Origin of the sequence: Sporosarcina pasadenensis, from assembly GCF_047228845.1 — a bacterium.
GTDB lineage: Bacteria > Bacillota > Bacilli > Bacillales_A > Planococcaceae > Sporosarcina.
The window spans coordinates 1-56,680 of sequence record NZ_JBFEGM010000013.1 but is presented as its reverse complement, the minus strand read 5'-3'; the positions used below and the strand labels follow the sequence as shown (position 1 = coordinate 56,680).

The window sequence follows — 56,680 nt, the reverse complement described above, 5'->3', positions numbered from 1 at the left end:
GTCATTCGGATGAGCACCTTCTTCACCTAAATGGCCAGAGCGATTGATTTTTGTTTGCAAGTATTTTTCATTGAACTCGGATTTATCGCCCCATAAAGGCTCTCTCCCCGAAATCGGAAGACCGGCGTTTCGCATCGCTTCCACTTTCTTCGGATTATTCGTCATCAGTGTAACAGGCTTAGTGCGTAATGCTTTTAATACATGCATGGCATCTTCGTAATTTCTCGAATCATCGACAAAGCCAAGCCCTTCATTTGCTTCTACTGTATCGTAACCATTCTCCTGAAGCACATAGGCCATTGCCTTGCTGAACAAACCGATCCCACGGCCTTCATGATTGGCCAAGTAAAACAAAGCTCCCGTCCCATGTTCTACAATATTTTTCATCGATTGCTTTAATTGATAACCGCAGTCGCATCTTTTACTTCCAAAGATATCGCCGGTATGACAAATCGAGTGCATCCGGATTTGCGCATCATCTGCATTTTTAAAATCGCCATATACAAGCACGCTCGATTGTTGATGCTCTGCAAGATTAGCAGAAGACAGGCGGTCAATAATCTCTTGAAAATCATTCGTCACTTCACATTGATTCAGCCAGCAATACCATTGAAAAATAACCGTTTCTCCATAAAGATTCACGGGCAGTTGAATGGGGCCGACCAAATAGGTGGCACCTTTATCTGTTTCAATCAATTGGATTTTTTCCTTTAAAATATCAACAACTGTTGCTTCTAGTTTTACATGTACCATAAAATCATTCCTTTTATATAAATTAGTTAACGTAGAATCTGAAGTTTCTATCGCATGAAAAGGGAAATGTTATGCGTCCATCCAATTTTGTGACCATTTTTCCAATTCCCGTATAAGAGGTTGGAGGGCGAACCCTTTATCTGTTAATGAATATTCGATTCGAACCGGTGTCTCCGGAAAGACTTCTCTAAGCACAACACCTTGGTGTTCAAGAATTTTTAACCTCTCCGATAAGACTCTGCCACTTACGCCGATTGTGGATTCGATACTGCAAAAGCGTTGCGGTCCCTCTAATAGCTTGTAAATAATTAACCCCATCCACCTTTGACCCAATAACTCCATTGATTTTTCAAACCTAGGACAAATCGATGTATCCAATGTAATCAGCTCCCTAATTATAGTATAGCTCATAACGATAAATAATTAAATATGTTTTTGTAAATTAGTTACTTGACTAATACTTATTACGATAATACACTCACTTACATAAAGTAACTAATAATCGAAACTCATTACTATTTAAACTGACATCTTAGGTGGGGATCATGATCTTATGAGAAACGAAGAAGGATTTGCGAATACAGGGTTTGAAATCGGCCTTTATACACTAGGAGATATGGTGCCGGATCCGGTTAGCGGTAAAACAATTAGTGCTAGGCAAAGAATGAAGGAAATTACGGAAGCGGCTAAACTCGCTGACGAGGCTGGACTGGATATTTTCGGAGTAGGGGAACATCATCGATTGGATTATGCCATCACATCACCATCTGTCGTCTTGGCCGCAATCGCTCAAATGACGAAGCAAATCAAATTGACGAGCGCTACGTCAGTTCTAAGTACGATAGATCCAGTTCGTTTATTTGAAGACTTTGCAACATTGGATTTGCTATCAGATGGACGTGCAGAAATTATTACGGGGCGTGGTGCGTTTGTTGAATCATTCCCGCTCTTTGGTTATGACACTGATGACTCCGCTGCCTTATTCTCGGAAAACATCGAATTACTGCTGAAGCTTAACGAAAACGAGAAGCTCACATGGGATGGTCAATTCCGCTCGTCATTAAGGAATGCGGATATTGCACCTCGTCCACTACAGGAGAAGTTACCTGTGTGGATTGGTGTTGGAGGGACTCCGAGTAGTGCATCCCGTGCAGGCAGACTCGGTGCCGGAATGGCAATGGCGATCCTAGGTGGTGAACCTGATCGATTTAAACCATTGGTTGATGTATACCGTGAAGCTGGCATCCGGGCTGGACATGCTTTGGAAGATCTTAAAGTTGGTGTAACGGGTCATGGATATATTTCCGAAACAACTCAACAAGCAAAAGAAGAGTTCTATCCTTATTATTCGAACTATAAGTCAATCGTAAGTCAGCAGCTCGGACATGGAGAGGGAAAGATGTCACGATTCGAATTTGAAAAAGTGGCGGCTTCTGACACTGCTTTGTTCGTAGGCAGCCCTCAACAAATTGTTGAAAAGATCCTTCATCAACATGAACTTTTTGGACACAGGCGCTTTATGGCGCAGCTGGATATAGGTGGTTTGCCGTTTGGAAAAGTGGCGAAGAGCATTGAATTATTAGCGACAGAAGTGGCACCGGTCGTTAGGGAAGCAACAAGGAAAGACAACGTATTAGTAGGCGTTTAAGAAAAAACAAAAAATGATAAGTGAGGGAATATGAATAATGATGAAAAAGTATGAATGGAGTTTATTGATTCTTCGGGTCGTTTTAGGGATTACTTTCTTATTTCATGGAGTTGCAAAATTCCAAATGGGCCTAGGGAATGTAGCAGGTTGGTTCGAAAGTATAGGCATTATAGGTTTCCTAGGTTATGTGGTTGCTTTTATCGAACTGGTTGGAGGGCTTGCATTAATTTTGGGTATTGGAACTAGACTATTCTCGGCAATGATTGCAATTGTCATGCTTGGGGCTATCTTTACAGCAAAATTGTCTATAGGCTTCATGGGTGCTGAAACTGCCGGTTATGAATTGGATATAGCTTTATTAGCAATCGCAGTTGTATTATTGATTAGTGGAAGCCAATTGTTTGCTTTAGAAAACAAACTTTTCGGTTCCGCAAAAGAAAAGATTAGCGCATAAAAACAACTAAAGCCTAATTTCTCACTTGCACAAGAGAAATTAGGCTTTTACTATACATCGATTAATACGCTAGCGGATAAGCTGGTTCGCCTTCGATCTGTTCAAACGTTTCGATAAACTTTTCAAGTGTAGAAGTTAAATAGGCATCCTTTCGTCTAATGAATACGGTGTTGACTTTACTATACTTCTCAGGCAAGTAGTGGCAGTTGACGAGTCCTCTTTCTTCCAAATGGGAAACGGCTGATTTTGGGACGAACGTAATGCCAAGCCCCATCGTCACACTCCCCAATATTGTTTCTAAGGTGCCAAACTCCATCAGTTTTTGTGGTGTTATATTTTGATCTTTATACCATCTTGCGAGTCTTGCCCGGTAGCCGCATCCTTCGCTAAAGCAAAGAATTGGCTCCTCTTTTATTTGCTCAAGTGACGTTTTCGTCTTATCTGATAGTAAGACAAGTTCTTCCTGGAAAACGTTATGAGAAACGAGTTCAGGATGTTGCTGAATTTCTGTCACGAATGCACCGTCCAAACGATGGTGTAACACATCGTTTTGGAGTTGATCGGTCACACCTGTGAGAAGTGATAAGTCGACGTTTTTATATTTTTTGCTATAGGAAGATAAAATAACAGGTAATTTAATAACTGTTTCAACGGTTCCGATTTCAAGCTTGCCTGCAGGTTCCGTTTTACTTTGAACAACTTTCTTCATTTCAGTTGTTAACGCTAATATCTTCTCGGAATAGACAAGCAGTTTTTTGCCTTCAGGTGTTAGTGTCATCCCACGATTGTGACGGTTGAAGAGAGCCGTATTCATTTCAGCCTCAAGCTTTTTAATTCTTGAGGTGATATTGGATTGGACATAACTTAGTTCTTTTGCAGCTTCGGTAATCGTACCTTTTTGTGCAACCATTTGAAAAATCTTCAGATCCTTGAATTCCATTTGATCACTCCATCTAACTGACTCTTTTTCTATGGTATCACCAATTGAGATAGTAGACATCAATAATGTTCATTTTGAGAGATACCGAGCCTGTGATTTAATGAATAGAGAGTAGATAATAGAAGGGGACAGAAATTCTTGAAGAACAACGTATTATGGGGCGCTATTTTATGCTTGATTTCCGCAATATCCTGGGGAGCAATGTTTCCGGTTGCGAATCATGCATTTCACCATATAGACCCTTTTTATTTTACGCTTTTTCGTTATGGCTTTGTAACGATGATTTTAGTTGTGTGGCTTCTATGGAAGGAAGGTAAGAAAGCTTTCCGCTTTGAAGGAAAAGGCCGGCACCTCTGGTTTTTTGGAACGATGGCCTTTACGGTTTATAATTTGCTCGTTTTCTGGGGACAGGACTTATTGGGCAATCCAGGTACAATGATCGCTTCCATTATGGAATCGTTGATGCCTATGATATCCATCATTATTGCTTGGGTGTTTATAAGGCAACGTCCTCATGCATTTACGATGTTTTGTGTGTTTCTTGGGTTTGTCGGCGCATCGTTAGTTGTCACAAAAGGCGATTTGGGTGCCTTTTTCACAGCGTCAAATGCCATCATTCCATCTTTATTGATCTTTATCGCAGTTGTTGGGTGGGTTGTGTACACGATGGGTGGAAGTCGATTTAGTAACGATGGTTGGTCTGCATTGCGTTATTCTACGTTAAGCTGTTTGCTCGGAACAGCTACCGCAGCGATTGTCGTTTTCGGTGCTACGCTTACCGGATTTGTCTCGTTTCCAACCGTTGAAACGATGGTCGTTACGAGCCCTCATATCGCTTTTATGGTAATTTTCCCGGGTGTTATTGCGCTAGTGGGATGGAATTATGGTGTGAGTGTCATTACACCGTTAAATGGATTATTATTTCTTAACTTTGTACCCGTTACGACGTTAGTCATTCAAATACTTCAAGGTGTAAGCATCACCGCTTATGATTATATAGGTACAATTTTCATTATCATGTCCTTGCTACTAAACAATGTTTTCATTAGGCTACATCAGGATAGAAGGGAACCGAAAAAGCAGTTCAAAGGAAGAGTACTAGAAACATAAGCATGACGAAGGGGCTGTCTCAGAAAATCAGTTATCACTGGCTTTCTGGACAGCCCCCGAAATTTACATAATGCTGCTTGTTTACAGCCAATTACATTATGCTCGGGTGAGACTTTCCTCCGAAACGTTTTGTAATAACGGAGTCGGTTCTCCGACGCTATACAATTGCAAATCATGCATTGCCCTTGTGCACGCTGTGTAAAAAATTCTACGAAGGTTCTCTGTCCCATAAACATGCTCAGATGCATCGTAAATGATGACCGCGTCAAATTCGATGCCTTTAGCCAAATACGAAGGCACGACGACAACTCCTTGCTCATACTCCATTGAACCGATTCTCAACAGTTTAATGTCGTCGATGGTAGACAAGGCTTCATATGCAATTCTGCTTTCCTCGGCTGATTTGCATATGATTGCAATTGTGTTGTATCCGGCGGCTTGAAAATCTGCTACTTTGTAGGCGATACAGCGGTGAAGCTCTGCGTAATCAGCCACATGCTTCAGCACAGGCAGCTCTCCTTCTCGATCAAAAGGGATGATCTGCTCGCCATTGGGTACTAATTGTCGAGTGAAATCGATGATCGGCTTTGTGGAACGGTAGCTTCTTGCCATATTGATCACTTCTGTTTCATCGGGTCCGTACAGGCTTGTAAGCATGTCAAAATCAACCGTTTCGCTCGCATGGGCGAATATCGCCTGATTAAAGTCTCCTAACACAGTCATTTTTGCCGATGGAAACAAACGTCTCAAAAACTCGAATTGGAAAGGTGAATAATCTTGCGCCTCGTCTACGACGATATGTTTAATTGTTCGATTCGCCTGGAAGCCTTGGATGAGCTCGTTCAAAAGTAGAAATGGGGTAGCGTCCTCATAAGACAGTCGATCTTCATCTAACATGATGAGCGTTGCTTGACAGATAGCCGGCCATTCGGCTGGTGTGTCCTCAGTCATCCATTTTTTGATTTCCAAATGATCAGCAAAAAGCTGCTTATAGATCCCCTTGACGTCGATGAACTCGAATGCGCGGACTTGTTTACGTAAAGGCCTAAGTCTCTGTTGCACGATCAATTTGGAAAGCTCTTTCGGCTCCATCTCATAATCCGCGCTCGCTTCTCTCGTAAAGCCATGCTTTTTCGCTAAGTGCGCATGTGCCTTATTGTATTCCTCGTCGCTAAGCAGCTCGATTCTCTCCTGCACCCACGGTTCATCCCACTCAGCCTTTTGTATTTCATTTATTCTCTTCAGCAGCCAATCTTTCAACTTTTCAAGTCGGTTATGGAAGCGAAGTGATATGTCGGTGCTATAAAACCTTTCAGCCATTCTTTCGGCAGTCACAATCGGCTTTCCTCTGAAGCGCAAGTCTTTGAACAGCATTCCGGAAACCACTAACGACTCTCTATACGATTCGATTGCACTGAAGAAAAGTGGTGATGCTTTGAAGCGGATGCTTTCAATCCTCGATTGATAGGAAGGGGAGTCCGCTGCGGTTAAAACGTATTCCAATTGATCGTAAGGGTTCTCAACTTGATAGTTCCTGCTTAACCGATGATTCAAGTATTCCTGAAATGTCACTTGCTGCATATTCTCTTCACCGAGCTCCGGCAGTACATTGGACACATAGCTGTTAAACAGCGTATTCGGTGAAAATAGTATAATTTGATCGGCTTTCAAGCTATCCCGGTATTTGTATAGCAAATAAGCGATTCGCTGCAAGGCGGCTGACGTCTTTCCGCTGCCAGCTGCTCCGTGAACGATTAGAAGCTTTCCACTGTCGTGGCGGATGATCCGGTTTTGCTCCTGCTGAATCGTCGCAACGATGCTGTGCATATGCTTGTCGGTACCTTTGCCCAATACGATTTGTAAGATTTCATCGCCGATTGTGACGCTCGTATCGAACATCGATTGAAGAACACCGCCGCGAATCAAATACTGCCACTTCTTCTCCAGTTTTCCACTGATAATGCCACCGGGTGTTGCATAAGAGGCGCCACCGGGCTGATAATCGTAATAGACACTCGAAATCGGAGCCCTCCAGTCGTAGATCAGGAAATCTTCCCCACTGTCATCAGATAGCGTTGAAATTCCGATATAGATTTGTTCTGCAGTTGAATCGCCTTCCTCTATGAAATCAATTCGCCCGAAATAGGGCACTTCCTTCATCCGTCGCAACGTTGACAACCTTTTGGACGCGTGTCGATGAGTGGTCTGGCTGACTGCCAATGCTTGCGCTTCTTGCCTTAGACCGATAATCGTTTCAAGATAATCGTCAAACGTATCCACATTGACCTTGACCTCATCCCAAAAATGTCTGCGAATAGTAACGACCTCATTCCGCTGCCGGGTCGTTTCTTCCTCCAATTTACAAATTCGTCCCGTAATGACTTCCACTACCTTGTCTACTCGTTGCTGTTCCTGCTGAAAAGTTGATTTCATAGCACACACTCCTTAAAAAAATGAGTAAAAGGGTTGACTGACGAATAAGTTGTGTTGTATAATTAAAGTAGGGATAATATATTCATTTAATCATACAAAGTCTATCCTTATAAATTTACCATAAGATCTCATGATATTCAATGCCATTTTGAGCGATGAAACGATAAAAATAATAAAGCATAACCCCGTTCTGCATGGAGAACGGGGTTATGCTTTATTTAAATTTAAATTAGAACTCAATCCATCTCTCTTGCTTTCTGTGTGTCCCTAATGTTTTTCTGAACAGTAATTGCTGCAAATACACTTAGAACAAAAGCCATGCCGTAAAACCCTTTTTCACTTAAAACGATGCTCCCTGCATTGTACAGACCGATGCCCATGAGTAATATCGAAATAAGAAGTGCAAGCCAGCTAATGCCGTAGTAAATATTCGTTACGGGAATTCCCTCATCTTTATCTCTGACTGCTTTTTGCAATGATACAGATGAATAGAGACCGAATATTAGAATTGCAAAGTAATACCCCTTTTCATTCAGCTCCATTGTTGCGTTGAACAAACCTATTAGATAAGCCGAGGCCCCGATTAACAGCGCTGCCCAGGAAGCCCCTTTGAAAGCGGCAGTTGGCTCCCCATCTTTTCTTTCCACTTTCATCTTTGGTTCACTTCGATTCTCCCTGTCGAATAAATCTTCAATATCATTTTTCATTGAAAATTCACCATCCCTTTAGAATTATCATATCCAAACGTATTTAAATCAGCAACATTTTTTTCCAATGCTCTCATCCTGATTACTACTATGTTATTCACCAGATAGGTTTAAATGACTGTTTCGATGTTACGGACACACCTGAAGCATAATCACTTCTTCACAATTACGAAGCAATAGGTGGAGAATATAATGATACAATTTACAATAATTTTATTTTAATAGGTTTATAGTTAGGCTAACTGGGTAAGTAGATAGGTAGGAAGGAAATAGTATGGATTTCTTCATATTTTTTAGGAGGGGATGAGAAAGTGTTCAGGAAAAAACTTATTCCATTGTTTTTTGCCATGCTGCTTGTCCTGTCGGGATGTGCCGGTTTCAAGACAGGCGACAGCACTAGCGCAGATAGCGGGGATAAAGTCGTCATCGATTTTTGGAGTTTTTGGGGGTCTGAAATCAGGCGTCCGGTCATTGATAAAATCGTAGAGGATTTCAACAAATCGCAAGACAAGATTGAAGTGAAGCATACATTCGTTCCTTGGGGAGACATTTGGACGAAGGAGCTGGCGGCAATCGCGGCAAAAAATCCGCCCGATGTCGTCATAAACGATATTAATGCGACAGCGCTCCGCGGACAGAAGAACCAGGCGATGAACCTATCGAATTTCCTTGAAAAGGATGATATTTCGGGAAGGTTCTATGAGGAGCTTTGGAATGCGACCCTTTACGAAGGGGATTCATACGGCATTCCATTCAATACGGACACGAGAATCCTTTTTTACAATAAAACAGCGTTCAAAGAGGCTGGACTGGATCCGGAAAAGCCACCTGCCACTTGGGACGAGCTTTGGGAGTACGCGGAAAAGCTTGATGTGAAGAATGGAGATACATATGACCGGATCGGATTTTATCCGCTCTGGGGAGTGAATTCGGATGTGTGGATGCTCAATTCGGACGGGAAAAACTTCTTTGATGAGGATGGCGTTCCGATTATCGATACGGAAGCGAACCGGGAAACGCTTGAATGGGTATTGGATTGGCATGAAAAATACGGTGCCAACACGATTAATTCCTACAAGTCACAAATCGATAGCCAGCAAGGGAATCCGTTTTTCAATGGCAAGCTTGCGATGTATGTAAACACACCGACATTTTATACGCAAATCCGTGACTATGCGCCGGACCTTGATTTCGGAGTAGCGATGCTGCCTGAACGTGAGCCGGGGAGTGGCAATACGAGTTGGGGCGGCGGATTCGTCGCTGAAATTCCACAAGGGTCGAAGCATCCGGAAGAAGCATGGGAATTCATAAAGCATTTGACGGATGTAGAAGCACAGGAATACTGGGCTGTAAAAAACTTTGACAACGTCGCGAATATCGAAGCGGCCGAAAGAGCAGCGAAAAACAAAGAGATGCCGGACAGGGACAAAGTGGTTTACCAAATGGCAATCGATAATATGGAAAATACTCTCCTGACGCCTGTGCCTGTGCACGCGCCGGATTTCGTGAACTTGATCAATCCTGAATTGGATTCGATTCTTCTCGGGAAAAAATCTGTTGAACAAGGATTGAAGGATGCACAGCAATCCGTTGAAAAACTGGTCGAGAAAAGCAAATGAACGGAAGTATGGGGAGAGCAATGAAGCTCTCCCCATCAGCCTGTTGACAAACGCTCGCATCCGTTGTTGCTTGTGTCGCTCGTCCGCTCATGAACTTTAGTTCTATTCGCGTCTTCGCTCCACTTCGCGCCTAGGATGACAAGCGTTTTCAATCAGGCTGAGGGATATGTCTATTAATCGTATTTATCCCTAAAATTGAGTGTGGACAAAGTCAAAGTTCGACTTTGTCTACACTCTGATGGGGAGAGCAATGAAGCTCTCCCTGTTTTACTGGATGCAAGGGAGGGAACCAAATGCGGAAAAAATTGAATTATAAAAGGATGGAAGGGCTGCAAGGGTATGTATTCATACTTCCTTGGATTATCGGATTCCTCGCCTTCACAGCAGGGCCGCTCATCTTTTCTTTTGCGGCAAGTTTCACCAACTACAATATTACGTCCCAGATGGATTTTATCGGATTTGAAAACTATGAAAATCTTTTCGCTGCCGATAATCTGTTTTGGACATCCTTATATAACACATTCTATTACGTGCTGTTTTCCATTCCGTTAACGACTGCCGGAGCAATCTTTTTATCGGCATTGCTCAATCAAGACGTACCGGGCATCCGTTTCTTCAGGACAATCTATTATTTGCCGGCAGTGCTTTCCGGGGTGGGGGTTTACCTCCTTTGGATGCAACTGCTCGATCCAGGAACCGGTTTAGTGAACACTGCACTTGGATGGTTCGGCATTCCAGGACCGAATTGGCTATTTGATCCCGATTGGACGAAGCCGGCACTTATTTTCATGAAAATGTGGAGTGTTGGGGGAGGAATGCTTCTATACCTTGCAAGCATGCAAGGGGTATCGAAGTCGCTGTATGAAGCTGCAAAAATTGACGGTGCGAGCAGTTGGCAACAATTCCGTTTTATTACAATTCCAATGATTACGCCTGTCATTTTCTTCGATATTGTCACAAGCCTGATAGGCGGCTTTCAAATTTTCCAGGAAGCATATGTCATGTCGAATGGAGAGGGCGGGCCGGTGAATTCGATGCTCTTTTATAATTTGTATATGTGGAAGAAGGCGTTCGAAGCGTTCGACATGGGCTATGCGATGGCGATGTCATGGATCCTCTTCATCATCGTTTTCATCATTACGATCATCAATTTGAAGCTTGCGCCACGCTGGGTTCATTACGAAGGGGAGGAGAGATGATGGAAGAAGTCGTTAAAACCGAAGAGTCGAAAAGGCATGAAAAAACAAATTTAAATCCGGCATATTTCGACAATATACATACGAAAAGGAAGCTGTTGTCGCTTATCAATTTCATCTTGCTTGCAGCAGGCAGCCTCCTCATCTTGTCGCCAATCTGGTGGATGATTTCCACTTCCCTCAAATCGATGGCGGAAGTGATGACGTATCCGCCGACATTTTACCCTCATGAATGGAATTGGGATAACTATATCAAAACGTGGAAAGCAGCCCCATTCGACACGTATGCGATTAATACGATCACAATTACGCTACTCGTCGTCATGGGCAGTGTCCTCGTCAACTCTTTCATCGCGTACGGTTTTGCCAAAGTTCCGTTCAAGGGAAGGAATATCCTGTTTGCTATCGTCTTATCGACGATGATGATTCCAGGTTTTGTAACGCTCATTCCGCAATATGTTCTGTTTTCAAAATTGCAATGGATCAATACATATTATCCGCTCGTCGTTCCCGCCTTTTTCGGAAGTGCATTTTTCATCTTCCTATTGCGGCAGTTTTACATGACGATTCCGAACGAACTCATTGAGGCTGCGAAAATGGAAGGGGCGAGTCATTTCCGTATTTGGTGGACAATCGGGCTTCCGCTTACGAAACCGGCACTTGCGACTGTGGCGATCTTTTCATTCAACGGCGCATGGAACGACTTTTTAGGACCACTCCTTTACTTGAACGATGAAAACCTTTATACGCTCCAGCTCGGCTTGCAAGTGTTCAAAGGGGAAATGAATACACAATGGAACTATCTAATGGCGGGGTCGCTCCTCGTACTCCTTCCGGTCATTATCCTGTTCTTCTTCTTCCAGAAGTACTTTATCCAAGGCATTAACCTGCAGTCAGGAGGGAAGTGAGCTGCAACTGTTCATCAATAACGAAAGAGGGTATCCGCATGTCGAAAATTGTATTGAAAAACGTATATAAGCACTTTGACAAAAAGGTGACTGCTGTCTCCGATTTCAATTTGACCGTGGAAGACGGTGAATTCATCGTTCTCGTCGGACCTTCCGGGTGTGGCAAGTCGACCGTCCTGCGGATGATCGCAGGATTGGAAGAGATTTCATCAGGCGAGTTTTACATCGACGGGAAGCTGATGAACGATGTTCCTCCGAAAAGCAGGGATATCGCGATGGTCTTCCAAAATTATGCGCTTTACCCACATATGACAGTCTATGACAATATGGCTTTTGGATTGAAAATAAGGAAGTTCAAAAAGGATGAAATAAAGAAGCGTGTAGAAGATGCGGCTGAAATTTTAGGGCTTGAGGAGCTGCTTCATCGGAAACCGAAGGCGCTGTCAGGCGGGCAGAGACAACGTGTCGCACTCGGACGATCAATCGTCAGGGATGCCAAGCTGTTCCTTATGGATGAACCGCTTTCGAATCTTGATGCAAAGCTACGCTTCCAAATGCGCGCGGAAATTGCAAAGCTGCATCAGCGGCTGAAGACGACATCGATTTACGTCACGCATGACCAGACGGAAGCGATGACGATGGCGAGCCGGATCATCATCATGAAAGAAGGCGTCATCCAACAGATCGGGACGCCGAAAGACGTGTACGATAATCCGGAAAACACGTTCGTCGGCGGATTCATCGGTTCTCCTTCCATGAATTTTTTTAATGGGAAAATTGAGGGTGACCAATTCGTGACGGAAACTGTCAGCATTAATATACCCGCTGAGAAGATGGCGTATTTGCGGGAACAAGGTTATACAGGTAAGGAATTGACGATGGGAATCCGTCCTGAGCATATCCACCTGCAAACGAGCGAAAAAGAGGCGGGAGGGGCGAATGCAATCCTGTCCAAAATCATCGTTTCCGAACTGACCGGGGCTGATACACTCCTTTATTCAATGCTCGGCACACAAGAATTGATTGCCGAAGTCGAATCGCGGACAAATGTGTCCCCTGGTGAAGATGTCTATTTGACGTTCGAAATGAACTGCGCCCATTTTTTCGATCAAGACACCGGTAGAAGAATCCGCCCTGTCGAATCGGTAGTTCTAGTTGGCTGAATGGTCGAAAGATTATGAAATGACTAAAGCGTATTGACTTTTCTAATCACTCTCTGCTAGATTAAGTTGTAATAATAATAATCAGTGACGAGAAATAGTAAGAGAAGAATGCTGTTCTTTAGAGAGTCGACGTTTGGTGAAAGTCGATGGACAGGTCTTATCCGAAAATCATCTCCGAGATGTAAAGCTGAAAATAGTAAGCTTTGCCGGACTTCCACCGTTATCTGGAACACGTATGATCGTACGTTGACTGAGCGCCGCACTTTTTCTTCTTTAGGGGAACTTGCGGAATATGGGTGGTATCGCGAGCACAAACTCGTCCCTACTTTAGGGGCGAGTTTTTTTATGCGGAAAAATGAAGAGTTAGGTTACAAATTAATAAGGAGGTTCAATAGTTGTGAAAAATTTAGTTGTCGTCGCAGGTTCGTTAATTGTCGCATTTGCTTTCAATTTCTTTCTCGTCCCTTATGGGATACTAAGTAGTGGAATTAGTGGGATAGCTATTTTAATCGGATTGATCACTCCATTTGATATCGGTCTAATGAATCTCTTGCTTAATTTGCCTTTGCTCATTTTAGGGTACTATAAACTCGGAAGACTGATTACTTTCAATACATTGATATGTGTTGTGTCACTTTCCGTTTTCTTATATATATTGCCAGTTATCCCTTTGACAGATAATATCTTATTGGCGACGATCTTTGGAGGAGTCATAAGTGGGATTGGTGTTGGCTTTATATTAAAATACTCCGGCACTTCGGGTGGTTTGGATATTATTGCAATCATCCTTTCCCGAACGAGTAATGTAAGTATCGGACTTCTTCTTACGGGTATGAATGGCATCATCGTTCTTATTTCCGGTGCTGCCTTCAACTGGAATATCGCTTTATACACACTATTGTCTATTTACTTGACCGGTAAAATGATTGATAGCATTCATACGAATCACATTAAACTAACGATGCAGATTGTCACTTCGAAAGGGGAGGCGATACGGGAAGATTTATTGAAATCCATCTATCGGGGCATTACGATTACAGAGGGTTATGGTGGCTACACCCAAGAGAAGAAACATATCTTAATGACGGTCGTAACACGTTACGAAATGTTACAAGTGAAAAAGATTGTCCGTGACTATGATGAGACTGCATTCATTAATATATTTGAGACTGTTGAAGTTGACGGTGCTTTCGCTAAGAATTAGGAGGATTTACGATGAGTAGAAAAAATGTGTTGTTTTCGGGGCTTATGCTCTTTTCATTATTTTTCGGGGCTGGTAATCTGATCTTTCCACCCCTTCTAGGGTTGGAATCAGGGAATAACTTTGGCCCGGCTATTACCGGTTTTCTTATTACAGGTGTCCTGCTGCCATTCATGGCAGTTATGGCCATCTCGCTGTCTGAAAACGGGCTAATATCTATTGGCAGCCGAGTGCATGGACTGTTCGGCTTGATTTTTGCAATTATCATTTACATGTCAATCGGGGCTTTATATGGTATTCCAAGAGCTTCAAACGTCGCTTACGAATTAGGCGTTAAACAGATCGTAGATGTCGATGGCTGGCTTGCCCTATTTCTATTCTCCTTACTATTTTTCGGAGTGACTTATTTTATTAGCTTAAATCCAAAGAAGATCGTTGATCACATCGGACAGCTCTTAACACCTATTTTATTGCTAGTCTTGGCTTTGCTTGTAATCCGTGCCTTCATTAAATTTGAGGACATCGCTTCACCTGCGGTAGGAAATTATGCATCATCCCCATTCGTCAAAGGGTTCGTCGAAGGGTATTTCACGATGGATGCTGTGGCGGCGCTGGCGTTCGGGATTGTCGTCATCAACGCCCTGAAAGATAAAGGTGCAACATCCAAGTCGGAGCTCGTGAAAGGGACATTGGGAGCAGGTGTCATAGCCGGTCTTGGACTTGCCGTTGTTTACGTCTCCTTAGGATGGATTGGAAGGGTTATACCGAGGGAAAACGATTTTGCCAATGGTGCAGAGATCTTGACTGTCGCTTCAGACATTTTATTCGGTAGTGGCGGGGGGCTTCTGTTCGGTGTAATTGTCACTTTGGCATGTCTGACGACTTGTGTTGGCTTGATCAATGCCTGTTCCAGATTTTTCAATGAAATTTATCCGAAAATTCATTACCGTTCTTATGTCGCTATTTTTGTATTAATCGGCTTGTTGGTGTCTAATTTGGGGTTAAATACGATTCTTAGTTTGGCAGTGCCTTTGTTAGTTTTCATTTACCCGATTTCCATTGTGTTAGTGATCCTTTCCTTGTTCCAGCATTTTGCAGGTGGAGGGAAGATGATGTATCGGCTTTCAGTATCCGTGACAGCGATTTTTGCATTATACGAAGTATTGACGAATATCGGTTACAAGATGGAAGTCTTAACGGGAGTGCTAAGTGTTGTGCCGTTCTTTGAGCACGGACTCGGCTGGATCTTGCCTGCATTTGTTGCTGCAGCGATTGGTTACGGGATGGATAAAGTCAAGGGGGATGTTTAAAAGTATGGGTATGGAAACGACTATTCTTTCCATACTCTTTTTTTATTTTAAAGGCCGTGGATTTCCGTTCCTGGCAGACGCTTTCCGCGGGCACGGCTTCCTGATCTCTCAGGATCACAAAAACATTGCTCGCAACGCTGCGCTTGTGCTCGCAAACACCGTTCTTCGTGACGGTGTTCGCTGGAGTCGCTGCCTTCCACTCCAATCCACTGGTATCCGTTACGGATTTAGATGAATCACATCTAAGTTAAGAAGTTACCCAATAGGGGAAAGATTGAGTGCTTCCGTGTTAAAACAAGTGCAACAAAATAATGAACCTTTCGTCCATATTGATATATCTCTAAATTTTTAAATCAATAAATGTGAAGTGGATTTCCTTATTTTATATAAGCCTCTTTACTAAAATACTTTATTTTTACATGGGGGGAGTTAAAATGACAGAGTTTTTTTCTAGCTTCTTATTTATTATATGTTTACTTTTAATTTCTCTAGGCGTATTTGCAGCTATTTATACATTCTTTTTTACTTATGCTATAATTCCGGCCTTGATTTTACTATTAACAGGGATTTTTTTTTTCATTTCAAGGAAGTTGTCGTCACTTAAGACACTAGATGAATAGTGTCTCCGTTGATTGAAGCGGAAGGTGGCGACTCCTGCGGAAAAGCGAGACAGCTGAGACCCTGCAGGAGTGAAGCGTAGCATAACGACGAAGCGGCTCAGCGCTCGCCCGCGGAAAGCGTCCACCTGTAGCGTAAATCAACAGTATATTTTATAAGAAAAAACGGTTCATCACGGAAAGTTGGTTTTTACTAACTTTCTGTGATGAACCTATTACATAAAAGCTTATCGAATTGTTTTCAATGCTGTTGCCCAAGGGATAACTTGGTCTAGCATTTGGTTTACGGAGGTAGCTTGTACTTCCGCTGGTTTGAACTCAGTCATGTTTTCGAAATCAGTGAATAGGGATAGAGCTGGGTGGACACGAACGTCGGCTACGGATAGTTCACCTAGGATGCCGCGTAAATGTTCTGCTGCACGAGCACCGCCTACTGAACCGTATGATACGATGCCTGCTGCTTTGTTGTTCCATTCTTCCCGTAGGAAGTCCAATGCGTTTTTTAAAGCTCCAGTAATGGAGTGGTTGTATTCTTGAACGATGAAGACGAATCCGTCCTGTTTCCCGACGATCTCTGACCATGCAGCTGCTCCTGAAGCGTCGCTTCCTGGCTCACCGAGCAATGGCAATTTGTAATCTGCGATATCAATTACTGTATAAGTAGCGTCTCCGCGTTGATCTGCCAATTCTTTTACCCAAGCACCTACTTGAGGGCTTACACGTCCTTCACGAGTCGACCCTAAAATTATACCGATATTTAAATTTGTCATTGTTTTTTCCTCCTGTTGTTTAGATCCAAATAATTTATCAAAAAGTCCCATCCTTAAAATTTCACCTCCTCAAAAATATTCTTTATCAAAGTTCTTTGTACTGCGAACAGTGTCGATTGGTCGTACAAGGCCCTCGATTTCTTCGCGTTTGTTTTCAAAGAATGGCGGTAATGATAGCTTTTCACCAAGTGTTTCATACGGCTCATCTCCCATGAAACCAGGACCGTCCGTTGCCAATTCGAACAGAATGGAAGGTGCGATTCTCGTATACAAGGAGCCGAAGTAATAACGTTCTACATAGCCCGAGTTCGGCAATTGGAAGCCATGAAGGCGTTTTTGCCATGCATCTATGTCCGCGCGGTTATCTACACGAAACGCCGTATGATGGACGGTGCCAAATCCTTGTCGAGCTTGTGGGAGAACAGTGTTATATTCAACAACTATTTGAGCACCGTTGCCGCCCTCGCCCATTTCGAATAAATGGAATGACTCTTCTTGTGCAATTTCCTTCATCACAAATACTTTCTCCAAAATTTCTCTCACATGATCGAAGAATGATGTGCGGATATGGATAGGTCCAAGTCCTGTAATGGCAAACTCCAAAGGGATTGGGCCTTTTTGCCATGGAGTTCCCGATTCTACTCCTTTATTGAACTCATCAGAAATGAGTTGGTATTGCTGATCGTCAAAGTCTACAAATGACAAGATCTTTTTACCAAATTGCTCCTGTATGCCTTCGTGCTTCACGTCAAATTTGTCGAAGCGTTTCACCCAATACTCCAGTGCCGCATCGCTTGGTACACGGAAGGAAGTTTTGGAAATCTCGTTTGTTCCATGTACTCCTTTTTGAATTCCAGGGAAATCGAAGAATGTCATATCCGTTCCTGGATTGCCTGCATCGTCTGCGAAAAACAGATGATACGTCTGGATGTCATCTTGGTTCACTGTTTTCTTTACGAGGCGTAAACCTAATGTGTACGTGAAGAAATCATAGATTTTCTCTGCACTGCTTGTAATGGCAGTTACGTGATGTATGCCTTTTAATTCGTTCATTTGCATTGGCCCCCTATACTTTATCTTGAATTCGAGATATATAAGTAAAAAAATATTAGATTATCAACTAACTTTTTTTAGTTCTATTACTTTCGTTTGAATTAATTTATCTTTAATTCAAGATAATAATAACATGCCTATAACTCCTCGTCAATAATTTCGTTTTGGAGAATGAAAAAAGCATCCGGAAAGGTAGTTATACTTCTTTCCAGACGCCTTCTATATTGTTTTGCACTAGTTGAATTTCAGTTTAATTAGGCTTTTTTGCAATCGCTTCGATTTCCACGTCTGCTCCAAGTGGAAGTGCTAAAACTGCGACACACGTTCTTGCGGGATAAGGTTTGGAAAACTTCGTTGCATAGACCTCGTTCATTGCGGAAAAATACTTCATATCTGTTAAGTATACATTTACTTTTACAACATCATCAGGTGTTAGGTTGGCTGCTTCCAACGCCTCGAATAAATGATCAAAGCAAAGCTCTGTTTGTTTGCCGATGTCACCTGAAATGTTTTCTGCAGAAGCGGAGTTCATTGCGGTTTGCCCGGATAAATAAACTAAATCGCCCGCGTCTACCGCAGCCGAGTATGGACCTGATGCTGTTGAGCCCTTTACCTCATAAGCTTTTCTTGCCATCATAATTCCTCCTTCATTTATGAGCTGATATTCCATCATAGCTTAATCAGCTCTTTTTGTATAGAAGTTGAGTATTTTCATCATACAAACCTCCTGTTATCGGCAGATATAGCACTTGTATGTTTGCAATGCAAAGCTTATTGGATATAGAAGTAAGATGAGACGCATAATAGGGAAAACCGAGTTTGCACAACGATGAATAATGAGGGCGGATTAGTCGAACATACAAGTGTATAAAGACTTTGTGTATTGAATACATGCAAATTCAATCCTAACCAGGGGGTCGATCCGATTGGAGGAACTCAATCGAGAGCATTTAAAAACAGAAGGATTTAACGATGATATCTTGCCGACGAAGCCAGAGGAACGAAGCTGGAGCATTGGAAATTATGCGTCTGTATGGATGGGTTCCGTACATAATATTCCGAACTATATTGCCATCGGCGGACTTTTTGCTTTAGGGTTGTCTGTTGGACAAGTTTTCGCTGCCATCATGGTTGCATCGATTATTATATCGGTAGTAATGGTGTTGAATGGGCAGGCTGGATCTAAATATGGTTTGCCCTTTGCTATGTTAATCCGCTCATCTTTTGGAACGAAGGGCGCAATGGTTCCAGGGATATTGAGAGGGGTAATCGCCGCAATTATGTGGTTTGGTTTTCAAACATACGCAGGAAGCCAAGCCTTGTCCATTCTCATTGCGAAGATGTGGCCGCCGTTCTTGACATTGGGCGGGAATTGGAGTCTTTTGGGATTGTCATTGCCTGGGTTAATTTCATTCCTACTATTTTGGCTGTTCAACGTAGCTTTAATTTATGGGGGAATGAAATTTTTAGGGAAGTTTACAAACATCCTCTCTCCGATTGTCTATGTTGTTTTTGGCGGAATGGCAATTTGGGCAATTAAATTAGCCGGAGGGATTGGCCCGATTTTAGCTTACACAGGTAATGGAGTCAGTGGAAATCCAGTGGTCATCTTCATAGCAGCAATCACTGCTGTCATTGCTGCTTGGGCGGCTCCGATAGTAAGTGTTTCGGACTTCACAAGACTGGCCGTCTCTACGAAAAGTCAGGCAATCGGCCAAACAGTCGGGTTAATTGTTACCTATTTATTATTTGCTATCGCAAGTATTTCGATCATTGTAGGGTCTGAAATTGCCTTTGGAACACCTATTTGGAATGTGCTTGATGTCGTTGCCCGATTTGACAGTACTTTTGCAATAGCGGTATCTGTCCTAACCCTTTGTTTGACGACATTATCGGTGAACGTGACAGGTAATATTGTTCCCGCCGGTTATCAATTGGCATCGCTATTCCCGAAAAAGCTGACATTTAAATCAGGTGCAACGATTGCCGCGGTCATTGGCGTACTCGTCATGCCGTGGAAATTGATGGAGAATGCGACAAGTATCTTTACATTCTTAAGTATTATCGGCGGATTATTGGCTCCCATCGCAGGTGTTATGCTCGCCCATTATTATGTAGTTTCAAAAACAGAAATCGACTTGGGTGAATTGTATTCGAAGAACGGAAAATATAATTACAAAAACGGTTTTAATGGAAATGCCCTAATAACATTAGCTTTTTCTGGGGTGCTTTGCTTAATCGGTAATTTTGTCTCGTTCTTTGAACCGTTATATGAAATGTCTTGGTTTGTAGGAATTATTTCAGCCTTTATTCTATACAGCGTACTGGAGACGCGTAGAACAAATAGGGCACATTGAATTGAATGAAAAAATATGGAGGGATTTACGATGGGAAAATACGATTTGATCATTAAAAACGGAACGATTGTTACGGCTGATTCAACAGTTCAAGGAGATATCGCTGTTAAGAACGGAAAGATCATGGAAGTGTCTGTCGGAAAACCGATCGAAGCAACGGCAGCTCGTGAAATAAATGCTGATGGGTTGCATGTTCTTCCGGGTGTAATCGATTCTCATGTCCATTTTAATGAGCCGGGCAGAACGGAATGGGAAGGGTTGGAGACAGGGAGCAGAAGCTTAGCTGCCGGCGGGGCGACATCATTTTTCGATATGCCGCTGAATAGTACGCCCCCTACGATCAATAAAGCCAATTTAGAGATGAAACGTGAATTGGCAGAGAAAAAATCCATAGTGAATCCATATTATTGGGGCGGGCTTGTACCTGAAAACTTGGCTGATTTAAAGGATCTTCATGAAAACGGAGTTATCGGATTCAAGGCGTTCATGTCACCGAGCGGCATTGACGATTTCCACAATGTTGATGATGAAACGATTTATAAAGGAATGAGAGAGATTGCGTCATTAGGATCTCTATTAGCCGTTCACGCTGAAAGTACGGTAATGTGTGAACAGCTTGCAGAGGAAAGAATAGGTCAAGGCAAAGTAACAGCGAGAGATTATGTAGAATCACGTCCAGTCATTTCGGAGATTGAAGCGGTCCGAAGAATACTTTCCTATGCAGAACTGACGGGCTGTAAACTTCATATCGTGCATGCAAGCAGCCGGAAAGTCGTTGAAGTGATTAACGATGCAAAACAAAGAGGCGTCGACATAACCGTTGAAACGTGTCCGCATTATTTATCACTGACTGTAAAAGACCTGGAGGAACAAGGCGTTATCGCAAAATGTGCCCCTCCATTAAGAGATCAAGAAGAAGTGGATGAATTATGGACAGCAGTCGCAAATGGAGAAATTGACACGATCGGCTCCGACCATTCCCCTGCGCCAGCATCAATGAAAGTGATTAGCGATAATATCTTTGATGGATGGGGTGGAATTTCAGGAGCCCAGTCCATGTTGAATATTCTTTTGACGGAAGGGCATTTCAAACGCAATCTTCCATTGGAGAAAATTGTTGAATTGACGGCAACAAACCCTGCGAAAATATTCGGGCTGACAACAAAAGGGACGATTGCAGTTGACTATGATGCTGATTTGACACTCGTCGACTTGAACGAAAGCTTTGAACTGAAGAAAGAGGATCTGTTTTACCGTCATCAACACTCGCCTTATATCGGCATGACATTTAAAGGGGCAGTGAAGAAGACAATTGTCGGCGGGGAAATAGTGTTTGAAAACGGACAACCAATAACAAAATAAGAACTGACATTGGAATGGATAATGATAACCGTACACCATAAAAGTTATCGAGGGGAGAGGGATTTCTTAAATGACACCAAAGGAAGCGCAACCTCAAATGGAACAGAAAAAGAAATTCACGATTCCCTATTGGTGGAAAGTGGTTTTTGCATTCTCACTAGGATGGATGTTTATAAATGCCAATAAATATTTCTTGAATCCTATCTTAGGGCATATTGGTTTGGAGTATGACTTGAACAATTCCCAGCTCGGACTGGTCAATAGTATATTCTTTCTAACGTACACGATTGCCCAAATTCCTGTGGGAGCTTTCAGTGATAAATTTGGCAGGAAGAAATTACTTGTCATCGGTTTTATCTTATACGGGATTTTAACTGGTGTCAGTGGCCTCATGGCTGGTTTCACAGGCTTTTTGGTCGCTCGTGCACTTGCGGGGCTTTCATCAGCAACCTATTTTAGTCCCCAATTCGCCCTATCGTCTGAAGCGATACCGGAAAAAAATAGAACCGTTGGGAGTGCCATCATTAACAGTGGGTCAGGGATAGGAATTGCTTTCGGCTTCATCCTGTCGAGCACATTGGTGTTAGAAAAAGGAATGAATTGGACGGTACCTTTTTATATCTTCGGCGTGCTGACAATTCTTGTCGGAATATTAATTACGGTATTGGTCAAAGAAAAAAGACCGGAAACACTAAAGCAACGACAAGAAAAACCTCTAGAGAGCGGAGAAAAAGTTTCAATTCTTTCATTACTTAAAAACCGTAATCTGCTGATTACGTTCCTCGTCTTATTTTGTTCTCTTTACGGGTTTACGGTCGTTGTCACGTGGTTGCCGAAGTTTTTGGAAACGGAAAGAGGATTCCAAGGCAGTCAAGTTGGTTTAATATCGGCTTTAGTTCCATTAGCTTCTATTCCAGGGGCGCTTGTCGCCAGTTATATATCCGATCGCTTAGGTCGGAAGAAGCCTTTCGCATTCGTGCTCATTCCAATCGCTGCGATCGCTTTATGGGCAACTGTCTATGTTCAAAGTACGGGATTGCTGATTACAGCGTTATTAATTTACGGGTTATTTGGCAAGATCGCGCTGGATCCGATTCTTCTCGCATCTATATCCGAAAACGTCGATAAATCAGTGTATGGGATTGCTTTCGGTCTTTTTAATTTCGTAGGCATGATTTCATCGGTTATCGCCCCTTGGTTCGTCGGCTTTCTCGCTGATAAAACGGGCAGCATGACTGCAGGATTTTACTCAGCGGTTGTTGTTCTAGCAGTTGGGTTCGTAATAATGATGTTCTTTAAAGAAGGTCCAAAAGTAAAAGTGCAGTTGCATAAAAATTAATAAACAGTAAGGGTATATTATAATTAAATTAAAAAAGGGGCAGATGAATGTGAAAGATGTAACACGTGAAATTGCTCACCTTGAAGAGTGGTTAGGTGAATTCGGAAAAGATTCCGAAGGTGGGGTTACCCGCTTGCTTTATACAAAAGAGTGGGTTGAGGCGCAGAAAGCGTTAGAACAATTAATGCAAGAAGATGGGTTGACTACCCGTTATGACGAAATCGGAAATTTATTTGGCCGTTTAGAGGGCAGTACGTATAAAGATGAAACAATTTTAACCGGCTCTCACGTAGATACAGTGAAAAACGGCGGTAAATTGGACGGTGCATTCGGGATTTTAGCGGGTATATTAGCCGTTCGATTGTTAAAAGAAAAATATGGACAACCGCTCCGTAATCTTGAGGTCGTATCGTTTGCCGAAGAAGAAGGAAGCCGATTCCCTTACGCTTTCTGGGGTTCCAAAAATTTTGTCGGCATAGCAAAAAAAGAGGACGTTGAAAACATAACGGATTTTAACGACGTTCCATTTGTAGAAGCTATGAGAGAAGCTGGTTTTGATTTCAGAGATGAATCAAAACCGTTCCGGAGTGACTTGAAGGGATTTGTCGAAATCCATATTGAACAAGGCAATGTCTTGGAAAAGGAAGGAAAAGATATTGGAGTTGTCCATAGCATTGTCGGGCAGAGACGTTTTACGGTTGAGGTAAAAGGTGTGGCGAACCATGCAGGGACTACTCCTATGGGGTATCGTAAGGATGCTTTATTTGCCGCTAGCCAAATAATTAACAGCATCATCAGCAGGGCAAAAGAATATGGCGATCCGCTCGTTGCGACGGTAGGGAAAATCGAGGTCAAACCGAATACCGTAAACGTCGTTCCAGGAGAAGCATTATTTACGTTGGACGTTCGACACACCGAAAAAGAGGTTCTTGTAAAATTTACAGAGGAACTGACAGCTATCATCCAAAAGATTGCTGCCGAGTCTGGCGTGGAAACAACTATTGATATGTGGATGGATGAGGATCCGATTCCTATGGATAAACAAATCGTTGCAGCCATTGAGAAGCAAACGAAAGAAAATGGCTTCAATTATAAGATGATGCATAGTGGTGCAGGCCATGATTCACAAATCATTGCGCCAGTCCTGCCGACAGCAATGATATTTGTACCAAGCCGGGAGGGGATCAGCCATAATCCTTTGGAATATACAAGTCCGGAACAGTTGGCGGTGGGCGTTCAAGCATTGATGAATTCCCTGTATGCATTGGCTTACAAGGAGTAACAACTAAAAAAGACGGTCCTACCAAAATTAGTGATTTCCAAAGGAGGTGCAGAAAAGCGATTGATTTTTTCTGCGCCTTCTTTTTAGTCTTGATGAAATTTGTAGCAGGGATGTACCTCAGTAAAATGAATAAAAGCAATGGATTGGGAACAATTTAAGGACAAATTGTTGAAAAAGGAGATGCATTCTAGTGAAGGAAGTGAATTGCGATTTCTCACCAATGAAACAAACGTTAAAAGAGGATATACATGAAATCATAACAGCCTTACAAAACAATTTAGAAGCAATCGATAACGAAAATAATTGTCTCCTGAGTACTATTGAGAAAATTAAAGAAGACTTTTTAGATATCGAAATGAAAGCCGCTACATTTTATTTAAATTGTTATTTGTCTCCTTTCACTGACAAGTACTCTGAGTTGTCAATTTGCGTACAAAATTTGGCGAGGATGAGGCATGGCGGTTTAATCGTTATTCAAAGGGAAGATTCGCTTGAAGCCTTACTAAAAGCGGGTATTCCAATAGAGGCGGATGTGACCCATTCTTTATTGGAGTCGATTTTCTACCCTGGAAGCCCGCTTCATGATGGCGCTGTTTTGATCAATCATAACCGGATTGTTTCCGCAGCAAATGTTCTTCCGTTGTCAACTAGAAATGCGGGTGATAAAAAACTTGGCACACGGCATCGGGCGGCTTTAGGATTATCCGAACAAAGTGATGCCCTAGTACTTGTTGTATCAGAGGAGACAGGCAAGATTTCCTTTTCAATAAATGGAAAATCTTATCCTGTTACTGCTCATTTTTCCTTATAGCTCCTCTGAGTTGATATTGACAAATCGTAATAAAATCTATACTATTACCTCGAATTCAAGATAATTAGATACAGCGTAATTTATTTCATAACAAGATGGCTTGTTTTAGAAAAAGAAAAATTCATTGCAAAGGAGCGGCGAATTCATTGAGTAAAAAAACAAGAGGAATCCATCATATCAGTGCGATTGTAGGGCATCCTCAAGAGAATGTGGATTTTTACGCAGGAGTCCTAGGGTTACGTTTAGTGAAGCAAACAGTTAACTTTGATGATCCGGGAACGTATCACCTCTACTTTGGTGATGAAGGGGGTCATCCAGGTACAATCATCACATTCTTTCCATGGGCAGGAGCCCGCCAAGGAGTAATTGGTGATGGTCAAGTAGGTGTTACATCATATGTCATTCCAGAAGGTGCACTTGTCTTTTGGGAAAACAGGTTGAAGAAATATAACGTCCCTTTCACCAAATCACAACGTTTTGGAGAGGATCATTTGACGTTTGATGATCCCCATGGCCTTCACCTCGAAATCGTGGAGAGAGTAGGAGGGGAAAAGGATAATTGGGAATTCGGCGGAATTACTGCGGACGTTGCAATTAGAGGGTTTGGTGGAGCAACGCTTCTATCCAAACAACCTGAAAAAACAGCTGAACTATTAGAAAAAGTGATGGGGCTTGAAAAAGTTGGAGAAGAAGGGGATATCGTTCGTTTTCGTTCATCCAGCGATATAGGCAATGTAATTGATCTGAAAATGACAACCAACGGAAGTGGCCTTATGGGGGTTGGCACCGTTCACCATATTGCATGGAGGGCCGACAATGACCAGGATCAGTTGGAATGGAAAAAGCATATCGAAGGATTTGGATATGGCGTAACCCCTGTTCAAGATAGAAATTATTTTAACGCCATTTATTTTAGAGAACATGGAGAAATTCTATTTGAAATTGCAACAGATACACCCGGATTTGCCCATGATGAAACATATGAAACAATGGGAGAGAAATTAATGTTGCCTGTCAAATATGAACAGTACCGGGAACAGCTTGAACGTAGGCTTATACCGATTCAGGTAAGGGAACTAGATGAATCAAGACATCAATTATAAGAATAAAACTCATCTTATAGGGGAATAAGAGAACAGTATGGTTTCAAATTCCAAAGAAGCAGGTGCAACGATGGGTTTTTTAGATAAATTATTCGGGAAAGCAAAGGAGATGGAAAAAATGACAAATGTAAATGTAGCTGTAATTTTTTACAGTATGGGTGGTACAAACTATCAACTAGCACAATGGGCTGAAGCAGGAGCAACAGAAGCAGGTGCTGAAGTTAGAGTGTTAAAAGTACAAGAGTTAGCTCCGCAATCTGTCATAGAGGGCAATGAAGCTTGGAAATCGACTGTCGAAGCGACAAAAGACATCCCGGTAGCTACATCGGAGGATCTTGAATGGGCGGATGCCATCATATTCAGTGTCCCGACCAGATTTGGAAATATGCCATCACAAATGAAGCAATTCCTAGATATTCAAGGCGGGTTGTGGGCGAGTGGAAAGACGGTCAATAAAGTGGTGAGTGCCATGACTTCTGCACAAAATCCTCATGGTGGCCAAGAAGCTACACTATTGTCCTTGTATACATCTATGATGCACTGGGGCGCTATTATTGCAACTCCTGGTTACACTGATCCGGTTATTTTCGGCGCAGGGGGAAATCCATATGGGACAAGTGTAACAGTCGATCAAAACGGTAAAATGATTGAGGATGTGCAGGCTGCTGTTAAGCACCAAGCAAAACGCACGGTTACAGTTGCAGAGTGGGTTAAAAAAGGAAATCAATAAGATTTTATTGAAGGGGGTTGTCCAATTCTGGACAACTCCTTTTTATGTCTGCGCTCAAAGTGAGGTATCCGGCGCTCAAAGTGAGGTATTCGGCGCTCAAAATGATGCATCCGGCGCTCAAAGTGAGGTATCCGGCGCTCAAAATGATGCATCCGGCGCTCAAAGTGAGGTATTCGGCGCTCAAAATGATGGATCCGGCGCTCAAAGTGAGGTATCCGGCGCTCAAAATGATGGATCCGGCGCTCAAAGTGAGGTATCCCGCGCTCAAAATGATGGATCCGGCGCTCAAAAAAGGTAGGGCACCTGCGTCCAAAGCAAGCGCATCCGCGTCCAAAGTGAGCTATCCTGCGCCCAAAGCAAGCACCCTGGTATTGCATTGGCGTTGAAATGACAGTGTGCTGCCAACTAGTGGCGGCTTTTTAAATTTTATATAATCTACGGTTGTATAATCTTTATACTTGATATACTTTTTATATCGTTATATACTGAAATTAATCAATGGAGGTGGTACCCATTAAAGTATGTCCCTATTTAGAATCGTGTTTCGAAATTTTGGGAAGGCGTTGGAACGGGCTCATTATTCATTACTTGTCGAATTGTCCCGAGTTCACTGCTCACTTTTCCGATATGAAGCGCGACTTGCCTGAAATTACCCCGCGGGCGCTTTCAATGAAATTGACCGAACTCAGCGAACATGGCTTAGTCGTAAAAAAAGTGACAGAAGGAACTCCTGTCATCATTTCGTATCATTTGTCCGAAGCGGGACAACAACTAGCACTAGCCCTGCAACCAATACAGGCTTGGGCACAACGGCATATTGAACTTGATGTATCCGATCATACAAGAGAAAAGGGGAAGTAAAATGGAGAGAAATAATAATATGGTATGTGATATGGAAACAGGTATTTGTGGGCCAGCTGGGGACGACTTGGGTACAATGGAATTCATCGATTTGTCAGCACCGAAAAAAACGATTGACCTTTATTATGTAACCGATCCGATCTGCTCGCATTGTTGGGCATTGGAACCGGTACTCCGAAAATTTGTCCATCAATATGGACATTACTTCAATATGCACACGCTTATGGGTGGATTACTTGAAAAATGGGGGGATGATCCGGTCGATACTGCAAACGGGATATCAGGACCGTCTGATGTCGCTGGTCACTGGAGGGAAGTCGGTGAACATTCGCGCATGCCAATCGATGGCACCGTTTGGTACGATAATCCAATCTCATCTTCTTTCATTCCTTCTCGGGTCTACAAGGTGATTCAAGGAAACCATCCTGAGCTAGCGAATACATTTTTACGCCGGGCGAGGGAAGAACTCTTCGCATTCAATAAAAACATTGCACAAGACGATGTCTTAATCGATATTGTCAATCAAGTTGGGCTGGATGGGGAAGCAATCGTTAAGCAATCCAAGCTTCCGGAAGCAGACACTAAATTACATGAAGACTTCCAGCTCGTCCGCCAGTTAGGTGTCCGTGGATTCCCTACAATCGTCATGATGAATGAAGAACAAAAAGGCGTAAGGATCGTCGGTGCACGAACGTTAGAGGACTATTCGAATGCACTCCAACAATTGTTGCCGGCTGAAAAAATAAAGCCGAAACAGCTTTCCGGGTTGGAGCAATTGATACAACAGGAAAAATTGCTGTTCTCACGCGAAATCGAAGAATATTATTCAATCGAAAAAAGTGAGTTCGACGTTTTCCTCCAAAAAAAATTGCCGCAAGATACTTACACCGTAAGTGAGATTCTTGGTGAAAAATATATTCAACTAACATAATACTAAAAGCGGCTCCTCAATTGGATGCCGCTTTTGTTATGATTTGGCACTTCCGTTTAATTCGAAATGGGAGGGGAATTCTAAGATGGCAGCAATCATGTGGAAGGAGGAGAAGCAGATGAAACAAAATATCGGTACAGTAAATTCAATGGTCAGGATTGCGGGCGGATTGACTATACTTGCATGGTCCATTGCAAAAATGGCTAGGGAAAAACCTTCTAGTGCTCAAATATTCTTTTCAATGATGGGTGCGCAAAAAGTTGCTGAAGGAGTCACGCGATACTGCCCGATGACGGATCTGTTGGAGTAAATAGGTGGAGGGAAAAAAAGAAGTGTGCCGAGTCACAACTTGCACACTTCTTACTTTCCCCAAGCCCATTTTTCTGTCCAAACCTTATTTTTCAAGATCCAATAATTGCTTCTTCATTTCCAAACCACCCCGAAAGCCTGTCAAACTCCCATTTTTCCCGACAACGCGGTGGCAAGGGACGGTAATCAAAAGTGGATTGGCTCCGATTGCAGCTCCGACTGCACGTACAGATTTCGGATTTTGAATCCTTTCCGCTATATCCGAATAGGAAACCGTTTGTCCATACGGTATTTCAAGCAAAGCCTTCCAAACGGATCGTTGAAACGGGGTCCCATGCAGATCTAGTGCTATTGTAAACTCTTTCCGTTTCCCTTCCACGTAGTCAATGAGTTCTCTTGCATAAGGCTCCATGACAGTTCGGTCCTCAAGTAGATGATGCGTAGGAAGTCGTTTCTTCGTCCAATCAGCAAGCTCATCGAATGGTGCGTTGTGTGGCCCTGCATAGCAAAGTCCTTCATTCGTTGCAGCGATGTATATATTCCACTGCCCATAGTTCAACAGCATCCAATAGACGATATCCTCATTGTTTTGCTCCATATGCTCTCCCCCCCCTTCTAGCCTAGTTGTTGTGCTTATTATACCTTCTATTTAGATGTAAAAGATATGCTGCGTACCGCTTGCGTTGATTAAAAGTGTTAAGGAAGGGGTAAAGAATCAAATAGATCGGAGGTCATTTGAATGAAAAAAATTGGTGCATTATCATTTGCCGGTGCGCTATCTCTCATGTTGATCGGCTGTGGTGCGGATGGCCAAAAAGAAAAGCCAACCGCAAAAGAGGAGACTCCTGTGGATGTAAAAGAAGAGACTATAAAAGAGGAGACTCCTGCGGACATGCTGCAAAATATGGATGAACTGGATTATGTAGAATTTGAATTGGAAGTTGAATATGCAGGCGATCACGAGTACGAAGCGGAACTCGAGACGAAAAGCGTAGGCACTGTTATAGCTAAAATTGAAGATGAATTGAATCATGTCAGGAAAGATGGAACAGAGGCATTCGATGAGTTGTATCCTCTTGTTCAAAAGTTGACAATCACACAGCAAACGAACAAGGATGAAGCGATTGCAGAAGTATTGAAAACCTTCAACCTGCCGACTGACTATACAAAATTTGATCTGGAAATCACATTTAATGATGGAACGAAAATAGAATTTGATGACAAAACAAATAAATAAAGCTCTTCTAGCAAACGTGAGTCATATCACGTTTGTTTTTTGTTTGGAGGTAACGGTCGATGAATACTTGCTTATTATTGAAAAATCCGATATTATAGGGGTATAGGGTATGTGAGCGAATCGGAGGTGATACGTATGTCCGAAACGATTAAGAAAACGGTCCAACCGAACAAACAACAGTTGTTAAACCGTTTAAAACGGATAGAAGGGCAAGTGAGAGGCGTTCATCAAATGATTGAGAATGACCGCTACTGCGTAGACATCCTACACCAAATTAGTGCAATTCAATCTGCAATGAACAAGATTTCCCTTGCCCTATTGGAAGATCATACGCATCATTGCGTCGTGAAAGCGATAAAAGGGCAGGATGGCGAGGCGGCTATTCAAGAGCTGATGAGCGTCATGAAAACAATGACCAAATAGTCTAAAAACCAATTTATTGTCATACCTTCGAGGGGTATGGTATATTGAAAATTAGTATGAGTAGGGAGGTTTGTTCAACATGAAAGAAGTGCTAAAAGTAGAAGGCATGTCATGCAATCATTGCGTCAGTTCAATTGAAAATAGCGTAGGAAGCTTAACTGGCGTTTCCGCAGTAGCAGTAGATTTAGGCAAAAAGGAAGTATCTGTCGAGTTTGAAAACGAAGCTACGTTGAAGGAAATCAAAGAAACGATTGAAGACCAAGGCTATGACATCGCTTGATTGAAAGCATTCCGCTTACACCACGTGGGGGTATAGAGCGGTTGGAGAAGGGATTATGCGTCAATCGTATAATCTTTCTTTTTTCAAATAAATGTACCCCCGCTATGTATTGGAGGAATACAGATGGCAACGACAGAAAAGACCTTGAAAATTGACGGAATGACATGTGCTGCATGTGCAAACCGGATTGAAAAAGGATTATCTAAAATAGAAGGCGTAGAAAAGGCGAATGTCAATTTTGCCTTGGAAAGTTCCACTATTCTTTTCGACCCGGAAGTGACAAACGTCGATGAGTTTACATCGAGAATCGAGAAGTTAGGCTTTCATGTCATACACGATAAAGTTGAATTTGACGTCTCTGGCATGTCTTGTGCGGCTTGTGCAACAAAAATTGAAAGGCGCATCAATAAAATGGATGGAGTTTCAAACGCTACGATCAATTTTGCACTTGAAACGCTGACTGTCGACTATGTTAGCGGGCAAACAAGTCCGAATGAAATGATGGCCAATGTGAAGAAAATGGGCTATGAATTAATTCCAAAATCTGATGACAAGGAAAAGTTGGATCATAAGGAACGAGAAATCAAGAACCAATACCGTAAATTCATCTTCTCTGCAATTCTTACCTTGCCGTTATTATGGACGATGGTAGCGCATTTCGAATTTCTATCTTTCCTTTACTTGCCGGCAATCCTTATGAATCCATGGGTACAGCTGGCACTTGCGACGCCTGTCCAATTTATCGTTGGCGCACAGTTTTATAAAGGCGCCTATAACTCATTGAGAAACTTAAGTGCAAATATGGATGTGCTAGTTGCGCTTGGAACGAGTGCTGCCTATTTTTACAGTCTTTACTTAACCTTCGAATGGTTAAACGCGGGTAGTGTCGGTCATCCGGAGCTGTACTTTGAAGCATCCGCCGTCATTATCACACTCATCGTTCTCGGTAAATTATTTGAAGTGCGCGCCAAGGGGAAAACGAGCCAGGCGATTCAAAAACTTCTTGGCTTGCAGGCGAAAACTGCACGAATTCTAAAAGATGGCGTCGAACAAGAGATTCCAATCGAAGAAGTGGTGGCTGGGGACATTATCCTTGTCAAACCAGGTGAAAAAATACCTGTCGATGGAGCAATCATCTCTGGTGAATCGGCAATTGATGAATCGATGATTACAGGAGAAAGTATTCCAGTCGACAAAGTTGTCGGGGACTCCGTTATTGGAGCCACCATTAATAAGAACGGCTCGTTGCAAATTAAAGCGACGAAAGTCGGGAAAGATAGCGCGTTATCGCAAATTGTCAAAGTGGTTGAAGAAGCGCAAGGCTCAAAAGCGGAAATTCAGCGGTTGGCGGATAAAATATCAGGCATCTTCGTTCCTATTGTTGTAGGAATTGCAATACTGACGTTCTTCATCTGGTATTTTGTCGTAACCCCAGGCGATTTCCGATCATCACTCATTCCGACCATTTCCATTTTAGTTATTGCATGTCCGTGTGCGCTCGGTTTAGCAACACCGACGTCCATCATGGCTGGTTCAGGTAGAGCCGCTGAAATGGGATTGCTTTTTAAAGGTGGCGAGCACCTTGAAAATACCCGCTCCATTGACACGGTCGTCTTAGATAAAACAGGAACCGTTACAAAAGGTGAGCCTGCATTAACGGATGTTATCGTTTCTGAAGGGTTTCTGGAACATGACATGTTGCGATGGGTTGCATCGGCAGAGAACCAGTCCGAGCATCCGCTGGCACAGGCGATTGTAACGGGTGTCAAAGAAAAAGGCATTGAATTGATTGAACCAGAAGCTTTCAAAGCGCTCCCCGGATATGGAATTGAAGCGGAAGTTGACGGGAGGCATCTGTTTGTAGGAACGCGAAGATTAATGCGCAGCCGTGACGTGGCCCTTCACGATAGTGAATCCATAATGGAGAAGATGGAGAATGAAGGGAAAACAGCGATGCTCATTGCAGTTGATGGAAAACTCGCGGGTGTTGTGGCGGTTGCGGATACTGTGAAGGAAACGTCCAAAGAGGCGATCCGGAGAATGCAGGAACTCGGCCTCGATGTCATTATGCTGACGGGGGATAATCAACATACTGCAGAAGCGATCGGGCGGCAAGTTGGATTGACACATATCATCGCAGAAGTTCTTCCTGACCAGAAAAGCGATAAAATCCAGCAATTGCAAGCCGAAGGGAAGAAAGTCGCGATGGTCGGCGACGGCATCAATGACGCACCGGCACTTGCTATGGCGGATATAGGAATGGCTGTTGGGACAGGGACGGATATTGCGATTGAAGCGGCTGACATTACGTTAATGCGCGGCGATCTGAACAGCGTTGCAGATGCATTTATTATGAGTCGGAAAACGATGCGCAACATTAAGCAGAACCTGTTCTTCGCCTTTTTCTACAACACGATCGGCATACCAGTAGCCGCAGTTGGCCTGTTAGCCCCTTGGGTGGCGGGTGCCGCTATGGCATTCAGCTCGGTATCGGTCGTACTGAATGCGCTTAGGTTGCAGCGGGTGAAACTGTAATAGTATAAACACAAAACAAAGCCCATCCAGTCACGGATGGGCTTTTCAATTTGTTATTGTATGATGCTTTTGACAGCCTTCGACATCGTTGCGCCATCCGTTTTACCGGCAAGGAGCGGTTTTGCAATTTTCATCGCGTCACCCATATTCATTCCTTGAGCAACACCTGCCTCTGTCAGCAAAGCTTTCACTTCTTCCTCGCTTAATTGCTTCGGTAAGAATGATTTGAGCAATACCAATTTCGCTTTTTCCTGTCCAATCAAATCCTCGCGCTGTGCTTTCTCTGCACCTTCTAGCGCTTGGTTCGTCTGTTTGATCTCACGGTTTACGATTGCGATTTCCTCTTCCTCTGTCAACACGGAGCCTTTCTCTTTTTCAGCTGAGTCAAGTGCGGACTTCAACAGCGTCAGCACACCTTTGGAGAGGACGTCCTTCTCTTTCATTGCCTGTTTCAGTTGTTCGAACACAGTTGTTTTTAACATCGTTCAAATCGCCTCTTTTCATTCATCGAATGCATTAACCCACTCGAATTTGTGTAATGATTATAACGAAGGTGGACTTTAAAATGCAACTCTTGGGAGCGCGCCTCACTCCGGTTAAGTCGGATGGGGCGCGCTATTTAAGTTGCAAGCGGCTGATAAATAATTACTATTGAATAAATAATTAATTACTTTAAATGTCTTCTATCCATCCGATAAATGAATCGTAGTGGAATCGGCTATCAATAATTAATAGGAGATGGAAGGCATGTTTAAAAGTATTAAAAGTAAATTGTTGTTCTCTTTTTCATTAGTGATTTTATTAGTGCTCGTATACGGCATTTATAATATTTACGTAGTGATGCAAAGTAACGAACAAGCAAGGAATATAGTGGAGAAAGAGCTTCCATTGTTAATTGCCCATGACAAGATGGCGTTAACGATGGCTAACCGTATTTCGACAGCCCGGGGGTATGTCTTATACGGAGGAGATTTTAAGGAGAGGTTCAATGAGTATACCGAGAGTGGAAAGCAAAATGAAAATATCATCCGTGGAATCCATGAAACGGAAGAGTTCGACCGGCTGATCGAGCAAACGATAGCTTGGAGAACGATCATCAGTGAAGACGTGTTTGCTGAGTATGACAAAGGCAACAAGGAGCTGGCGCTACGAAACTTAGAGCGGTCAACTCCGATGGTTCGTGAAATTATGGCAGGCTATGAAAAATTGGCAGCGAATTATGAAGCGAATATTAATGCGGCAGAAGCGGATATTATCGCAGGCGGAGAAATGACGCTTAAGATTGTGTCCGTTGTGACGGTTTTAGTCATTTTATTAAGCATAGCTGCAGCACTATTCACTGCCGATCAAATTACAAAACCGATTAAGATGGTAATGAATCGCATGTCGGAGATGGCTAAAGGCGATTTAAGCGGTGAAAATATGAAGACAAAAGCCAAGGATGAAATTGGCCAGCTTGTCCATGCGGCAAATGAGATGAGCCATAATACCCGCAATTTATTGAATACGATTAATGATATTTCAAGCTCTGTAACAGCCCAAAGTGAAGAGCTGACGCAATCCGCGAACGAAGTGAAGTCTGCTACAGACCAGGTTGCAATGACGATGTATGATCTGGCGGAAGGTGCAGAGTCGCAAGCGACACAAGCGGGTCATTTATCTGACTTGATGGATTCGTTCGTTAATCGAGTGGAAGAGGCGGATGAAAAAGGTGGGCATATTCAAGTTGCTTCGACAAAAGTGTTGGATATGACTTCGGAAGGCCGCCGTCTAATGGATCTCTCCAATGAGCAAATGGGGAGAATCGATAAAATCGTACAATTCTCTGTTGAAAAAATCCAAGGTTTGGACGCACAATCCCAGGAAATATCGAAATTGGTCGTCGTCATCAAAGACATTGCCGACCAAACGAATTTATTGGCTCTGAATGCAGCTATCGAAGCGGCGAGGGCAGGCGAACACGGCAAAGGATTCGCAGTTGTAGCCGAAGAAGTAAGAAACTTAGCAGAACAAGTTTCTCACTCGGTCACTGACATTACAAAAATTGTAGGTGACATTCAATCCGAATCCAGTTCCGTGGCAACATCCCTATTGGAAGGATACGGGGAAGTGGAGAAAGGAACGGAACAAATTACACAGACGAGCCAAACATTCAACGATATTAATGATGCTGTGACTGATGTGGCAACGCATATTACAACGATTTCAAACAATCTATCCGAAATGGTTTCCCGCAGTCAGGAAATGCGCGGCTCTGTAGAAGAAATTGCTGCCATCACTGAGGAAAACTCTGCAGGCATTGAACAAACATCTGCTTCAGCCCAACAGACAAATAGCTCAATGGAAGAAGTGGCAATGAGCTCAGAGCAACTATCTAAATACGCTGAAGAACTCAATCGACACGTCCTTCAATTTAAATTGTAAACAAGAAAGGGGCTGTTCCAGAAATTATGTGGAACAGCCCTTTTTAAATAAAGTCAGATTTTCTTCACAAACTCGGACTTCAATTGCATTGCGCCGAATCCGGGGATTTTGCAATCGATATCGTGATCGCCTTCAACCAGCTTGATGTTTTTCACGGTCGTCCCCATTTTGACGACGTTTGAGCTGCCTTTCACTTTTAAGTCTTTGATGACCGTAATCGTATCGCCATCGTTCAATTCATTTCCGTTCGCATCACGCACGACAGCCTTTTCAGCCTCGGCCTCCTGGGATTCCAGCGTCCACTCGTGTGCACATTCAGGGCAAACAAATAGATTTCCATCTTCATATGTGTATTCGGAATTACATTTTGGGCAGTTTGGTAAATTATTCATGACTTGATTCCTCCATCTGATAGTATCAATCATACTATAGCAAAGAACAGAATTAATCCAAGTGTGCGAGGGCAAAAGTCCTAAAGCGAGCATAATTGCTCGAAACTCGCTCAAAACTAAACTGTATTTGTATAAATCTCAAGTATTTGCTATATTATAAGCAATATGGAATCACTGATGTGGCCAAGTAGATGAAAATTGTGAAACAGAAAGTATGGCGATTGCTGAGAGCTATACCACCGCTTTTCATTGAACCCTACCACGGAGATGTCATGCAAACATGACCGGGTCGTTTTCGTTATCAAACGTTCGAGGGCTTAGCTTTGCTAGGCCGAATGAAGGTGGTACCACGTCTATCCAGCGCAAAGACGTCCTTATATTAGGACAGCTTTGCGCTTTTTATTATGTATAGGGAGGAAATCAAGATGAGTAATCAGAAGAACGATTTTTCAAAATGGTATATCGATACGATCCAAAAGGCGGATTTAATGGATTATACACCTGTGCGTGGATGTATCGCATTTAAACCGGACGGCTACGAAATTTGGGAGCATATCCAAGCTGAAATGGACAAGCGTTTCAAGGAGACGGGCCACCGCAATGCGTACTTCCCGATGTTGATTCCTGAGTCGTTCTTCCAGAAGGAGAAGGATCATATCGAAGGGTTCTCTCCTGAGCTGCCATGGGTGACAGAAGCTGCAGGCGAGAAATTGGAAGAGCGTCTTGCATTGCGTCCGACATCCGAGACGATGATCGGCCACTTGTATTCCGATTGGATCAAAAGCTACCGTGACCTTCCGGTGTTGATCAACCAATGGGCAAACGTCTTCCGTTGGGAGAAGAGAACTCTGCCTTTCATTCGTACATCCGAGTTTTTATGGCAGGAAGGGCATACAGCGCATGCCGATGAAGAAGAGGCGCGCGAAGAGACGATGCAAATGCTGAACATTTACAAAGAAGTCGTGGAAGGGCTATTAGCCATTCCTGTCTACGACGGTCAAAAAACGCCATCCGAGCGTTTTGCAGGCGCGGTCGATACGTATTCGATCGAAGCGATGATGAAGGACGGGAAAGCGGTGCAAGCGGGTACGTCCCACTATTTAGGGACGAAATTCGCGGAAGCATTCGACATCAAATATTTGACGAAAGAAAACCGTCACGAGTTTGTTCATACGACATCATGGGGAACTTCGACACGCTTGATTGGCTCTGTCATTATGGTCCACGGCGACGAGCAAGGACTTGTATTGCCTCCGCGCATCGCACCTACGCAAGTTGTCCTGATTCCGGTAGGTCCTTGGAAGAAGAACCCTGCAATCATGGAGAAGCTGGATGAAGTGTTTGCCGAGTTGAAAGCGAAAGGCATCCGCGTGCGTCTTGATGATTCCGATCAGTCACCGGGCTTCAAATTCAATGAGTGGGAGCTGAAAGGCGTGCCGGTCCGCGTTGAGCTAGGGCCACGTGATTTGGAGAACAATCAGGCGTTGATGAAGGCGCGTGATGAAGACGAGAAAGTCGCTGTCGAATTGGCAAATATCGTCGAAAGCATTGAGCAGGAATTACAAACGATGCAAACGCGTCTTCTTGAAAAAGCGCGTGCATTCCGTGCAGAGCATTCCCACACGCATATCGACACAATCGAGGAGCTGTCCAAGCATATCGCTGATTCTGCGGATAAGGGCGAAATCCCTGGTTGGATCCTTGCCGGCTGGTGCGGCGATGACGCGTGCGAGGAGCAAGTGAAGGAAGAGACGATGTTCACGACGCGCAACATCCCGTTCAATCCACCGGCTGAAAAGTCGACTTGCATCAATTGTGGAAAAGAATCGAAACATACGGTTTGGTTTGCGAGAGCATATTAATCCGATTGCATGAATTAAGCTGCCGCCCTGGAGAATGGGTGGCAGCCTTTTTTATTATAACGATAGCAAAAACTGTCCGATAAATGGTCGAACGATGATAACCCTCCGAGAGTCGGTGATAACTCATGCTAAAGACTCCCGTTGCTCCCCATAAAAATGCACCCACGCTTCGTGGATACCCCCCGCACAGTTTTCATTTGCACGGAAGAGATTTTCACACGGTTCCATCTTCAACAATTCGGGCTGAGCATTGCCGACGATGACGGAAGGGTAGCCGAGGGAAAGCATGTCTTGATCATTGCCCGAATCTCCTGCAATGAGCAGCTTGACGCCATCCATCGCATACTGTTCGAGAGCATATTCCAACGCGTTCCCTTTGCCAGCTCCAAAAGGAAGTACGTCAATATCCCGGTTCGAGCTGAAGATGAACGTATGGGAGATTGCTTCGTCCTCAAGGGTCTTCTTGAATTCATTCACTGCGCCTACGTCTTCTGAAACAGTGAATGAAACACGTCGATCATCTGGAAGCTCCTGTCTTTTCAAAGCCGGAAAGGAAGCTGCAATTTCTGCAATTTTATCGGGCTGCCAATCCTCCTGCATACGCGCTTTCCAATCAAGATCTTCAACGAGCTCGTCAGACTGATACATGGACGTACCGACATCCGCTATGAGCAGATCGGGCATGGGCAGACCTTCTTCCGCGATAAGTGATTTGGCGGAAGAGAGATGCCTTCCGGTCACGTAGACGAGCCCAACTTCATCCGGCGAGTCGTCAAAGAACTGTAGCAACCGCCCTAGAGCTTCCTCATCGCCTACAAACGTTCCGTCCAAATCAGTCGCCAACAAGTATTTTTTGTTTTTCAAACATGACCACCTCATACAATCCATCCATTTTCTTGGAGACAGTGTCCCAATCGAATTCACGTCGTGCATAGGCAGCAGCGCGCCGTCCGAGGGAGCGGGCAAATTCACGGTTCGCCGCAAGCAGTTTCATGGCGAATGCCAAATGTTCATGGTTTTCCTTTTCAATATGGATGCCCGTCTCCCGGTGGCGGACAACGTCCTGTAAACCTCCTACTTTCGAAGCGATGACAGGGCTGCCGCATGCTTGCGCTTCCGCAGCGACCATTCCGAACGATTCGTACGTAGAAGGGACAATGACAGCGGTCGCTTCATTGAAAAGGTCCGCCAATTGGCGTTGGGTACGAGCCCCGATGAATTCGACATGCCGTTCCAATCCCTTAACCGCCTTTTTTAATTTCGGATCAGTCGGCAGTTTCTTTTGCATATCAATTTTATCCGGGTCTCCTCCTGCAATGACGAGCTTCGCGGATGGCGGCAGCTCATGCCGTTCCACTAATAGTCTGAAGGCTTTAAGAAGAGTGTAGATCCCTTTCGTCTTTTCAAGCCTTCCGGCAAATGCGAAATAAGGCTGCATCTTCTCTTCTTGGAGAGATGGCTTGAAGTTCTTGTCAACCCCTATGGGAATGACTTTGATGGGGGAAGGGTCTGCAACGAAGCTATGAATCAATTTTCTTTCAGAAGTAGTCGTAGCGACTACATTGTCGGCTAACTGCAAAATCAATTGTTCAGCCGCCATTCGTTTTTCCTCGCGGATACCGGTCGCTTGCTCTTTCGCAACGGCCAAAGAGTGGGAAGTGTGTATCCAAGGTATTCCGTAATCCTCAGCCACTTTCGCACCGAGGAGTCCAGATAGCCAATAATGGGTGTGCATCACGTCGTAAGACGACAAATCGATGCGAGAACGTATTTCATCATAAAAATCGAACAACATGCCGTAGAGGTCGCTCTTCGGCACATATCCCTTCATACCTGCAGCAACGCGGATCACCCGGCAGCGTGAACCGAATTGTTCGATCGCAGAAGCTTTCGCATCTGCCCAATGGGTAATGACATCCACTGTATGCCCTCTTTTATCCAATGAAAGTGCCAATTGCTTGACGTAATTATTTTGTCCACCTGCCTGTTCGCCTCCAAGCGGTGCAAGTGGATCGCCGTGGTCAGAAATGAATACTATTTTTTTCTTCATATTTATCTCCCCTTCGAAGATGCCAGAAGTATGATGGTATCTAATGTTTTTATTTACCCATGATGTGAAATAGTAAACATAAGTTAGTTAGTAATATTGATGAAATAATAAACTCCTCCTGAGTCTGAAATCAGGAGGAGCGTAAATTTGTTAGTTTGAAATTGTATTTTCCATAACGTTCAATAATTCTTCTGCAGCCATTGTCCGCTCGCCGCCACCTTGGACAAATGCATCATTTCCGCCACCTTTACCGTGGAGAAGTGGCAATACTTTCGCCGAGATTAGTTTCATGCTTGTCCCTGCGGATGCACCCCTCGCCGCCACAAACTGGAGGCGATCTTCACTCTCAGCGACGAAAAGGGCGATGATCGAATCATCTTCTGCTACAATCATCCGTGCCAATTTTTGCAGCTCTTGCACAGTTCTATCGGTGAATGAAGCTTTTACAATGCTGCCATTTTTATTGTTCAACAAGTTTTTCATCTCGAACGAGAGCAAGTCTTCCTTTGCCTTTTCCAGCGATTTTTCCAATGTGTGATGCGAAGTCAAAAGCCGCTCAATCGCATTGCTGACACCATCTTCAGGAGCGCTTAGCAATTTGGAGGCGGCCGACAACTCTTCATGCTTCCGATGCAGCTGCTGTAGAACCCGGCCACCGCAAGCGAAATGGACTCGGACTTTCCGTTTCTGTTTTTCCGTAGAGATTATTTTCAGCAATCCAACTTGTCCGGTTGAAGATGGGTGGGTGCCTCCGCATCCGTTAAAATCGAAATCCGGGATGATGACAAGCCTGATTTCATCCGTTACAGCCAATTGCTTACGCAATGAAAACTTGGAAAGCTCATCCTCCGTCACCCATTTCGTTTCAATCGGGCGGTTCTCCAAAATGATCCCGTTTGCGAGCTTTTCCGCAGCCGTCAATTGCTCAGCCGTCACGTCTTCTATGTCCAAGTCGATGGACACAAGGCCTTTGCCGAGATGAAAGCTAACTGTCTGAAACCCGAAGAGCCGGACAAAAGCTGCTGTCAAAATATGCTGCCCCGTATGCTGCTGCATATGGTCAAACCGGCGTTCCCAATCGATCGCCCCTTCCACATCCATTTTGGAATGAAGTACTTCGCTAAGGAAATGGCGGACTTCACCGTCAACTTCCTCTACATCGATCACTCGAACTCCTTCAATCGTTCCCGTATCATGCGGCTGCCCGCCGCCGGTCGGATAGAATGCTGTGTTGCTCAATACGACATATGGGCGCCCCTCAGAATCTACCCCGTTCCCGACAATACGTGCTTTGAACGTCTTTTTATAGGCATTTTGATAATAAATACGATCCTTCAACATATTACCGTCTCCTAGCGTGGATAGTTTATCAATAGTGTACAACAAATAGAAAAAGGCTTCCCACTTATTTTAGTGAGAAGCTCCGTTCATTTTTTTCGCGAAAGGAGAGGATCCTTTCCACTAACAAATCGTATTTGTCTTTCCACAATATTCTCATTGCCAATGTCAGGAACAATAGAGACCCTAAGAGAATCAATGAAACGATACTCGTTATTTGAAAGAAAATCATCTCTTTGAATCCGCCAAGTCCGATGGAAATGAGTATACTACTGACAAAAATTATCAAACAGATAGGCAGTAGCTGGATAAATATATCACAGTTCCTTTTTTTAAGAAATTTCATCGTGAACGGCGTAATGAATGCAATCAGAGTTATATATAATAAAACGATCAGCGTATCGATGACGATCATAAAAATATCCATGTTCAGTGTCCCCTTTGCTATCTACTAATGCAATCTATACCCTATATTCTTATAACATATGCATAAGAGCAGGCGAAACTACTTTTATACCTATAAAAAAAGAAGGGGATTAAAGGATCCCCCTCTCAGACTCCGTTCATTCGATAATTTCAAAGCTCTGTAGCATATGATAGAACCTCGCGCCGTGACCTTCCGCCGCTTCAAGGAAATATTTCTCGGTAATGACAAAGCTTCCATCTTTGCCGTTACTAATGACGTACACATCAATGACCTTTCCGTCCCATGTTGATTCGGTCAGACCATGCAGCCAGAATCCTTCGACCGGTTCCGACACAGTTTCGACATTCCGCAGATCCGGGAATTCGACCTTTAACTTTTCCTCAATCTCCTTCACAAGCGTTTCCGGTTTATCGGTTGGATATTGTTTAATTTCCATACTCACTTCCGGATATTTCTCTGGAAGAGGTTCAATGGTTGTAATGATGTCGGCTTCTTCCCCTTTGATCATTTTATAGCGGGATTCATCCACGTAGATGATGTACTCAGAATCTTTCCCTTCATTCAGATGGACTTCCGTAGGCTCGTCTTGACCTTCAATGCTTTGGATAATCTCTTTTTCAGGGACGAACATATCCTTGATGCCTTTGATCAGCGCAAGGCCAGGGTCCGTCTGTAAAGTGAACGCAAGGACGAGTGCCACCGCTGCAATGAGCATTGCGGGCATCCATCGTTTTTTTCTTCTCATTGTTGTCCTGCTCCCTTCAAATAGTTCCTCGTTGATTTCATTCCAAATATCATCCTTCAGGTCATGCACATCTGCATCGGTATGTTGCTCAAGCTCCGACTTTATCCGATCGTCAAATTTGCTCATCAGGACATATCCTCCTCTCGAGTGGGCTCCAGTTGCTCTTTCAACCGCTTTCTTCCTTTGAACAATCGCGACTTTACGGTGTTTTGATTCAACCCTAAAATGTCCGCAATCTCTTTTTCGGAAAATCCTTTAATATACTTCAAGATTAGCGGAATACGATGGGAATCATCCAATGCTTGAATGATATCGTAAAGCTCCGTCAATTGATCGAACGATTCCTCTGCAAGGGAAGAATCGTTTTCAAGCGTTTCGATATTCGAAAGGGGGGATTCCTTCTTCATTAAACGAAGACATTCATTCGTCAATATCCGATAAAACCAAGGGTCGAACGGCAATATCGGCTTGTAGTTGCCGATTTGCCGATACACCCGGATGAACGTTTCCTGCACCGCATCTTTCGCCATCTCTCGGTTGCGGGTGATTGCGCTTGCTGTCCGGATTGCCGGACCCGCATACGCTTCATAAAATTGACGGAATGCGGCTTGGTCGCCCGCCCGTATTTTCCGAACCCACTTTTCCTGCTGCACGCGGCACACTCCTTTCAGAACAACTTAGTTTGTTGCTTTCACTATATATACCCTCAGGTTTGCCGAAAAGTTTTCGGGGAAACAAAAAACCACATCACTTATTAACGTGATGTGGAAACTGACTCAAGTGTTTTTCAATCGGATTCGTCTGTTGGCAATGCTTGGTAACATCATTCCGACCAAGATGATCATAATGCCTGTAATTTGCAAGAGGGTCATATGCTCATGCAATAAAATCATCGAGACAGTTACCGCGACTGGCAGTTCGATCGCGCTTAAAATCGAAGCCATTCCTGTACCGACTTTCGGAATGCCAATGGAGAAGAGCAGGATTGGCAAAATGATGCCGAACACCCCTAAAATCAAACCGTATATCCATAAGCCGTTTAGCAATGTGCCGTCCCAGACAATTTGCGGCTCTTGGAAGAAGGTGATGGCGACAGCGGCGAAGAAAGACATGAACAATAGCCTTGTTAGCATATCCATCCCTTCCACTTGCCGCTGATTCACCATGAGAAATGCCGAGAAACTGACTGCCGAAACCAGTCCCCAAGCCCATCCTTGCCAAGGGATACCGCTTAAATCGGCATCGATGACACCTGCTGCAAAGATTGTGCCTCCGAATAAAAACAGTAATGAAATGACTTCGATCCGTTTTGGCAAACGCCGACGGGCGATACAATCCAAAAGCATGCCGATCCAAGTGAATTGAAAAAGCATGACGACGGCGAGGGAAGCAGGCATCAAACTTACCGCTTTCCCATAGACGGTTCCTGTGATTGCTGTTAATAAACCGGCGATCACAAGCGTAAAACCACCACCGAACTTCGGAAGTGTCCGACGGGTGAATAGAAAAATGAGTGCGGCTAATAGAAAGCCAGTATAGTATTGACTCGTCACTGCTTGGGGTGCTGTAAACCCGTCCGCGATGGCCAATTTAATAATCGTTGAAAGAATTCCATAGCTGCACGCCCCAAGAATGACGAACAGCGGATACATCCATGGTTTCATCTTACGTCCTCCAGTTCAAGCAATAGTATAACACGGACAGGAAGAATCCAGACGGGGAGTCGACCGGCAGGACTATGTTAGCCGTCCATAGCAAGTGGTCCCGCGTCCAAAGCGAGTGGTCCCACGTCTAAAGTGAGCGTTCTCGCGCCCAAAGTGAGCTGTCCCGCGTCCAAAGCGAGCGTTCCCGCGTCCAAAGCAACCCGCCCGCCATTGCGAATGTCTTTTTTTTGAAAAAACATTAATTTGTTATATACAACGTATAACAAGCGTGTTATATTATACCTATAACAAAAAGAGAGGTTGTGTTGTTCATGGCTGAGCTTGCGAACATACCTTGGAGTCTCGTTTTGCCGGTACTTGTACTTCAATTGATCCTGATGGTTGTCGCTTTGGTTGATGTCATCCGTCATCAACGGACGAATGGGCCATTCATCATGTGGATTTTCATCATATTGCTCCTCGGTCTCATTGGACCGATTTTGTATTTCATCTTCGGGAGGAAGCAAGCATGACGCAATTGCTTCAAGTGAGTGATCTATCGAGGATTTATGGGAGTCACAAAGCCGTGGATTCAATCACATTCGAATTGGCGGAAGGGACATCAACAGCATTGATCGGGCCGAATGGGGCTGGGAAAACGACGTCCTTGTCGATGCTAGCTGGACTTGTCGCTCCTACTAGTGGATCCATTTTATTCCGAGGGAAGCCGAAGCCGGATATCCGGGCTTCCATCGGATACCTTCCTCAATACCCGAAATTCTTCCCTTGGCTGACAGCACTTGAATTCACGGAGATGGTTGCTGTGTTAAGTGGTGTCGAAAAGAGACAGGCGTTGTCCGAAGCTAAAAAGACTCTCGAATTTGTCGGCTTAGGTGACGCGATGAAGAAAAGAACGGGAACATTTTCAGGAGGGATGAAACAACGGCTTGGTTTGGCACAGGCGATTGTCCATGGGCCGGAGCTGCTGCTGTTAGATGAGCCTGTATCGGCGCTTGACCCGGTCGGGCGGCGGCAAGTGATGAATTTATTGAAGGAGCTTCAACAGAAAACGACAATTTTATACTCGACTCATATTTTGAATGACGCGGAAGAGATGACAGATCAGCTGTTATTCTTGCGAAAAGGAGTCCTTGTCGAAAACGGGTCGCTTGAGACGATTCGTGAAAAATATGCCAATCCCCGTATACTAATTGAGTTTGAGGCGGTCGAAGAAGCGGAGAGGTTTACCGCTATTTCACCATGGACAGCTGAAAAAGAGAAGAAACAAGTATCTATTGACGCTGTGAATGAAAGTGTCGGAACGCCTGAAGTCATCGCGTTGCTGCATAATGAGTCCCTCCGTGTTCGGAAGGTGGAATTGCAGACTGCAAGTTTGGAGGAAATCTTCATGAAAGTGGTGGTGGAGGAGTGAGCAGCCTACATGTATTATTGCGCAAGGAATGGCGAGAAAACATCCGTAATTTCAAGCTGTATTGGATTCCGATCGTGTTTGTCATCTTCGGAGTGATAGAGCCGATTACGAACCATTTTCTCCCTGAGATTATGAAAAGTGTCGGGAATCTGCCGGAAGGGGCGGAATTCGCTTGGCCAGAATTCCGTGGGGAAGATATCTTCGTATCATTGATGGGCCAATACCAGATGATCGGCATCCTCATCATCATCCTCGCTTTCATGGGATCCATTTCAGGTGAACGGAAAACAGGGACAGCGACGCTTCTGTACGTGCGGCCTATGTCATTTAGTCAATACTTCCTTAGTAAATGGATTGTTGTCAATGCGATTGTTTTAGCGAGTGTTTGGTTAGGTTTTTTGGCGGCATGGTATTATATCCGCATTTTGTTCAATTCGGTGGCAGCAGGGGAAGTCTTTGCGTTTGTAGGGATTTATAGTTTGTGGTTGGTTTTTGCTGTGACTGTTGTCCTTGCGTTAAGCGCTTGGTTGCCAACAGGAGCGGTTGCAGGGCTTTCCATCTTAGTCTTGATCGTTTTCCAAATCATAGACGGCGTAGTCGGCACGTACTGGACAGTGTCACCATGGAAATTAAGCGCATATGCACCGAATGCATTCGGCACATTCGCAGATCAATCAGCCTATTGGATGAGTGTTGGACTTACAGTCATCCTCATCATTTTGCTTGTCCTCTTAGGTATGTATATGTCTAAAAAGAATGCAGCCAAGACACTCGTCTGATCAATATCTGACATTTCCCGGGGAATATCGACAGACAATGACATGAATGAAAAAAGTAGAGGTTAGGATTTTAACCCACCTCTACTTTTTCACGTTTACTTATATTTTTCTTCGCTGGAAGAACGGCTTTTCGTTTCACGGTGATGCTCTTCCTCATGTTCTTCCAATCTTACATCCTCCAATGGGATCGAATCGACGTTCTGCATATCTTCGTGCATATCATAGATGCTTTCTTTGTCAGTCGGCAAGTTTTCCGGGTTGTCCATGAAAGGGCCATTGGCGTCTTTCCGATCTTCTTCCGTAAAAGTCTTCTTCTTTTCCAAGTGAAAGCACTTCCTTTCTGTTATTAATCTATTCACGCGATTTCAAGAGACTAAACATGGCCACAACAAATGACATGTGTGTTCAGTTGATTTCAAGGGTAGAGTAATGAAAACCAAATGAAAAAGGAGTGTTTACATGGAGAAAAGATATGTCGGTAGGCGCGAAGACGTAGAAGCTAGAGAGAGTGAAGACACAGATAGGGATAGCAGGGCACAAATGACGGACAGCGGTGAAGTTTTATCAGGTGACGACATCTTGCAGCCTAGGGATGACAATGCTGGAACAGTACCGCGGATCAACACCGACCATTTATAATGAAAGGAAGGCTGCCTCCTAGGAGACAGCCTTCCTTTCCACCACGTTAGCGGCGCTCATTCTTATAGTTGCCGAAACGGTCCTTGAATTCGCCGATTTCCTGTTGTGCTTCGCCTTTCAATTTATCCAATTTACCTTCTGCCTGCAGCATGGCATCGTCCGTTGCATTGCCGAATTGGTCTTTTGCTTCACCTTTGACTTTATTCACGGCACCCTTGAACTTTTCCGAGTATCCTCTTTCTTTCATAATAAAACCTCCTCAAAGAGTAGTAGTTTTTCAATACCCCGTAGGGAAAAAAGACAAACGTCTAGACTTTAACAGCCCAAAATTCCAACGTGCAAGAGGGGAAAGTCCTTAAAAATTATGACGAAACTTTGGATAAACTTACCTGTTTTCGTATTTGAGTGCTTTATATAATAGATGTATACATATGCATTTCTTGGAGGAGATGGAATGATAAGAAAAGGTCGTTTTGCAGTCTGGAACGGTAAAGAATATCCCATCGTATCCCAGCGACGTAACTATTATTTGCAGTCTGGGAGTCCGGGAGATAAGGAAATTGGATTTGTTGAAATGGGCACGAGTGGTCATTTATTCAAGGAAGTGAATATGGAAGAATTGGAAGACGCCTACGAAGTGTTCCCATATGCCATGCTGTCGGGATATCGCTTTGCGGTGGAGAGCTTCGAGAAGGAGACCGGCATGGTGACGTTTGTGACGAATAACCCTTTTGCCCAAAAGAAAGTTGCTGTCAGCCCTTACGGCAAAGATGGGTTTCGAATTGATCTTCCGGTGGGCGAAGTTACAATCTTGGAAGATCGTATTCCTATACTAGGATTTGAAGAATGAATTATCGCTGTCTATAGTAAACGAAAATGGCCAGAATGATTCCCTTTCCGCGGGAGTTTCTGGCCATTTTTAACCTAACTATAACTACTTTCAAATGAAAGAATCTTCTATTTTCCCTCATATATAATTTTAGTAATAACCGTTAGTCTATACAAAACGTCGTCAAACTCGGAAGGTGTCCCCCGTCCGTCCGTGTTATTTGAAATGAAGTAAAGTGACTCCCCGTCTGAATAGACATCCCGTATACGACCATATCCTTCGATGTTCTGAACTATCTCCATCGCTTCCGGGTCGAACACTAAAATAGCTTCTCCCCTAAGTGCCGCGATGTAAAGTAGACCGTTGTGGAACGTCATCCCGGACGGAGCCCACGTCTCGTTTACCCCAGAAGTAAGCAAAGGGGAACGCATGCCTTCCTTGCTCTCATTCCCTTCGATTTCCGGCCACCCATAGTTCCCGCCTTGTTCAATCATGTTGATTTCATCGTTTGCAGATTGTCCATGCTCCGATGAATAAAGTTCTCCTTCCAAATTCCATGCAAGCCCTTGGGGATTTCGATGACCCAAACTGACAATGCTGAAACTGCCATCCACCTGGAGTTTCAAAATTTTTCCGTTGAATGAATTCGGGTCTTGTGCATTTTCAGGAGCAGCCCCGTCACCAATAGTGGCAAATAGAGTTCCTTCAGGAGATAGCGCAAGCCGCCCTCCATGATGGACACGCCCCGATTCAATATGATCCAGTAGTATCTCTTTCTCATGCCATTCCCCGCCTTCGCGGACCAGTGTCACAATCCGATTGACAGGCTGACCATCAAAGTCGTACGTGTAGTAGGCATAGGCAAGAGAAGATTCATTGAAATCCTCACGAAGGACGAACCCTAGCAACCCTGCTTCCGCTGCAGACGATAATGGCTTTGATAAGAAAACCTCTTCCCGAGTCGTCCTTCCATCCTTTTCAATCCGCACAATTGCCCCGTTCCGTTCCGATATGAAGAATGTTTGTCCGTCCGAAGCGATGGACCAAGGGGATTCCAAATTAGTTGCTATTTTCGAGGTAACATATAAGCCATTGTCCTCTTTTCCCATTGATGAACACCCAACAAGCCCAAGAATGAAGAGTAAAAATACAAGCCGTTTCATACTACACCCCTTCCAAAAGTATTCCATTTGAATATAATATACCGCATTCGAATAATGTTTGACGATTCTGTATGAAATGAATGGTAATACGGCCATGCTTTGTACTAACTACGGGAGGAGGATGAAATATGACAAACGAGAAAAAAGGATTATCAAGACGTGATTTCCTGAAAACGACAGGAATTGCAACTGGAGCGTTGGTCGGCGGGGGAGTGATTGGTGGTCTGATCGGATACAACGCCAAAAAAGACGGAAAAACGACAACTGATACAAATGCCGTAGGAGGACATGAAGCTGCCGCCGTCAGAGGGTTGATGTTCTTCACAAATCAGCAGGACTTCCATGTACTTTCCCAAGCTGTTGAACGGATTTTTCCGGAGGATGATCTTGGGCCGGGAGCAATCGGTCTCGGCGTTCCTTATTTCATAGATAACCAGCTGGCGGGAAATTACGGCAGCAACGCACGCGAATATATGCAAGGTCCATTTTTTGCGGGTGAAGCAACGCAAGGCTATCAAAGTAGGTTGACACGGGCAGAGATTTTCCGTCAAGGGATCGCAAGAATGGAAGAAGAGGCGCAGAAACGCTATCAAAAAGGATTTGCTGAGCTGGATGGCGGACAAATGGACGAGATCCTCACTTCATTCCAAAAAAACGAAGTGGAAATGAAAGGAGTTAGTTCTGAATTCTTTTTCCGGCTACTTCGCCAAGCGACGTTGGATGGAGCTTACGCCGATCCAATCTATAACGGCAATGCGAATATGGATGGCTGGAGGATGAAAGGGTTCCCTGGACATCAAATGGCATATATCAATGTAATTGAAGAAGAGAAGTTTCAAAAGATTGAACCAAAATCGATCAGCAGCATGCAACATTGACGGAGGGAAGAAATATGGCTAAAACATTGGACAAGGTTGATGTCGTAGTAGTCGGCGTAGGTTGGGCAGGAGGGATAATTGCTGCCGAGTGCGCCAAGGCGGGATTGAAGGTACGTGGATTGGAGCGCGGAAAATCGAGGGGCACTGCGGATTATTTGATGGTGCATGACGAATACCGGTATGCAATCCGTTATGAGCTCATGCAAGACTTATCAAAGGAAACGATTACATTCCGCAACCATCGTAAAATGAGGGCGCTCCCGATGCGCCAAATGGGATCGTTCCTCTTAGGGGAAGGACTAGGCGGTGCCGGAACACACTGGAATGGGCATACTTTTCGTTTCTTGCCGTACGATTTTCAAATTAAGACAATGACTGAGAAAAAGTATGGGAAAAATAAATTGTCGAAAGACTACTTACTTCAAGATTGGGGAGTCACATACGATGAACTCGAGCCGTATTTCGACAAGTACGAAAAGACGGCAGGCATATCTGGAGAAGATGTAAACCCATTCTGGGGTAAACGTTCCGCTGATTTTCCAACGCCGCCGATGAAGAGGACTCCGATTTTGAAGAAATTTGAAAATGCTACTACATCGTTGGGCTACCACCCATACATGTTACCGTCCGCAAACCTGTCAGAGGCATACACAAACCCGGATGGCGAGGCAATCGGTCAATGTCAGTATTGCGCATTTTGCGAACGTTTCGGCTGTGAATATGGCGCCAAGTCATCCGCTGAAATTACTGTCATTCCAACGGCCATGAAAACGGGAAATTTTGAAGTCCAATTTCATGCGAATGTCGTCGAGGTACTCAAATCAGGGAACAAAGTGACGGGCGTCAGATATATCGATACGGAATCAGGGGAGGAGTTCATCCAGCCTGCCGAAGTCGTCGTACTGACTAGTTATGTAATGAACAATGCAAAACTTCTTATGGTTTCCAAAATCGGAGAGCAATATAATCCTGATACAGGCAGAGGAACTCTTGGGAAAAATTATGCATATCAAATTTTGCCGGGAGCAACCGGATTCTTTGATGAGCAGATGAATGTGTTCATGGGTGCAGGAGCCTTGGGCATGACGATCGATGATTTTAATGGCGACAGCTTTGATCATTCCGATCTTGACTTCATCCATGGCGCGAGCATCTCAATAGTACAGACAGGGTACAGGCCGATCCAGACAAATCCGGTTCCGCCGGATGTGCCAGCCTGGGGAGCTGAATTCAAGAAGGCGTCCATTGAAAATTATACACGTACGCTATCAGTTGGCGGACAAGGGGCTTCCATGCCGCATCGGGAAAACTTCATGTCGCTCGATCCTGATTATCGGGATGTCTATGGCGTACCGCTTTTGCAGCTAACGTACAATTTTACAGAACAGGACCGGAAATTGCATCAATACCTGACGGACCGGATTGCGGAAATTATGAAGGAGATGGGCGCGAAGACGGTGGTCCCTGGAAATCCGATCTCCGATTATGACATAGTTCCTTACCAAACTACACATAATACAGGTGGAACGATAATGGGCACGGATCCCGGCAACAGTGTTGTCAACACATACTTGCAGCATTGGGACGCTGAGAACCTCTTCGTTGTCGGTGCAGGGAATTTCCCGCATAACGGCGGATATAACCCGACGGGGACGGTCGGGGCCTTGGCATACCGTACATCGGAAGCCATTGTGAAATACAGCAAAACGGGAGGTTCTCTTGTTTAAGGAAGTGCAGACAAATGCATAAAAAACTTAGCTCAATTTGCGCCAAGGCGTAAATAATAGAAGGGAGAATTTCACCATGAGTTTAGCGAGCATCGGCGTACCGGGCTTAATTATCATCTTAGTGATCGTCCTTATTCTTTTTGGTCCGCGCAAGTTGCCGGAAGTCGGTTCAGCGGTCGGCAAGACATTAGCGGAGTTCAAGAAGTCGGCACGCGACATTTTGGACGAGGATGAAGTGAAGAAGGAACTACCGAATAAGACGGATCATTCATAAGTAGGTGGAGAAATGGATCCTTATGGTGATTACCGTAGGAAAGTCTTAAGCCCGCTCGATAAAAAGGACATGCCGGAAAAAATGATAGCGGTGACTGACGAGGAAGCGGCAAAAGAGGTGGAGGAAGCCGCGGCGATAGCAGCGGAAGATCCATTTGTTGGAGACCCTCCGCTTGTCGAGCACCTAACCGATTTGCGCAAACAGCTCATTAAAAGCGTAGTCGTCTTTGTGACTTTTTTCATCGGTGTATTTGCGACTGTTAATTTGTGGTTTCCGGTCGTTACAAGAGGCCACGAACTGATCGTCCTCGGACCGATGGAAGTCGTCGTATTTTACATGTCCATATCGACTGCATTGGCATTCGGATTGTCGCTCCCATTCCTCTGCCACTTTTTATGGCAATTTGTGAAGCCAGGGCTGCATCCGAAGGAAAAGCAGTTTCTCAGCCTATATTCGCCGGTCATGTTCCTATTATTCCTGGCAGGATTGGCGTTCGGCTATTTCGTCGTCAATCCATTGAGTTACCGCTTCCTCATATCATTAGGTGCGATGAACTTCACTGTGATGGTGTCCGCGCAGGAATATGCGAAGTTCCTCCTCATGACGACGATGCCGATCGGGCTCCTGTTCGAACTGCCAATCGTCGCCTTGTTTCTAGCTGCGATCGGTGTTTTGACCGCCGATACATTACGGAAAGTTAGAAAGTGGTCCTATCTCATTCTGGCAGTTGTATCTGCACTCATTACGCCGCCCGATTTCGTCAGCCAGCTCATCGTCCTCATTCCGATGATCTTGCTATACGAGGCGAGCATCTTCATCGTTCTCTACACGGAGAGACGCAATGTCGCGGTACAAGAATAAAAGGAGAGTGTGCATCCATCCATGCACACTCTCCTTTAATTAACTTGCCTTAACCGAATAGGCCGCCCAATAATCCTTTATTCCGACCGGAAGAAGGGGCGGTGCGGGAGCTTTTATCGCCTCTCATCGTCGTAGATCCGAATGAATCGAACTGCTTCGATAATTTATTTCTAGCATCCTTGTTTCTCATCAAATATGCTGCGCCTAAACCTAGAGCGGCCAATGCCATTTTTTTATTCATCGTCATTGCCTCCTAATTTTTTGCTTATACGATACTTTCCCGATTTGAAAGAGTCTAAACAACATTAAAATCGGCACCCAAAAGGATGCCGATTCTCCCGTGAGAAAGATTTTTATGAATTGGATGATCCATTTCTTGAGGTGAATGGTTCTGCGAGCGATCCAAACTGCTTCATCAGCTTGCCACGGACATTTTTATTCCTCATCAAAAATGCCGCTCCGATTCCTAATGCCGCTATCGCCATTTTATTCATAAAAACATCACCTTCCTCACATTGGATTTTGGATCATAGTTAAGATTCCCTACTTCGTCATTTCTATCCGGATTTTTATATAAAAAAAGGAGTTCTACTGGAGAATCCCTTCCGTGTAAAATAAATTACTTTGTAGAGTAAACTTATATTGCATTACAGCATAATATAAATTACGATACAAAGTAAGGAGTGAAAATTATGGAAAGAGATAATCTTCGGTTGAACGTTTCGTTGTTGAGGAGAAGAGTACCGAATTTGACGAGTGCAGCTAAATCAGTCGGTCTTCGGCCAGCGACAGTTTCGAATTTATGTACAGGAAAGATCTCAGTCGGTAAATCGGAAGTAAGGACGCTTGTAGCGCTTGCAGATTTGGCGGGGTGCAGTTTGGACGAATTGATAATCCGGGGGGAGAAGATCGAGATGATTGAAACAAAGATCAAGACATTGGATTTATTCGCACCGTTGGCAAAAGGCGGGACAGTCGGTTTAGTCGCTCGAAAACAAATGGGCCAACTCGTAGTCCTGAGTGAATTGTTCTACCGGTTGAAGCGTGAAGGCTATACGACATTCCTGTTAATGCCCGAGGGGATTTACCCGGAGCTCCAAGATATATTGGAAAACGTCGATATTACAACGAAAACCATTGACGAAACGTATGAGAAAATGGCAGCTCTCGGACTTGAAAAGGAAATTGCGTTTGCAGCAGACAAAAGTCATGTAGTCGCAGGTGGCATCTACGAGTTGCAAGAACGCTTACAGCAAATTGGAATGCACGCGGTCACGACTTTCCTATTGGATTTAACGGGAGAGGCAGTGGATGAAGAACTTCCTTATGGGCCACTTGAAACGCTTTGGCAATTCGACGCAGATTTGTCGGCAAGACACCGATATCCCGCAGTCAACCCGATTGCCTCCACTTCATCTGTTCTCGAAGGGTCACATATGGATCAAAATCATTTTTTCATTCAACAAAGAGCACAAAAGTTATTGCGACGTTACCGGGAATTGCGTTCACTCGTTAACGTAGGCGGAGAAGGGAAGCTTCCTCCTTCTGAAGTGCAGACGTACAAACGTGGAGAACGTTTGGAAGCATATTTAACCCAACCGTTCTATGTGGCGGAAGAATACACCGGGCAAAAGGGCCAATCAGTTAGTCTTCAAGATACATTGAAAGACGTGCAGGCCATATTGGACGGATCATTTGATTCGAATGATGTTCAAAGTTTAAGTTATGTCGGAAAGTTATAAGAAGGGTTTGTGAGAGTAGTAATGTTCAGATAAAATAACTATAAGACTTTCAAGGAGTGACATAGTCGCTCCTTTTTCGCGGGAAGTGTGTTAGGGGGGATGGAGTGCTGCGCTCATGCCAAAAAGTGGTGGACTGGATCGAAGGCTATGATTGTCCTTGGGGAATTGCGGGCGGCTGGGCGATCGATCTCTTTGTTGGGAATAAAACCCGGGAACACTCGGACATCGAAATCGCCATTCTTCGGGAAGACCAACATAAGATAAAAACCATATTAGCTGATTGGTCCTTTCAAAAAGCGGTGAAGGGTGAAATCGTTGAGTGGGAATCGGAGACGTTGAAGCTGCCAATCCATGAATTGCATGGCTACCATGAAAAGAGCGGAGAGCGCTTGGAAGTGTTGTTGAATGAAGTGGAAAATGACCGGTGGATATTTAGACGAGGTCCGACAATCACGTTTCCAAGCTCTTCACTTTTCTTGACTACCGAGGGTGGCATTCCTTATTTCCATCCGGCTGTCGTCCTTTTGTACAAAGCAAAAAATGCGCGAGAGAAGGACCATGCTGATTTTCATGCTGTAAAGGACCTTTTATGTAATGAAGACCAGCAATGGCTTTGTAATGCATTTAAAATTCACGTGCCCGGTCACCCGTGGATTTCTCATTTGCAAGAAGGCATCAAGTTTTCAAGGGGGAAAGGACAATGAAGAAGACAGCACTTGTCATAATTGACGTTCAAAATGCAATGTTCATGGAAGAATATCCGGTATATCAAGGGGAAGTATTGATTCGTAACATCAAGGATCTACTAGCAAAGGCCCGGTCCAATAAAACGCCAATCTTTTTCATTCAGCATAATGAAGCAGTGGGTCAACCGTTGGAAAATGGAACTTTTGGGTGGGGAATACATCCTGAAATAGCGCCCGCTGAACAGGATTCAATCATTCAAAAGACAACGCCGGATTCATTCCACGAAACGGACTTTGAAGAGCAACTGAAACAACAAAAGATTGAGCATCTCGTCCTGGCTGGGATTCAAACGGATATTTGCGTAGATACGACGTGCAGGAGAGCGTTCAGTATGGGCTATGACGTCACGTTGGTTGCGGATGCACATAGTACGTGGAATTCCGGGAGCCTATCCGCCCAACAAATTATCGACCATCATAATGAGGTATTGAAATGGTTTTCTCACTTAAGGAAAACGAGCGAAATACGATTTAGCGAATGAAAGAAAAGATACAACTCAAACGGGTCTAGCATGCAGACTCGTTGTTCTATTTCCGATTATCAGCCCAGCCCGTAATAAACATCCTCCGTATCTTATACTAACAAAGACATTTGCGAAGGCGGGAAGGAAATGGTGCGTTGGATTGACATCTCCGTTGGAAAGCATGAGTTAAAATTATTTGATGGAAATCGCGTGTTGAAAAAGTATCCGATCGCCGTAGGGAGGATGGTGACGTCTACGCCGTACGGTACATTTAAAATCATTAACAAACAGCTGAACCCGGGCGGTCCGTTCGGCGTATTTTGGATGGGGCTATCCAAACCCCATTATGGAATCCATGGAACAAATAACCCTTCATCTATCGGGAAAAACGTGTCGCACGGCTGTATTCGGATGCATAATAAAGATGTCCTAGAGCTATCCAAGAAAGTGCTGATAGGGACAACGGTCGTCATTCATAAATGAGAACATAGAAGAAAAGCCGGTTGCTTGGGTGCAATCGGCTTTTTGCTGATAAAGGGTAGCGCGCGCCCAAAGTTGGTGATCCCGCGCCTAAAGCGAGAGGTTCCGCGTCCAAAAACGAGAGGTTCCGCGTCCAAAGCGAGAGGTTCCGCGTCCAAAGCGAGAGGTCCCGCGTCCAAAGCGAGAGGTCCCGCGTCCAAAGCGAGAGGTCCCGCGCTCAAAGCGAGTGATTCCGCGCTCAAAGCGAGTGATTCCGCGCTCAAAGCGAGTGATTCCGCGCTCAAAGCGAGTGATTCCGCGCTCAAAGTGAGTGATTCCGCGCTCAAAGTGAGTGATTCCGCGC

Annotated in this window: 65 protein-coding genes and 2 other annotated features (2 of these 67 running past the window's edge); of the genes, 39 read left to right on the top strand and 26 right to left on the bottom strand. The window is 44.1% G+C overall.

Features of this window, described 5'->3' with window-relative positions; translation table 11 throughout:
• A protein-coding gene (gene ribD, locus AB1K89_RS15645) for a bifunctional diaminohydroxyphosphoribosylaminopyrimidine deaminase/5-amino-6-(5-phosphoribosylamino)uracil reductase RibD (protein ID WP_413055639.1) crosses the window boundary here: on the bottom strand, positions 1–5 show its 5' portion. It extends 1,108 nt beyond the left edge of the window; only the first 5 of its 1,113 coding nucleotides appear in the window; the start codon lies at positions 3–5; its stop codon lies off the left edge, out of view.
• Positions 1–753: the 5' portion of a GTP cyclohydrolase II gene (locus AB1K89_RS15640; protein ID WP_413055638.1), read on the bottom strand. Its footprint begins 3 nt before the window's first position; only the first 753 of its 756 coding nucleotides appear in the window; the start codon lies at positions 751–753; the stop codon falls past the left edge of the window. Before AB1K89_RS15640 ends, ribD begins: the two co-directional genes overlap by 8 nt.
• 69 nt (positions 754–822) lie before the next feature.
• Positions 823–1,131: a winged helix-turn-helix transcriptional regulator gene (locus AB1K89_RS15635; RefSeq protein WP_413055637.1), complete on the bottom strand. Its 309-nt coding sequence runs from the start codon at positions 1,129–1,131 to the stop codon at positions 823–825.
• 175 nt (positions 1,132–1,306) lie between these two features.
• Between AB1K89_RS15635 and AB1K89_RS15630 the strand changes: the two genes are divergently transcribed.
• Positions 1,307–2,401, top strand: a complete 1,095-nt coding sequence (locus AB1K89_RS15630; RefSeq protein ID WP_413055636.1) for an LLM class flavin-dependent oxidoreductase — start codon at positions 1,307–1,309, stop codon at positions 2,399–2,401.
• A 37-nt stretch (positions 2,402–2,438) separates the two neighbouring features.
• Positions 2,439–2,855: a DoxX family protein gene (locus AB1K89_RS15625; protein WP_413055635.1), complete on the top strand. Its 417-nt coding sequence runs from the start codon at positions 2,439–2,441 to the stop codon at positions 2,853–2,855.
• Between the two features lie 61 nt (positions 2,856–2,916).
• Here AB1K89_RS15625 and AB1K89_RS15620 read toward each other — a convergent pair whose 3' ends face one another.
• Entirely contained in the window at positions 2,917–3,795 is an 879-nt protein-coding gene (locus AB1K89_RS15620) for a LysR family transcriptional regulator (RefSeq protein ID WP_413055634.1), read from the bottom strand.
• Between the two features lie 138 nt (positions 3,796–3,933).
• Between AB1K89_RS15620 and AB1K89_RS15615 the strand changes: the two genes are divergently transcribed.
• Entirely contained in the window at positions 3,934–4,905 is a 972-nt protein-coding gene (locus AB1K89_RS15615) for a DMT family transporter (protein ID WP_413055633.1), read from the top strand.
• 96 nt (positions 4,906–5,001) lie between these two features.
• Here the strand turns inward: AB1K89_RS15615 and helD are convergent, their stop codons facing one another.
• Together helD and yiaA are read right to left on the bottom strand one after the other, a co-directional pair.
• Complete coding sequence (gene helD / locus AB1K89_RS15610) at positions 5,002–7,338, bottom strand: RNA polymerase recycling motor HelD (RefSeq protein WP_413055632.1); 2,337 nt, start codon at positions 7,336–7,338, stop codon at positions 5,002–5,004.
• 236 nt (positions 7,339–7,574) lie between these two features.
• Complete coding sequence (gene yiaA, locus AB1K89_RS15605; protein WP_252501612.1) at positions 7,575–8,045, bottom strand: inner membrane protein YiaA; 471 nt, start codon at positions 8,043–8,045, stop codon at positions 7,575–7,577.
• Positions 8,046–8,356: 311 nt separating this feature from the next.
• Between yiaA and AB1K89_RS15600 the strand changes: the two genes are divergently transcribed.
• From AB1K89_RS15600 to AB1K89_RS15570, 7 genes are all read left to right on the top strand, one after another.
• Positions 8,357–9,664 (top strand): ABC transporter substrate-binding protein, encoded by a 1,308-nt coding sequence (locus AB1K89_RS15600; protein ID WP_413055631.1) that lies wholly within the window; start codon positions 8,357–8,359, stop codon positions 9,662–9,664.
• A 293-nt stretch (positions 9,665–9,957) separates the two neighbouring features.
• Positions 9,958–10,863, top strand: coding sequence for a carbohydrate ABC transporter permease (locus AB1K89_RS15595; protein ID WP_413055630.1), 906 nt, complete (start codon positions 9,958–9,960; stop codon positions 10,861–10,863).
• Entirely contained in the window at positions 10,863–11,768 is a 906-nt protein-coding gene (locus AB1K89_RS15590) for a carbohydrate ABC transporter permease (RefSeq protein WP_413055629.1), read from the top strand. Before AB1K89_RS15595 ends, AB1K89_RS15590 begins: the two co-directional genes overlap by 1 nt.
• A 38-nt stretch (positions 11,769–11,806) precedes the next feature.
• A complete protein-coding gene (locus tag AB1K89_RS15585; protein WP_413055628.1) occupies positions 11,807–12,931 on the top strand; it encodes an ABC transporter ATP-binding protein in 1,125 nt (374 codons plus the stop codon).
• Positions 12,932–13,006: 75 nt separating this feature from the next.
• Positions 13,007–13,258 (top strand) — a binding site (T-box leader).
• Positions 13,259–13,328: 70 nt separating this feature from the next.
• Positions 13,329–14,135, top strand: coding sequence for a YitT family protein (locus AB1K89_RS15580; RefSeq protein WP_413055627.1), 807 nt, complete (start codon positions 13,329–13,331; stop codon positions 14,133–14,135).
• 11 nt (positions 14,136–14,146) lie between these two features.
• Positions 14,147–15,442, top strand: coding sequence for a branched-chain amino acid transport system II carrier protein (gene brnQ, locus AB1K89_RS15575; protein WP_413055626.1), 1,296 nt, complete (start codon positions 14,147–14,149; stop codon positions 15,440–15,442).
• Positions 15,443–15,446: 4 nt separating this feature from the next.
• Entirely contained in the window at positions 15,447–15,677 is a 231-nt protein-coding gene (locus AB1K89_RS15570) for a hypothetical protein (RefSeq protein WP_413055625.1), read from the top strand.
• A 609-nt stretch (positions 15,678–16,286) separates the two neighbouring features.
• Here AB1K89_RS15570 and AB1K89_RS15565 read toward each other — a convergent pair.
• From AB1K89_RS15565 to AB1K89_RS15555, 3 genes are all read right to left on the bottom strand, one after another.
• Positions 16,287–16,880 (bottom strand): NADPH-dependent FMN reductase, encoded by a 594-nt coding sequence (locus tag AB1K89_RS15565; protein ID WP_413055624.1) that lies wholly within the window; start codon positions 16,878–16,880, stop codon positions 16,287–16,289.
• Between the two features lie 18 nt (positions 16,881–16,898).
• Positions 16,899–17,882: a ring-cleaving dioxygenase gene (locus AB1K89_RS15560; protein WP_413055623.1), complete on the bottom strand. Its 984-nt coding sequence runs from the start codon at positions 17,880–17,882 to the stop codon at positions 16,899–16,901.
• A 250-nt stretch (positions 17,883–18,132) separates the two neighbouring features.
• Positions 18,133–18,516 carry a RidA family protein gene (locus tag AB1K89_RS15555; RefSeq protein WP_252501621.1) on the bottom strand — a complete coding sequence of 128 codons (384 nt, stop codon included), beginning with the start codon at positions 18,514–18,516 and terminating at the stop codon, positions 18,133–18,135.
• Positions 18,517–18,808: 292 nt separating this feature from the next.
• Between AB1K89_RS15555 and allW the strand changes: the two genes are divergently transcribed.
• From allW to wrbA, 7 genes are all read left to right on the top strand, one after another.
• Entirely contained in the window at positions 18,809–20,239 is a 1,431-nt protein-coding gene (gene allW / locus AB1K89_RS15550) for an allantoin permease (RefSeq protein WP_413055622.1), read from the top strand.
• 30 nt (positions 20,240–20,269) lie between these two features.
• Positions 20,270–21,601 (top strand): allantoinase, encoded by a 1,332-nt coding sequence (locus AB1K89_RS15545; RefSeq protein WP_413055621.1) that lies wholly within the window; start codon positions 20,270–20,272, stop codon positions 21,599–21,601.
• 70 nt (positions 21,602–21,671) lie between these two features.
• Positions 21,672–22,940, top strand: coding sequence for an MFS transporter (locus tag AB1K89_RS15540; RefSeq protein ID WP_413055620.1), 1,269 nt, complete (start codon positions 21,672–21,674; stop codon positions 22,938–22,940).
• 43 nt (positions 22,941–22,983) lie between these two features.
• Complete coding sequence (allC, locus tag AB1K89_RS15535) at positions 22,984–24,222, top strand: allantoate deiminase (RefSeq protein ID WP_413055619.1); 1,239 nt, start codon at positions 22,984–22,986, stop codon at positions 24,220–24,222.
• A gap of 190 nt (positions 24,223–24,412) precedes the next feature.
• Positions 24,413–25,033: a sporulation-specific diadenylate cyclase CdaS gene (gene cdaS, locus AB1K89_RS15530; protein ID WP_413055618.1), complete on the top strand. Its 621-nt coding sequence runs from the start codon at positions 24,413–24,415 to the stop codon at positions 25,031–25,033.
• A 146-nt stretch (positions 25,034–25,179) separates the two neighbouring features.
• The gene (locus AB1K89_RS15525; protein WP_413055617.1) at positions 25,180–26,136 is read left to right on the top strand and encodes a ring-cleaving dioxygenase; all 957 of its coding nucleotides are present in this window, start codon (positions 25,180–25,182) and stop codon (positions 26,134–26,136) included.
• Positions 26,137–26,254: 118 nt separating this feature from the next.
• Positions 26,255–26,866, top strand: a complete 612-nt coding sequence (wrbA, locus tag AB1K89_RS15520) for an NAD(P)H:quinone oxidoreductase (RefSeq protein ID WP_413055616.1) — start codon at positions 26,255–26,257, stop codon at positions 26,864–26,866.
• 4 nt (positions 26,867–26,870) lie between these two features.
• Here the strand turns inward: wrbA and AB1K89_RS15515 are convergent, their stop codons facing one another.
• Positions 26,871–27,200, bottom strand: a complete 330-nt coding sequence (locus AB1K89_RS15515; RefSeq protein ID WP_413055615.1) for a hypothetical protein — start codon at positions 27,198–27,200, stop codon at positions 26,871–26,873.
• 179 nt (positions 27,201–27,379) lie between these two features.
• On the opposite strand from AB1K89_RS15515, the gene AB1K89_RS15510 reads away from it, so the two are divergent.
• The 3 genes from AB1K89_RS15510 (at position 27,380) to AB1K89_RS15500 (ending at position 28,968) form a co-directional block, all read left to right on the top strand.
• Positions 27,380–27,727: a winged helix-turn-helix transcriptional regulator gene (locus AB1K89_RS15510; protein ID WP_413055656.1), complete on the top strand. Its 348-nt coding sequence runs from the start codon at positions 27,380–27,382 to the stop codon at positions 27,725–27,727.
• A gap of 1 nt (position 27,728) precedes the next feature.
• Positions 27,729–28,658, top strand: coding sequence for a DsbA family protein (locus AB1K89_RS15505; protein WP_413055614.1), 930 nt, complete (start codon positions 27,729–27,731; stop codon positions 28,656–28,658).
• Positions 28,659–28,743: 85 nt separating this feature from the next.
• Positions 28,744–28,968 carry a YgaP family membrane protein gene (locus AB1K89_RS15500; protein ID WP_413055613.1) on the top strand — a complete coding sequence of 75 codons (225 nt, stop codon included), beginning with the start codon at positions 28,744–28,746 and terminating at the stop codon, positions 28,966–28,968.
• An 84-nt stretch (positions 28,969–29,052) separates the two neighbouring features.
• Here the strand turns inward: AB1K89_RS15500 and AB1K89_RS15495 are convergent, their stop codons facing one another.
• Positions 29,053–29,565 carry a methylated-DNA--[protein]-cysteine S-methyltransferase gene (locus tag AB1K89_RS15495; protein WP_413055612.1) on the bottom strand — a complete coding sequence of 171 codons (513 nt, stop codon included), beginning with the start codon at positions 29,563–29,565 and terminating at the stop codon, positions 29,053–29,055.
• A 141-nt stretch (positions 29,566–29,706) separates the two neighbouring features.
• Between AB1K89_RS15495 and AB1K89_RS15490 the strand changes: the two genes are divergently transcribed.
• The 4 genes from AB1K89_RS15490 to AB1K89_RS15475 all read left to right on the top strand — a co-directional run bounded on the left by AB1K89_RS15490 (position 29,707) and on the right by AB1K89_RS15475 (position 33,442).
• The gene (locus AB1K89_RS15490) at positions 29,707–30,204 is read left to right on the top strand and encodes a YusW family protein (RefSeq protein ID WP_413055611.1); all 498 of its coding nucleotides are present in this window, start codon (positions 29,707–29,709) and stop codon (positions 30,202–30,204) included.
• Between the two features lie 135 nt (positions 30,205–30,339).
• Complete coding sequence (locus AB1K89_RS15485; RefSeq protein ID WP_413055610.1) at positions 30,340–30,627, top strand: metal-sensitive transcriptional regulator; 288 nt, start codon at positions 30,340–30,342, stop codon at positions 30,625–30,627.
• Between the two features lie 79 nt (positions 30,628–30,706).
• Complete coding sequence (gene copZ / locus AB1K89_RS15480) at positions 30,707–30,907, top strand: copper chaperone CopZ (RefSeq protein WP_413055609.1); 201 nt, start codon at positions 30,707–30,709, stop codon at positions 30,905–30,907.
• A gap of 123 nt (positions 30,908–31,030) precedes the next feature.
• The gene (locus AB1K89_RS15475) at positions 31,031–33,442 is read left to right on the top strand and encodes a heavy metal translocating P-type ATPase (protein WP_413055608.1); all 2,412 of its coding nucleotides are present in this window, start codon (positions 31,031–31,033) and stop codon (positions 33,440–33,442) included.
• A 53-nt stretch (positions 33,443–33,495) separates the two neighbouring features.
• Here AB1K89_RS15475 and AB1K89_RS15470 read toward each other — a convergent pair whose 3' ends face one another.
• Positions 33,496–33,924 carry a GatB/YqeY domain-containing protein gene (locus AB1K89_RS15470; protein ID WP_413055607.1) on the bottom strand — a complete coding sequence of 143 codons (429 nt, stop codon included), beginning with the start codon at positions 33,922–33,924 and terminating at the stop codon, positions 33,496–33,498.
• 265 nt (positions 33,925–34,189) lie between these two features.
• Between AB1K89_RS15470 and AB1K89_RS15465 the strand changes: the two genes are divergently transcribed.
• Complete coding sequence (locus AB1K89_RS15465) at positions 34,190–35,866, top strand: methyl-accepting chemotaxis protein (protein ID WP_413055606.1); 1,677 nt, start codon at positions 34,190–34,192, stop codon at positions 35,864–35,866.
• A gap of 53 nt (positions 35,867–35,919) precedes the next feature.
• Here AB1K89_RS15465 and AB1K89_RS15460 read toward each other — a convergent pair whose 3' ends face one another.
• On the bottom strand, positions 35,920–36,291 hold the full coding sequence (locus AB1K89_RS15460; protein ID WP_413055605.1) for a zinc ribbon domain-containing protein YjdM: 372 nt from the start codon (positions 36,289–36,291) through the stop codon (positions 35,920–35,922).
• Between the two features lie 132 nt (positions 36,292–36,423).
• Positions 36,424–36,637 (top strand) — a binding site (T-box leader).
• Positions 36,638–36,683: 46 nt separating this feature from the next.
• On the opposite strand from AB1K89_RS15460, the gene proS reads away from it, so the two are divergent.
• Positions 36,684–38,120 carry a proline--tRNA ligase gene (proS, locus tag AB1K89_RS15455; protein WP_413055604.1) on the top strand — a complete coding sequence of 479 codons (1,437 nt, stop codon included), beginning with the start codon at positions 36,684–36,686 and terminating at the stop codon, positions 38,118–38,120.
• Positions 38,121–38,243: 123 nt separating this feature from the next.
• Here the strand turns inward: proS and AB1K89_RS15450 are convergent, their stop codons facing one another.
• The 7 genes from AB1K89_RS15450 to AB1K89_RS15420 all read right to left on the bottom strand — a co-directional run bounded on the left by AB1K89_RS15450 (position 38,244) and on the right by AB1K89_RS15420 (position 44,344).
• Positions 38,244–38,984 (bottom strand): HAD-IIB family hydrolase, encoded by a 741-nt coding sequence (locus tag AB1K89_RS15450; RefSeq protein ID WP_413055603.1) that lies wholly within the window; start codon positions 38,982–38,984, stop codon positions 38,244–38,246.
• A complete protein-coding gene (locus AB1K89_RS15445) occupies positions 38,953–40,170 on the bottom strand; it encodes a glycosyltransferase (RefSeq protein WP_413055602.1) in 1,218 nt (405 codons plus the stop codon). Before AB1K89_RS15445 ends, AB1K89_RS15450 begins: the two co-directional genes overlap by 32 nt.
• 150 nt (positions 40,171–40,320) lie before the next feature.
• Positions 40,321–41,508: an alanyl-tRNA editing protein gene (locus tag AB1K89_RS15440; protein ID WP_413055655.1), complete on the bottom strand. Its 1,188-nt coding sequence runs from the start codon at positions 41,506–41,508 to the stop codon at positions 40,321–40,323.
• A gap of 67 nt (positions 41,509–41,575) precedes the next feature.
• Positions 41,576–41,935, bottom strand: a complete 360-nt coding sequence (locus AB1K89_RS15435) for a hypothetical protein (RefSeq protein WP_413055601.1) — start codon at positions 41,933–41,935, stop codon at positions 41,576–41,578.
• 136 nt (positions 41,936–42,071) lie between these two features.
• Entirely contained in the window at positions 42,072–42,806 is a 735-nt protein-coding gene (locus tag AB1K89_RS15430; RefSeq protein ID WP_413055600.1) for a hypothetical protein, read from the bottom strand.
• A complete protein-coding gene (locus AB1K89_RS15425; RefSeq protein WP_413055599.1) occupies positions 42,806–43,333 on the bottom strand; it encodes an RNA polymerase sigma factor in 528 nt (175 codons plus the stop codon). Before AB1K89_RS15425 ends, AB1K89_RS15430 begins: the two co-directional genes overlap by 1 nt.
• Before the next feature lie 123 nt (positions 43,334–43,456).
• A complete protein-coding gene (locus tag AB1K89_RS15420; protein ID WP_413055598.1) occupies positions 43,457–44,344 on the bottom strand; it encodes an EamA family transporter in 888 nt (295 codons plus the stop codon).
• A gap of 311 nt (positions 44,345–44,655) precedes the next feature.
• On the opposite strand from AB1K89_RS15420, the gene AB1K89_RS15415 reads away from it, so the two are divergent.
• The 3 genes from AB1K89_RS15415 to AB1K89_RS15405 are packed head-to-tail and all read left to right on the top strand — an operon-like array spanning position 44,656 to position 46,534.
• A complete protein-coding gene (locus tag AB1K89_RS15415; RefSeq protein WP_413055597.1) occupies positions 44,656–44,856 on the top strand; it encodes a PLDc N-terminal domain-containing protein in 201 nt (66 codons plus the stop codon).
• A complete protein-coding gene (locus AB1K89_RS15410; protein WP_413055596.1) occupies positions 44,853–45,755 on the top strand; it encodes an ABC transporter ATP-binding protein in 903 nt (300 codons plus the stop codon). Before AB1K89_RS15415 ends, AB1K89_RS15410 begins: the two co-directional genes overlap by 4 nt.
• Positions 45,752–46,534, top strand: a complete 783-nt coding sequence (locus AB1K89_RS15405; RefSeq protein WP_413055595.1) for an ABC transporter permease — start codon at positions 45,752–45,754, stop codon at positions 46,532–46,534. The genes AB1K89_RS15410 and AB1K89_RS15405 overlap by 4 nt, the downstream gene beginning before the upstream one ends.
• Positions 46,535–46,629: 95 nt before the next feature.
• On the opposite strand, the gene AB1K89_RS15400 is transcribed toward AB1K89_RS15405, so the two are convergent.
• The gene (locus tag AB1K89_RS15400) at positions 46,630–46,857 is read right to left on the bottom strand and encodes a hypothetical protein (protein ID WP_413055594.1); all 228 of its coding nucleotides are present in this window, start codon (positions 46,855–46,857) and stop codon (positions 46,630–46,632) included.
• 136 nt (positions 46,858–46,993) lie between these two features.
• Here AB1K89_RS15400 and AB1K89_RS15395 point away from each other — a divergent pair, with 136 nt between their 5' ends.
• The gene (locus AB1K89_RS15395) at positions 46,994–47,173 is read left to right on the top strand and encodes a hypothetical protein (protein WP_413055593.1); all 180 of its coding nucleotides are present in this window, start codon (positions 46,994–46,996) and stop codon (positions 47,171–47,173) included.
• Positions 47,174–47,219: 46 nt separating this feature from the next.
• Here AB1K89_RS15395 and AB1K89_RS15390 read toward each other — a convergent pair whose 3' ends face one another.
• Positions 47,220–47,420 (bottom strand): CsbD family protein, encoded by a 201-nt coding sequence (locus AB1K89_RS15390; protein WP_413055592.1) that lies wholly within the window; start codon positions 47,418–47,420, stop codon positions 47,220–47,222.
• Positions 47,421–47,627: 207 nt separating this feature from the next.
• On the opposite strand from AB1K89_RS15390, the gene AB1K89_RS15385 reads away from it, so the two are divergent.
• Positions 47,628–48,023, top strand: coding sequence for a hypothetical protein (locus tag AB1K89_RS15385; RefSeq protein ID WP_413055591.1), 396 nt, complete (start codon positions 47,628–47,630; stop codon positions 48,021–48,023).
• 107 nt (positions 48,024–48,130) lie between these two features.
• Here AB1K89_RS15385 and AB1K89_RS15380 read toward each other — a convergent pair whose 3' ends face one another.
• The gene (locus AB1K89_RS15380; RefSeq protein ID WP_413055590.1) at positions 48,131–49,165 is read right to left on the bottom strand and encodes a PQQ-dependent sugar dehydrogenase; all 1,035 of its coding nucleotides are present in this window, start codon (positions 49,163–49,165) and stop codon (positions 48,131–48,133) included.
• A 128-nt stretch (positions 49,166–49,293) separates the two neighbouring features.
• Between AB1K89_RS15380 and AB1K89_RS15375 the strand changes: the two genes are divergently transcribed.
• The 4 genes from AB1K89_RS15375 to tatC all read left to right on the top strand — a co-directional run bounded on the left by AB1K89_RS15375 (position 49,294) and on the right by tatC (position 52,905).
• On the top strand, positions 49,294–50,043 hold the full coding sequence (locus tag AB1K89_RS15375) for a gluconate 2-dehydrogenase subunit 3 family protein (protein WP_413055589.1): 750 nt from the start codon (positions 49,294–49,296) through the stop codon (positions 50,041–50,043).
• 14 nt (positions 50,044–50,057) lie between these two features.
• Complete coding sequence (locus tag AB1K89_RS15370; protein ID WP_413055588.1) at positions 50,058–51,770, top strand: GMC family oxidoreductase; 1,713 nt, start codon at positions 50,058–50,060, stop codon at positions 51,768–51,770.
• A gap of 76 nt (positions 51,771–51,846) precedes the next feature.
• Entirely contained in the window at positions 51,847–52,044 is a 198-nt protein-coding gene (gene tatA, locus AB1K89_RS15365) for a twin-arginine translocase TatA/TatE family subunit (protein ID WP_252501659.1), read from the top strand.
• A 12-nt stretch (positions 52,045–52,056) separates the two neighbouring features.
• Positions 52,057–52,905: a twin-arginine translocase subunit TatC gene (tatC, locus tag AB1K89_RS15360; RefSeq protein ID WP_413055587.1), complete on the top strand. Its 849-nt coding sequence runs from the start codon at positions 52,057–52,059 to the stop codon at positions 52,903–52,905.
• Between the two features lie 49 nt (positions 52,906–52,954).
• On the opposite strand, the gene AB1K89_RS15355 is transcribed toward tatC, so the two are convergent.
• Both AB1K89_RS15355 and AB1K89_RS15350 read right to left on the bottom strand, forming a co-directional pair.
• A complete protein-coding gene (locus tag AB1K89_RS15355; RefSeq protein WP_413055586.1) occupies positions 52,955–53,146 on the bottom strand; it encodes a hypothetical protein in 192 nt (63 codons plus the stop codon).
• Positions 53,147–53,258: 112 nt separating this feature from the next.
• The gene (locus AB1K89_RS15350; protein WP_413055585.1) at positions 53,259–53,399 is read right to left on the bottom strand and encodes a hypothetical protein; all 141 of its coding nucleotides are present in this window, start codon (positions 53,397–53,399) and stop codon (positions 53,259–53,261) included.
• A gap of 198 nt (positions 53,400–53,597) precedes the next feature.
• Here AB1K89_RS15350 and AB1K89_RS15345 point away from each other — a divergent pair, with 198 nt between their 5' ends.
• From AB1K89_RS15345 to AB1K89_RS15330, 4 genes are all read left to right on the top strand, one after another.
• Positions 53,598–54,647, top strand: a complete 1,050-nt coding sequence (locus tag AB1K89_RS15345; RefSeq protein WP_413055584.1) for an ATP synthase beta subunit C-terminal domain-containing protein — start codon at positions 53,598–53,600, stop codon at positions 54,645–54,647.
• Positions 54,648–54,751: 104 nt separating this feature from the next.
• Positions 54,752–55,351, top strand: coding sequence for a nucleotidyltransferase domain-containing protein (locus AB1K89_RS15340; RefSeq protein WP_413055583.1), 600 nt, complete (start codon positions 54,752–54,754; stop codon positions 55,349–55,351).
• A complete protein-coding gene (locus tag AB1K89_RS15335; protein ID WP_413055582.1) occupies positions 55,348–55,875 on the top strand; it encodes a cysteine hydrolase family protein in 528 nt (175 codons plus the stop codon). Before AB1K89_RS15340 ends, AB1K89_RS15335 begins: the two co-directional genes overlap by 4 nt.
• A 129-nt stretch (positions 55,876–56,004) precedes the next feature.
• Positions 56,005–56,340, top strand: a complete 336-nt coding sequence (locus AB1K89_RS15330; protein ID WP_413055581.1) for a L,D-transpeptidase — start codon at positions 56,005–56,007, stop codon at positions 56,338–56,340.
• Here the strand turns inward: AB1K89_RS15330 and AB1K89_RS15325 are convergent.
• A partial coding sequence (locus AB1K89_RS15325) for a hypothetical protein (RefSeq protein WP_413055580.1) occupies positions 56,331–56,680 on the bottom strand: 350 nt, incomplete at its 5' end. The genes AB1K89_RS15330 and AB1K89_RS15325 overlap by 10 nt on opposite strands.

Coding starts and splice junctions, on each gene's coding strand:
- AB1K89_RS15410 (WP_413055596.1), top strand. CDS start 44,853: ATGACGCAATTGCTTCAAGTGAGTGATCTATCGAGGATTTATGGGAGT.
- AB1K89_RS15490 (WP_413055611.1), top strand. CDS start 29,707: ATGAAAAAAATTGGTGCATTATCATTTGCCGGTGCGCTATCTCTCATG.
- AB1K89_RS15435 (WP_413055601.1), bottom strand. CDS start 41,935: ATGGATATTTTTATGATCGTCATCGATACGCTGATCGTTTTATTATAT.
- AB1K89_RS15355 (WP_413055586.1), bottom strand. CDS start 53,146: ATGAATAAAAAAATGGCATTGGCCGCTCTAGGTTTAGGCGCAGCATAT.
- AB1K89_RS15625 (WP_413055635.1), top strand. CDS start 2,439: ATGATGAAAAAGTATGAATGGAGTTTATTGATTCTTCGGGTCGTTTTA.
- AB1K89_RS15350 (WP_413055585.1), bottom strand. CDS start 53,399: ATGAATAAAATGGCGATAGCGGCATTAGGAATCGGAGCGGCATTTTTG.
- AB1K89_RS15345 (WP_413055584.1), top strand. CDS start 53,598: ATGGAAAGAGATAATCTTCGGTTGAACGTTTCGTTGTTGAGGAGAAGA.
- AB1K89_RS15630 (WP_413055636.1), top strand. CDS start 1,307: ATGAGAAACGAAGAAGGATTTGCGAATACAGGGTTTGAAATCGGCCTT.
- AB1K89_RS15375 (WP_413055589.1), top strand. CDS start 49,294: ATGACAAACGAGAAAAAAGGATTATCAAGACGTGATTTCCTGAAAACG.
- proS (WP_413055604.1), top strand. CDS start 36,684: ATGAGTAATCAGAAGAACGATTTTTCAAAATGGTATATCGATACGATC.
- tatC (WP_413055587.1), top strand. CDS start 52,057: ATGGATCCTTATGGTGATTACCGTAGGAAAGTCTTAAGCCCGCTCGAT.
- AB1K89_RS15595 (WP_413055630.1), top strand. CDS start 9,958: ATGCGGAAAAAATTGAATTATAAAAGGATGGAAGGGCTGCAAGGGTAT.
- AB1K89_RS15560 (WP_413055623.1), bottom strand. CDS start 17,882: ATGAACGAATTAAAAGGCATACATCACGTAACTGCCATTACAAGCAGT.
- AB1K89_RS15485 (WP_413055610.1), top strand. CDS start 30,340: ATGTCCGAAACGATTAAGAAAACGGTCCAACCGAACAAACAACAGTTG.
- AB1K89_RS15540 (WP_413055620.1), top strand. CDS start 21,672: ATGACACCAAAGGAAGCGCAACCTCAAATGGAACAGAAAAAGAAATTC.
- AB1K89_RS15470 (WP_413055607.1), bottom strand. CDS start 33,924: ATGTTAAAAACAACTGTGTTCGAACAACTGAAACAGGCAATGAAAGAG.
- AB1K89_RS15445 (WP_413055602.1), bottom strand. CDS start 40,170: ATGAAGAAAAAAATAGTATTCATTTCTGACCACGGCGATCCACTTGCA.
- helD (WP_413055632.1), bottom strand. CDS start 7,338: ATGAAATCAACTTTTCAGCAGGAACAGCAACGAGTAGACAAGGTAGTG.
- AB1K89_RS15505 (WP_413055614.1), top strand. CDS start 27,729: ATGGAGAGAAATAATAATATGGTATGTGATATGGAAACAGGTATTTGT.
- AB1K89_RS15370 (WP_413055588.1), top strand. CDS start 50,058: ATGGCTAAAACATTGGACAAGGTTGATGTCGTAGTAGTCGGCGTAGGT.
- AB1K89_RS15585 (WP_413055628.1), top strand. CDS start 11,807: ATGTCGAAAATTGTATTGAAAAACGTATATAAGCACTTTGACAAAAAG.
- AB1K89_RS15380 (WP_413055590.1), bottom strand. CDS start 49,165: ATGAAACGGCTTGTATTTTTACTCTTCATTCTTGGGCTTGTTGGGTGT.
- AB1K89_RS15390 (WP_413055592.1), bottom strand. CDS start 47,420: ATGAAAGAAAGAGGATACTCGGAAAAGTTCAAGGGTGCCGTGAATAAA.
- AB1K89_RS15565 (WP_413055624.1), bottom strand. CDS start 16,880: ATGGGACTTTTTGATAAATTATTTGGATCTAAACAACAGGAGGAAAAA.
- AB1K89_RS15460 (WP_413055605.1), bottom strand. CDS start 36,291: ATGATTGATACTATCAGATGGAGGAATCAAGTCATGAATAATTTACCA.
- yiaA (WP_252501612.1), bottom strand. CDS start 8,045: ATGAAAAATGATATTGAAGATTTATTCGACAGGGAGAATCGAAGTGAA.
- AB1K89_RS15555 (WP_252501621.1), bottom strand. CDS start 18,516: ATGGCAAGAAAAGCTTATGAGGTAAAGGGCTCAACAGCATCAGGTCCA.
- AB1K89_RS15475 (WP_413055608.1), top strand. CDS start 31,031: ATGGCAACGACAGAAAAGACCTTGAAAATTGACGGAATGACATGTGCT.
- AB1K89_RS15620 (WP_413055634.1), bottom strand. CDS start 3,795: ATGGAATTCAAGGATCTGAAGATTTTTCAAATGGTTGCACAAAAAGGT.
- AB1K89_RS15330 (WP_413055581.1), top strand. CDS start 56,005: ATGGTGCGTTGGATTGACATCTCCGTTGGAAAGCATGAGTTAAAATTA.
- AB1K89_RS15385 (WP_413055591.1), top strand. CDS start 47,628: ATGATAAGAAAAGGTCGTTTTGCAGTCTGGAACGGTAAAGAATATCCC.
- allC (WP_413055619.1), top strand. CDS start 22,984: ATGAATGTGAAAGATGTAACACGTGAAATTGCTCACCTTGAAGAGTGG.
- AB1K89_RS15590 (WP_413055629.1), top strand. CDS start 10,863: ATGGAAGAAGTCGTTAAAACCGAAGAGTCGAAAAGGCATGAAAAAACA.
- AB1K89_RS15395 (WP_413055593.1), top strand. CDS start 46,994: ATGGAGAAAAGATATGTCGGTAGGCGCGAAGACGTAGAAGCTAGAGAG.
- AB1K89_RS15545 (WP_413055621.1), top strand. CDS start 20,270: ATGGGAAAATACGATTTGATCATTAAAAACGGAACGATTGTTACGGCT.
- AB1K89_RS15570 (WP_413055625.1), top strand. CDS start 15,447: ATGGGTATGGAAACGACTATTCTTTCCATACTCTTTTTTTATTTTAAA.
- brnQ (WP_413055626.1), top strand. CDS start 14,147: ATGAGTAGAAAAAATGTGTTGTTTTCGGGGCTTATGCTCTTTTCATTA.
- AB1K89_RS15465 (WP_413055606.1), top strand. CDS start 34,190: ATGTTTAAAAGTATTAAAAGTAAATTGTTGTTCTCTTTTTCATTAGTG.
- AB1K89_RS15335 (WP_413055582.1), top strand. CDS start 55,348: ATGAAGAAGACAGCACTTGTCATAATTGACGTTCAAAATGCAATGTTC.
- AB1K89_RS15430 (WP_413055600.1), bottom strand. CDS start 42,806: ATGAGCAAATTTGACGATCGGATAAAGTCGGAGCTTGAGCAACATACC.
- AB1K89_RS15495 (WP_413055612.1), bottom strand. CDS start 29,565: ATGGAGCAAAACAATGAGGATATCGTCTATTGGATGCTGTTGAACTAT.
- AB1K89_RS15415 (WP_413055597.1), top strand. CDS start 44,656: ATGGCTGAGCTTGCGAACATACCTTGGAGTCTCGTTTTGCCGGTACTT.
- copZ (WP_413055609.1), top strand. CDS start 30,707: ATGAAAGAAGTGCTAAAAGTAGAAGGCATGTCATGCAATCATTGCGTC.
- AB1K89_RS15500 (WP_413055613.1), top strand. CDS start 28,744: ATGGCAGCAATCATGTGGAAGGAGGAGAAGCAGATGAAACAAAATATC.
- tatA (WP_252501659.1), top strand. CDS start 51,847: ATGAGTTTAGCGAGCATCGGCGTACCGGGCTTAATTATCATCTTAGTG.
- AB1K89_RS15420 (WP_413055598.1), bottom strand. CDS start 44,344: ATGAAACCATGGATGTATCCGCTGTTCGTCATTCTTGGGGCGTGCAGC.
- wrbA (WP_413055616.1), top strand. CDS start 26,255: ATGACAAATGTAAATGTAGCTGTAATTTTTTACAGTATGGGTGGTACA.